Source organism: Pantoea sp. Morm (assembly GCF_016643525.1).
GTDB classification, from domain to species: domain Bacteria; phylum Pseudomonadota; class Gammaproteobacteria; order Enterobacterales; family Enterobacteriaceae; genus Pantoea; species Pantoea dispersa.
Genome location: NZ_VOQX01000011.1, coordinates 1 through 57,671, shown reverse-complemented (window position 1 = coordinate 57,671; position 57,671 = coordinate 1). Strand labels below are relative to the sequence as shown.

The 57,671-nt window shown below is 57.1% G+C and carries 49 protein-coding genes, 1 tRNA gene and 1 pseudogene (1 of these 51 running past the window's edge); 31 read left to right on the top strand and 20 right to left on the bottom strand.

The window, feature by feature from the left end:
* Nucleotides 1-380, top strand: the 3' portion of a protein-coding gene (yfcF, locus tag FT726_RS06265; RefSeq protein WP_058758433.1) for a glutathione transferase. It extends 262 nt beyond the left edge of the window; only the last 380 of its 642 coding nucleotides appear in the window; its start codon lies beyond the left edge, outside the window; its stop codon occupies nt 378-380.
* Between the two features lie 105 nt (nt 381-485).
* Entirely contained in the window at nt 486-1,031 is a 546-nt protein-coding gene (yfcD, locus tag FT726_RS06260; RefSeq protein WP_021509200.1) for an NUDIX hydrolase YfcD, read from the top strand.
* Nucleotides 1,032-1,076: 45 nt separating this feature from the next.
* Here the strand turns inward: yfcD and FT726_RS06255 are convergent, their stop codons facing one another.
* The 3 genes from FT726_RS06255 to ackA form a co-directional block, all read right to left on the bottom strand.
* Entirely contained in the window at nt 1,077-2,336 is a 1,260-nt protein-coding gene (locus tag FT726_RS06255) for a 4-aminobutyrate--2-oxoglutarate transaminase (RefSeq protein WP_288422048.1), read from the bottom strand.
* A 146-nt stretch (nt 2,337-2,482) separates the two neighbouring features.
* Complete coding sequence (pta, locus tag FT726_RS06250; protein WP_176428128.1) at nt 2,483-4,627, bottom strand: phosphate acetyltransferase; 2,145 nt, start codon at nt 4,625-4,627, stop codon at nt 2,483-2,485.
* Between the two features lie 69 nt (nt 4,628-4,696).
* On the bottom strand, nt 4,697-5,899 hold the full coding sequence (gene ackA, locus FT726_RS06245) for an acetate kinase (protein ID WP_021509203.1): 1,203 nt from the start codon (nt 5,897-5,899) through the stop codon (nt 4,697-4,699).
* Between the two features lie 339 nt (nt 5,900-6,238).
* Between ackA and yfbV the strand changes: the two genes are divergently transcribed.
* From yfbV to FT726_RS06230, 3 genes are all read left to right on the top strand, one after another.
* Nucleotides 6,239-6,691, top strand: coding sequence for a terminus macrodomain insulation protein YfbV (gene yfbV, locus FT726_RS06240; protein WP_021509204.1), 453 nt, complete (start codon nt 6,239-6,241; stop codon nt 6,689-6,691).
* 150 nt (nt 6,692-6,841) lie between these two features.
* Nucleotides 6,842-7,336: a YfbU family protein gene (locus FT726_RS06235; RefSeq protein WP_021509205.1), complete on the top strand. Its 495-nt coding sequence runs from the start codon at nt 6,842-6,844 to the stop codon at nt 7,334-7,336.
* Between the two features lie 14 nt (nt 7,337-7,350).
* Complete coding sequence (locus tag FT726_RS06230; protein ID WP_136545530.1) at nt 7,351-8,010, top strand: sugar phosphatase; 660 nt, start codon at nt 7,351-7,353, stop codon at nt 8,008-8,010.
* A 25-nt stretch (nt 8,011-8,035) separates the two neighbouring features.
* Here the strand turns inward: FT726_RS06230 and yfbR are convergent, their stop codons facing one another.
* Nucleotides 8,036-8,635 carry a 5'-deoxynucleotidase gene (gene yfbR / locus FT726_RS06225; RefSeq protein WP_021509207.1) on the bottom strand — a complete coding sequence of 200 codons (600 nt, stop codon included), beginning with the start codon at nt 8,633-8,635 and terminating at the stop codon, nt 8,036-8,038.
* Between the two features lie 70 nt (nt 8,636-8,705).
* Nucleotides 8,706-9,923 carry a pyridoxal phosphate-dependent aminotransferase gene (locus FT726_RS06220; protein ID WP_021509208.1) on the bottom strand — a complete coding sequence of 406 codons (1,218 nt, stop codon included), beginning with the start codon at nt 9,921-9,923 and terminating at the stop codon, nt 8,706-8,708.
* Between the two features lie 965 nt (nt 9,924-10,888).
* Between FT726_RS06220 and lrhA the strand changes: the two genes are divergently transcribed.
* Nucleotides 10,889-11,812: a transcriptional regulator LrhA gene (gene lrhA, locus FT726_RS06215; protein ID WP_021509211.1), complete on the top strand. Its 924-nt coding sequence runs from the start codon at nt 10,889-10,891 to the stop codon at nt 11,810-11,812.
* A gap of 48 nt (nt 11,813-11,860) precedes the next feature.
* On the opposite strand, the gene FT726_RS06210 is transcribed toward lrhA, so the two are convergent.
* Nucleotides 11,861-11,995, bottom strand: coding sequence for a hypothetical protein (locus FT726_RS06210; RefSeq protein WP_346302567.1), 135 nt, complete (start codon nt 11,993-11,995; stop codon nt 11,861-11,863).
* A gap of 477 nt (nt 11,996-12,472) precedes the next feature.
* Here FT726_RS06210 and FT726_RS06205 point away from each other — a divergent pair, with 477 nt between their 5' ends.
* The 14 genes and pseudogenes from FT726_RS06205 (at nt 12,473) to FT726_RS06140 (ending at nt 28,252) form a co-directional block, all read left to right on the top strand.
* Nucleotides 12,473-12,916, top strand: a complete 444-nt coding sequence (locus FT726_RS06205; RefSeq protein ID WP_021509213.1) for an NADH-quinone oxidoreductase subunit A — start codon at nt 12,473-12,475, stop codon at nt 12,914-12,916.
* Nucleotides 12,917-12,931: 15 nt separating this feature from the next.
* Nucleotides 12,932-13,609 (top strand): NADH-quinone oxidoreductase subunit B family protein, encoded by a 678-nt coding sequence (locus tag FT726_RS06200; RefSeq protein ID WP_021509214.1) that lies wholly within the window; start codon nt 12,932-12,934, stop codon nt 13,607-13,609.
* Nucleotides 13,610-13,725: 116 nt separating this feature from the next.
* Nucleotides 13,726-15,525 (top strand): NADH-quinone oxidoreductase subunit C/D, encoded by a 1,800-nt coding sequence (gene nuoC / locus FT726_RS06195; protein WP_031280036.1) that lies wholly within the window; start codon nt 13,726-13,728, stop codon nt 15,523-15,525.
* Nucleotides 15,500-16,043, top strand: a pseudogene (gene nuoE / locus FT726_RS06190) (NADH-quinone oxidoreductase subunit NuoE). Before nuoC ends, nuoE begins: the two are co-directional and overlap by 26 nt.
* 2 nt (nt 16,044-16,045) lie before the next feature.
* Nucleotides 16,046-17,386, top strand: a complete 1,341-nt coding sequence (nuoF, locus tag FT726_RS06185; RefSeq protein ID WP_031280037.1) for an NADH-quinone oxidoreductase subunit NuoF — start codon at nt 16,046-16,048, stop codon at nt 17,384-17,386.
* A 100-nt stretch (nt 17,387-17,486) separates the two neighbouring features.
* A complete protein-coding gene (gene nuoG / locus FT726_RS06180) occupies nt 17,487-20,210 on the top strand; it encodes an NADH-quinone oxidoreductase subunit NuoG (RefSeq protein WP_211726732.1) in 2,724 nt (907 codons plus the stop codon).
* Nucleotides 20,207-21,184: an NADH-quinone oxidoreductase subunit NuoH gene (nuoH, locus tag FT726_RS06175; RefSeq protein ID WP_021509219.1), complete on the top strand. Its 978-nt coding sequence runs from the start codon at nt 20,207-20,209 to the stop codon at nt 21,182-21,184. Before nuoG ends, nuoH begins: the two co-directional genes overlap by 4 nt.
* An 11-nt stretch (nt 21,185-21,195) precedes the next feature.
* Nucleotides 21,196-21,738, top strand: a complete 543-nt coding sequence (nuoI, locus tag FT726_RS06170; RefSeq protein ID WP_021509220.1) for an NADH-quinone oxidoreductase subunit NuoI — start codon at nt 21,196-21,198, stop codon at nt 21,736-21,738.
* A gap of 10 nt (nt 21,739-21,748) precedes the next feature.
* Nucleotides 21,749-22,300 carry an NADH-quinone oxidoreductase subunit J gene (gene nuoJ / locus FT726_RS06165; RefSeq protein ID WP_021509221.1) on the top strand — a complete coding sequence of 184 codons (552 nt, stop codon included), beginning with the start codon at nt 21,749-21,751 and terminating at the stop codon, nt 22,298-22,300.
* Complete coding sequence (nuoK, locus tag FT726_RS06160) at nt 22,297-22,599, top strand: NADH-quinone oxidoreductase subunit NuoK (protein WP_013509877.1); 303 nt, start codon at nt 22,297-22,299, stop codon at nt 22,597-22,599. Before nuoJ ends, nuoK begins: the two co-directional genes overlap by 4 nt.
* The gene (nuoL, locus tag FT726_RS06155; RefSeq protein WP_058775806.1) at nt 22,596-24,431 is read left to right on the top strand and encodes an NADH-quinone oxidoreductase subunit L; all 1,836 of its coding nucleotides are present in this window, start codon (nt 22,596-22,598) and stop codon (nt 24,429-24,431) included. Before nuoK ends, nuoL begins: the two co-directional genes overlap by 4 nt.
* 208 nt (nt 24,432-24,639) lie before the next feature.
* A complete protein-coding gene (gene nuoM, locus FT726_RS06150; protein WP_031280038.1) occupies nt 24,640-26,160 on the top strand; it encodes an NADH-quinone oxidoreductase subunit M in 1,521 nt (506 codons plus the stop codon).
* Between the two features lie 6 nt (nt 26,161-26,166).
* Nucleotides 26,167-27,624 carry an NADH-quinone oxidoreductase subunit NuoN gene (nuoN, locus tag FT726_RS06145; RefSeq protein WP_031280039.1) on the top strand — a complete coding sequence of 486 codons (1,458 nt, stop codon included), beginning with the start codon at nt 26,167-26,169 and terminating at the stop codon, nt 27,622-27,624.
* Between the two features lie 175 nt (nt 27,625-27,799).
* On the top strand, nt 27,800-28,252 hold the full coding sequence (locus tag FT726_RS06140; RefSeq protein ID WP_021509225.1) for a GNAT family N-acetyltransferase: 453 nt from the start codon (nt 27,800-27,802) through the stop codon (nt 28,250-28,252).
* A gap of 28 nt (nt 28,253-28,280) precedes the next feature.
* Here the strand turns inward: FT726_RS06140 and FT726_RS06135 are convergent, their stop codons facing one another.
* Nucleotides 28,281-29,939: a glucan biosynthesis protein gene (locus tag FT726_RS06135; RefSeq protein ID WP_132465027.1), complete on the bottom strand. Its 1,659-nt coding sequence runs from the start codon at nt 29,937-29,939 to the stop codon at nt 28,281-28,283.
* Between the two features lie 288 nt (nt 29,940-30,227).
* Here FT726_RS06135 and elaB point away from each other — a divergent pair, with 288 nt between their 5' ends.
* Nucleotides 30,228-30,536, top strand: a complete 309-nt coding sequence (elaB, locus tag FT726_RS06130; protein ID WP_021509227.1) for a stress response protein ElaB — start codon at nt 30,228-30,230, stop codon at nt 30,534-30,536.
* Nucleotides 30,537-30,689: 153 nt separating this feature from the next.
* Complete coding sequence (locus FT726_RS06125) at nt 30,690-31,886, top strand: nicotinamide mononucleotide deamidase-related protein YfaY (RefSeq protein WP_215480513.1); 1,197 nt, start codon at nt 30,690-30,692, stop codon at nt 31,884-31,886.
* Between the two features lie 363 nt (nt 31,887-32,249).
* Here the strand turns inward: FT726_RS06125 and yfaE are convergent, their stop codons facing one another.
* From yfaE to ubiG, 4 genes are all read right to left on the bottom strand, one after another.
* Nucleotides 32,250-32,510 (bottom strand): class I ribonucleotide reductase maintenance protein YfaE, encoded by a 261-nt coding sequence (gene yfaE, locus FT726_RS06120; protein WP_021509229.1) that lies wholly within the window; start codon nt 32,508-32,510, stop codon nt 32,250-32,252.
* Between the two features lie 2 nt (nt 32,511-32,512).
* On the bottom strand, nt 32,513-33,643 hold the full coding sequence (gene nrdB, locus FT726_RS06115) for a class Ia ribonucleoside-diphosphate reductase subunit beta (RefSeq protein WP_021509230.1): 1,131 nt from the start codon (nt 33,641-33,643) through the stop codon (nt 32,513-32,515).
* A 74-nt stretch (nt 33,644-33,717) separates the two neighbouring features.
* Nucleotides 33,718-36,003, bottom strand: a complete 2,286-nt coding sequence (nrdA, locus tag FT726_RS06110) for a class 1a ribonucleoside-diphosphate reductase subunit alpha (RefSeq protein ID WP_150058689.1) — start codon at nt 36,001-36,003, stop codon at nt 33,718-33,720.
* Nucleotides 36,004-36,630: 627 nt separating this feature from the next.
* Nucleotides 36,631-37,356, bottom strand: coding sequence for a bifunctional 2-polyprenyl-6-hydroxyphenol methylase/3-demethylubiquinol 3-O-methyltransferase UbiG (ubiG, locus tag FT726_RS06105; protein ID WP_021509232.1), 726 nt, complete (start codon nt 37,354-37,356; stop codon nt 36,631-36,633).
* Between the two features lie 176 nt (nt 37,357-37,532).
* On the opposite strand from ubiG, the gene gyrA reads away from it, so the two are divergent.
* Both gyrA and rcsC read left to right on the top strand, forming a co-directional pair.
* On the top strand, nt 37,533-40,172 hold the full coding sequence (gyrA, locus tag FT726_RS06100; RefSeq protein WP_021509233.1) for a DNA topoisomerase (ATP-hydrolyzing) subunit A: 2,640 nt from the start codon (nt 37,533-37,535) through the stop codon (nt 40,170-40,172).
* 167 nt (nt 40,173-40,339) lie between these two features.
* The gene (rcsC, locus tag FT726_RS06095; RefSeq protein WP_021509234.1) at nt 40,340-43,192 is read left to right on the top strand and encodes a two-component system sensor histidine kinase RcsC; all 2,853 of its coding nucleotides are present in this window, start codon (nt 40,340-40,342) and stop codon (nt 43,190-43,192) included.
* Nucleotides 43,193-43,234: 42 nt separating this feature from the next.
* On the opposite strand, the gene rcsB is transcribed toward rcsC, so the two are convergent.
* The 3 genes from rcsB to FT726_RS06080 are packed head-to-tail and all read right to left on the bottom strand — an operon-like array spanning nt 43,235 to nt 47,723.
* Nucleotides 43,235-43,885, bottom strand: a complete 651-nt coding sequence (gene rcsB / locus FT726_RS06090; protein WP_013509853.1) for a response regulator transcription factor RcsB — start codon at nt 43,883-43,885, stop codon at nt 43,235-43,237.
* Between the two features lies 1 nt (nt 43,886).
* Entirely contained in the window at nt 43,887-46,544 is a 2,658-nt protein-coding gene (gene rcsD, locus FT726_RS06085) for a phosphotransferase RcsD (RefSeq protein ID WP_346302572.1), read from the bottom strand.
* Nucleotides 46,545-46,568: 24 nt separating this feature from the next.
* Entirely contained in the window at nt 46,569-47,723 is a 1,155-nt protein-coding gene (locus FT726_RS06080) for an MFS transporter (RefSeq protein ID WP_346302566.1), read from the bottom strand.
* An 892-nt stretch (nt 47,724-48,615) separates the two neighbouring features.
* On the opposite strand from FT726_RS06080, the gene ompC reads away from it, so the two are divergent.
* Nucleotides 48,616-49,725, top strand: a complete 1,110-nt coding sequence (ompC, locus tag FT726_RS06075) for a porin OmpC (protein WP_031280043.1) — start codon at nt 48,616-48,618, stop codon at nt 49,723-49,725.
* 22 nt (nt 49,726-49,747) lie between these two features.
* Here the strand turns inward: ompC and FT726_RS06070 are convergent, their stop codons facing one another.
* Nucleotides 49,748-50,311, bottom strand: a complete 564-nt coding sequence (locus FT726_RS06070; protein ID WP_058769916.1) for a TetR/AcrR family transcriptional regulator — start codon at nt 50,309-50,311, stop codon at nt 49,748-49,750.
* A 97-nt stretch (nt 50,312-50,408) separates the two neighbouring features.
* Here FT726_RS06070 and FT726_RS06065 point away from each other — a divergent pair, with 97 nt between their 5' ends.
* Nucleotides 50,409-50,864, top strand: coding sequence for a nuclear transport factor 2 family protein (locus FT726_RS06065; protein WP_058758444.1), 456 nt, complete (start codon nt 50,409-50,411; stop codon nt 50,862-50,864).
* Nucleotide 50,865: 1 nt separating this feature from the next.
* On the opposite strand, the gene FT726_RS06060 is transcribed toward FT726_RS06065, so the two are convergent.
* The gene (locus FT726_RS06060) at nt 50,866-51,021 is read right to left on the bottom strand and encodes a hypothetical protein (RefSeq protein WP_164861051.1); all 156 of its coding nucleotides are present in this window, start codon (nt 51,019-51,021) and stop codon (nt 50,866-50,868) included.
* 401 nt (nt 51,022-51,422) lie between these two features.
* Here FT726_RS06060 and apbE point away from each other — a divergent pair, with 401 nt between their 5' ends.
* The 3 genes from apbE (at nt 51,423) to FT726_RS06040 (ending at nt 54,852) form a co-directional block, all read left to right on the top strand.
* Nucleotides 51,423-52,454 carry an FAD:protein FMN transferase ApbE gene (gene apbE, locus FT726_RS06050; protein ID WP_059009148.1) on the top strand — a complete coding sequence of 344 codons (1,032 nt, stop codon included), beginning with the start codon at nt 51,423-51,425 and terminating at the stop codon, nt 52,452-52,454.
* Nucleotides 52,455-52,471: 17 nt separating this feature from the next.
* Nucleotides 52,472-53,113 carry a DNA oxidative demethylase AlkB gene (gene alkB / locus FT726_RS06045; RefSeq protein WP_059009149.1) on the top strand — a complete coding sequence of 214 codons (642 nt, stop codon included), beginning with the start codon at nt 52,472-52,474 and terminating at the stop codon, nt 53,111-53,113.
* Nucleotides 53,114-53,199: 86 nt separating this feature from the next.
* Entirely contained in the window at nt 53,200-54,852 is a 1,653-nt protein-coding gene (locus FT726_RS06040) for a multidrug ABC transporter permease/ATP-binding protein (RefSeq protein ID WP_346302565.1), read from the top strand.
* Nucleotides 54,853-55,005: 153 nt separating this feature from the next.
* Here the strand turns inward: FT726_RS06040 and FT726_RS06035 are convergent, their stop codons facing one another.
* Nucleotides 55,006-55,731: a 4'-phosphopantetheinyl transferase superfamily protein gene (locus FT726_RS06035; protein ID WP_346302564.1), complete on the bottom strand. Its 726-nt coding sequence runs from the start codon at nt 55,729-55,731 to the stop codon at nt 55,006-55,008.
* A gap of 76 nt (nt 55,732-55,807) precedes the next feature.
* Nucleotides 55,808-56,011 (bottom strand): hypothetical protein, encoded by a 204-nt coding sequence (locus FT726_RS06030; RefSeq protein WP_010618078.1) that lies wholly within the window; start codon nt 56,009-56,011, stop codon nt 55,808-55,810.
* Nucleotides 56,012-56,404: 393 nt separating this feature from the next.
* Between FT726_RS06030 and FT726_RS06025 the strand changes: the two genes are divergently transcribed.
* The gene (locus FT726_RS06025; protein ID WP_058775796.1) at nt 56,405-56,908 is read left to right on the top strand and encodes a hypothetical protein; all 504 of its coding nucleotides are present in this window, start codon (nt 56,405-56,407) and stop codon (nt 56,906-56,908) included.
* Nucleotides 56,909-57,050: 142 nt separating this feature from the next.
* Complete coding sequence (locus FT726_RS06020) at nt 57,051-57,323, top strand: hypothetical protein (RefSeq protein ID WP_058780313.1); 273 nt, start codon at nt 57,051-57,053, stop codon at nt 57,321-57,323.
* 116 nt (nt 57,324-57,439) lie between these two features.
* Here FT726_RS06020 and FT726_RS06015 read toward each other — a convergent pair.
* Together FT726_RS06015 and FT726_RS27625 are read right to left on the bottom strand one after the other, a co-directional pair.
* Nucleotides 57,440-57,516 (bottom strand) — tRNA-Pro (locus FT726_RS06015).
* A gap of 72 nt (nt 57,517-57,588) precedes the next feature.
* A partial coding sequence (locus FT726_RS27625) for a hypothetical protein (protein ID WP_407075051.1) occupies nt 57,589-57,671 on the bottom strand: 83 nt, incomplete at its 5' end.

The following is a 57,671-nucleotide window of genomic DNA, read 5'->3' as shown; positions in this document are numbered from 1 at the left end:
TTGAGCGCCTCTATCCGCGCGATCGCGAAAAACGTGCCCACGCGCGCGAAGTGCAGGCGTGGCTGCGCAGCGATTTACTGGCGCTGCGCACGGAGCGACCTACCGAAGTGCTGTTTGCTGCTGAACGCTTTGCTCCGCTCACGCCCGCTGGCGAACAGGCCGCCAGTAAACTGATTGCCGCGGTGCAGCGGTTGCTGCCGGACGGCCAACAGAATCTGTTTGGCGAGTGGTCGATTGCCGACACCGACCTGGCGGTGATGATTAACCGGCTGGCGCTGCACGGCGATCCGCTGCCGGTGAAGCTGCAGCACTATGCAGAATTCCAGTGGCAGCGCGCCTCGGTGCAGCTGTGGCTGGCCGAGTCGGGTAAAGCACGCTAAAACCTTGCGGCGACGAAAAGAACGCTTTACCTTAGCGCTCATTCTAATAAAGCATCGCAAACAGGCGCGTGCTGGGCACGCCGAAAACAGAGAAAGGGTTACCGGATGGTGGATCAAACGGCAGGTGACGGTATCGAGTGGGTGGATATCGTTAGCGAAGAAAACGAAGTGATTGCGCAGGCCAGCCGTGCGCAGATGCGTGCGCAATGTCTGCGCCATCGCGCTACCTATATTGTGGTGCACGACGGCATGGGCAAGATTCTGGTGCAACGCCGTACCGAGAGCAAAGATTTCATGCCGGGTATGCTGGATGCCACTGCGGGCGGCGTGGTGCAAAGCGGTGAAGACCTGCTGGAATCCGCCCGTCGTGAAGCGGAAGAGGAGCTCGGCATCGCCGATGTTCCGTTCGCCGAGCACGGCAAATTCTACTTTGAAGATCAGCACTGCCGCGTATGGGGTGGGCTGTTCAGCTGCGTGTCGCACGGTCCGTTTGCCATGCAGGAAGAGGAAGTGGATGAAGTGTTCTGGATGACGCCGGAAGAGATCACCGCCCGCTGTGATGAATTCACCGATGATTCACTCAAAGCCCTGTCGCTGTGGCTGAGCCGCAACAGTGACGCGGTGCGCAGTAAGCAAAGCAGCGAAGCCTGATTCCTGCGCTTCCGCAGCAAGGCACCCTAAGGGTGCCTTTTGTGTTTAATGCTGGCTGAGAATGCGGGTGAGAATGTTCAGCGCCGTACTGAACTGGGCGTCCGGAATGGTTAGCGGATAAAGAAAGCGGATCACGTTGCTGTGCACGCCGCAGGTCAGCAGGATCAATCCTTCGGCCAGCGCCTGCTGCTGAATCGCTTTGGCGATCTCCGCTGAGGGTCGGCCGCTGGCGTCATGAAACTCCGCCGCCATCATCGAGCCATAGCCGCGCACCTCGGCCAGCGCACGGCATCCGGCGCCATTCAACGCTTCCGCCAGCTGCGTACCGAGCCATTGCGCACGCGCGCACAGGTTTTCTTCACTGATAATATCCAGCACCGCATGCGCGGCGGCAATTGCTGGCGGATGGCCAGCATAAGTGCCGCCCAGACCGCCCGGCTCCGGTGCATCCATCACCGCGGCCCGGCCGCTCACCGCCGACAGCGGAAACCCGCCTGCCAGACTTTTCGCTAGTGTGATCAGATCCGGCTGCACCTCATAATATTCGCTGGCAAACAGCCTGCCGGTGCGCGCAAAACCGCTCTGTACTTCATCGGCGATCAGCAGGATGCCGTGGCGATCGCACAGCTGGCGCAGCGCCGTCACAAACTCTGGCGGCGCGACATAGAATCCGCCTTCGCCCTGAACCGGTTCAAAGATGATGGCCGCCACCTGCTGTGGCGCGATATCGCTGCGGAAAATCGTCTCCAGACTGTCGAGGGCATCGTGCACGCTGACGTTATGCAGCGCATTGGGGTAACGCGCATGAAACACCGGGCTGGCAAACGGACCGAAGCCGGTTTTGTAAGGCAGCACTTTGCCGGTCAGCGCCATGGTCATATTGGTGCGACCGTGGAACGCGCCGCTGAAGGCGATTATCCCCGGGCGGCCGGTGGCTGCGCGCGCGATTTTCACCGCGTTCTCAACCGCCTCGGCGCCGGTAGAGAAGAAAGTGGTTTTCACGGCGCCTTCAATCGGCACCAGCGCATTCAGACGCTCCGCAAGGTGAATGTAGTTCTCATACGGCACGATTTGAAACGCGGTATGAGTGAAGCACGTCAGCTGCTGCTGTACCGCCGCCAGCACTTTGGGATGCCGGTGTCCGGTATTGAGCACCGCAATGCCGGCGGCGAAATCAATATATTCCCGCCCCTGCTGGTCCCACAGCGTGGCGTTTTCGGCTTTCGCCGCAAAGAAATCACACATCACGCCCACGCCTCGCGGCGTGGCCTGTAACCGACGGCTGTGCACATCACTGTTGCTCATTGCTGACCTCGTAAGTCGCGGGAGAGTGTAATCAGTGTTAGCGCGCAGACGGGATTTTGCCAGTGCGTTTATACGGGCAGGGTTGTGGCGCAGGATAAAAAAAAGCACGCCCGGGCGGGCGTGCTGATGCGGAGCGGGGAAGGGGATTAGCCTTCAGCCTGCTGCGACTGAATCGCCGTCAGCGCAATGGTGTAGACGATATCATCGACCAGCGCACCGCGTGACAGGTCGTTAACCGGTTTGCGCATGCCCTGCAGCATCGGCCCGATGGAGATCAGGTCGGCAGAACGCTGCACCGCTTTGTAAGTGGTGTTACCGGTGTTGAGATCCGGGAAGATGAATACCGTCGCACGTCCGGCCACCGCTGAGTTCGGTGCTTTAGACTTGGCGACGTCTTCCATGATTGCGGCGTCGTACTGCAGCGGGCCATCAATCACCAGATCCGGGCGTTTTTCCTGCGCAATGCGCGTTGCTTCACGTACTTTCTCCACGTCGCTACCGGCACCGGAGTTACCGGTAGAGTAGGAGATCATCGCCACGCGTGGATCGATGCCGAAGGCTTTGGCGGAGTCGGCAGACTGAATCGCGATCTCGGCCAGCTGTTCCGGATTAGGATCCGGGTTGATGGCGCAGTCACCGTACACCAGCACCTGTTCTGGCAGCAGCATGAAGAACACTGAGGAGACCAGCGAGCTGTTCGGCGCGGTTTTGATCAGCTGCAACGGCGGACGAATGGTGTTGGCGGTGGTGTGAACCGCGCCCGAGACCAGACCGTCAACTTCGCCGCTTTCCAGCATCATGGTACCCAGCACCACGTTATCTTCCAGCTGCTCCTGCGCGACCACTTCGGTCATGCCTTTGCTCTTACGCAGCTCAACCAGGCGCGGCACGTAGTTGTCACGCACCACCTGCGGATCGACAATTTCAATGCCTTTGCCGAGCTCAACGCCCTGCGCTGCGGCCACGCGCTGAATCTCATCCGGATTGCCCAGCAGCACACAGGTGGCGATGCCGCGCTCGGCACAAATCGCTGCCGCTTTAACGGTACGCGGTTCGTCGCCTTCCGGCAGGACGATGCGCTTGCCGGCTTTACGCGCCAGTTCGGTGAGCTGATAGCGAAATGCCGGCGGTGACAGACGACGGCTGCGTTCGGATGTGGCGGTCAGCGATTCAACCCAGTCAGCATTAATAAAGCCGGCCACGTACTCCTGCACTTTTTCAATGCGCTGCGTGTCGTCAGCCGGCACTTCCAGGTTAAAGCTCTGCAGGCTGAGCGAGGTTTGCCAGGTGTTGGTTTTTACCATGAACACCGGCAGGCCGGTCTGGAAGGCGCGTTCGCACAGACGGGCGATCGGCGCTTCAATCTGATAGCCACCGGTCAGCAGCACTGCACCAATTTCGATGCCGTTCATCGCCGCCAGACAGGCCGCCACCAGCACGTCAGGACGGTCGGCTGAGGTCACCAGCAGCGAGCCCGGACGGAAGTGCTCCAGCATATGCGGGATGCTGCGCGCGCAGAAGGTGACGGATTTGACGCGACGCGTGTGGATTTCACCTTCGTTGATGATCTCCGCGTTGAGATGGCGGCACATATCAATGGCGCGCGTCGCGATCAGATCAAAGCTCCACGGCACGCAGCCCAGCACCGGCAGCGGGCTGTTGGCGAACAGTTGCTTAGGATCGATGTTGGCGATGCTGGCTTTCGAGGAGTCGTCGAAAATTTCTGACAGATCCGGACGGGTACGGCCCTGCTCATCCACTGGCGCGTTGAGTTTGTTGATGATGACGCCGGTGATGTTTTTGTTTTTGCTGCCGCCGAAGCTGCTCTGCGTCAGTTCGATGCGCTCTTTCAGCTGTGCCGGTGAGTCGTTACCCAGCGACATGACGAAGACGATCTCCGCGTTCAGCGTTTTGGCAATTTCATAGTTCAGCGCCGAGGCAAACTGATGTTTGCGCGTCGGAACCAGGCCTTCCACCAGCACCACTTCCGCATCTTTGGCGTTGGCGTGGTAGTTGGCGATGATCTCTTCCATCAGCACATCCTGCTGGTTAGAACCCAGCAGCGACTCAACGCGGGACATCGGCAGCGGAACCGCGGCCGGAATCGCGGAGTTTTTGCGAATGATGGTGGTGGTCTGGTCTGGCGCATCGCCGCCAGCGCGCGGCTGGGCGATCGGTTTGAACACGCTCAGGCGCACGCCTTTGCGCTCCATGGCACGAATCACGCCAAGGCTGACGCTGGTCAGGCCGACGCTGGTGCCGGTAGGAATAAGCATAATTGTACGTGACACTATAGAAACCTCGCGGTGTTACAGGGTGTCAAAAACAACACCGTCAGCCGAAGCTGACGGAGAGAAACATTACGCGGTGAGGCGCGCGGCGTCCTGGGCGATGACCCACTCTTCATTGGTTGGAATCACCACCGCCGGGCGGGTACCTTCTTTATTGATGAAGCCGGACTTGCCGAAGCGTGCAGCCAGGTTGCGCTCGTGGTCAACCTCGAAGCCAAGCAGACCCAGTTTGTCCAGCGCCAGCTCACGCACCATCGCCGCGTTTTCACCGATACCGCCGGTAAACACCACCGCATCCAGACGGCCTTCCATCAGCGCGGTGTAGCTGCCGATGTACTTCGCCAGGCGGTGACAGAACACATCCATCGCGCGTTTGGCATCGTCTTTGGTGGCGTAGTTATCTTCCACGTAACGGCAGTCGCTGGTGACTTCGGTCAGGCCCAGCAGGCCGGACTCTTTGGTCAGCAGTTTGTTGATCGCATCCACGCTCATGCCCAGCGTATCGTGCAGGAAGAAGACGATAGCCGGATCGATGTCACCGCTGCGGGTGCCCATCACCAGACCTTCCAGCGGTGTCAGACCCATTGAGGTATCTACGCACTGGCCGTTACGGATGGCCGCAACAGAACCGCCGTTGCCGAGATGGCAGGTGATGATGTTCAGCTCGCTGACCGGCTTGTTCAGCATTTTGGCGGCTTCCTGCGTCACATAGTAGTGACTGGTGCCGTGCGCGCCGTAGCGGCGCACGCCGTGCTCTTTATACAGGTTGTACGGCAGGGCATAGAGATAGGACTCTTCCGGCATAGTCTGATGGAAGGCGGTGTCGAAAACGGCGACATTTTTATCCGACAGGTGCGGGAAGTTTTTCATCGCTTCGTCGATACCGATCAGGTGCGCCGGATTGTGCAGTGGCGCGAAGGACGACGCGTCTTTAATGCCCTGAATGACGGACTCGTCAATCACCACCGATTGCGTCAGCTGCTCGCCGCCGTGAACGATACGATGGCCGATTGCAGCGATTTGTGCCGAAAGCTCTGGTTTTTGTGCCAGAATAGTTTTAACGATGAAGTTCAGCGCTTCGCTGTGCGCTGCGCCCGCGCCGAGCGGGGCTTCCTGTTTGCTGCCGTCCAGTTTCCACTTGATCCGCGCTTCCGGCAGGTGGAAACACTCCGCCAGACCGGAAAGGTATTCGTCACCGCTGGCTGGATTGAGAATGGCAAACTTAAGAGAGGAGCTGCCGCAGTTGAGGACCAGTACTAACTTCGTCGACATGGAAGTACCTATTTTGTTAAATAGTGGCTAAAAATAACGCAATCAGACTAACAGCGTAGCCTATGAAAGCTGGTAGATTAATGATTAACATCATGCGCTAGTCAAAAAAGAAACGACACGCAAAAAATTTCGGTAATTTTACGCAGATTTTTGAAATCCACGAAGCGAAACATGGCTCCAGCGCGCTCTTTTATTGAGCTGCGGCTTCCGGTAATGTTGCAAAAACGGCGTCAGAATACCCACTGTGACCCGCAAAGACAAAATCTTTTGAAGGATGTCACGTAAAGTTGTGTAGTTATGAAATTTTTTTAAATGTTGCAGTAATAGTTGAGGTCTACCATGGCGAATGACGCAGGCAATCCAGGCTGGTTCGGTTTATTTCAGCGCGGCCAGCACTACATGAAAACCTGGCCCGCCGACAAACGTCTGGCGCCGGTGTTTCCTGAGAACCGTGTGGTGACGGCAACCCGCTTTGCGATTCGCTTTATGCCACCGCTGGCCATTTTTACGCTGACGTGGCAAATCGCGCTCGGCGGGCAACTCGGCCCGGCGATTGCCACCGCGCTGTTTGCCTGTAGCCTGCCGATGCAGGGATTATGGTGGCTGGGTAAACGTTCCGTCACGCCGCTGCCGCCAACGCTGCTGCACTGGTTCCACGAAGTGCGCGCCAAACTGGAAGAGGCCGGACAGGCCATTGCCCCCGTTGACGGCAAGCCGACTTACCAGGCGCTGGCGGATGTGCTCAAGCGTGCTTTTAAGCAGCTCGACCGTACTTTCCTCGACGATCTTTGATCAAATGGCGCTTTTCTCTGCCAGAGAATTTGCGCCCAATCCCGGTTCAAATCAAAGAATAGTGATGCGGACATACACGCATCGCTTTCGTTGTGTAATCATTTCTGCATTGCTTAAAACTTAAGCGGCCCTGCGGCCCGGGAGTAAACCATGGAAATGACCCATGCACAGCGACTGATTCTTTCTAATCAATACCAGATGATGGCGATGCTTGAGCCGGATAACGCCGAGCGCTATCGCCGCTATCAGACCATCATTGAACGCGGCTATGGACTGCAATTGCGCGAGCTGGACAAAGAGTTCGGCGAACTGAGCGAGGCGACCTGCCGTACGCTGATCGACATTATGGAAATGCATCATGCGCTGCATGTTTCCTGGTCCAATCACAAGGCGCCGTGCAACATTGAAGAGCGTCGCCTGGCGTTTCTCGGCTTCGACGCGGCCACCGAAGCGCGTTACCTCGGCTACGTACGCTTTATGGTTAACGTGGAAGGGCGCTATACCCATTTCGATTCCGGCACCCACGGCTTCAATGCGCAAACCCCGATGTGGGAAAAATACCAACGCATGCTGGCGGTGTGGCACACTTGTCCGCGTCAGTATCACCTCAGCGAGAATGAGATCGCGCAAATCCTCAATGCCTGAATAAGGAGCAACGTGTGAAGTACAGGGGTTTTCTGTTTGATTTAGACGGGACGCTGGTGGATTCACTGCCGGCCGTGAATCGCGCCTGGTCACGCTGGGGCGCGCGCCACGGCCTGGCCGCGCAGCAGGTGCTGGACTACATTCACGGCAAACCAGCGATCAATTCGCTGCGCCACTTTATGGCGGGCCAGTCTGAAGCAGCGATCCAGGCTGAATTTCGCTGGCTGGAGCAGCTGGAAGCAGAAGACACGGCAGGCGTGCAGGCGATTGCCGGTGCACACGCGTTGCTGGCCACCCTGAACGCACTCGACATTCCCTGGGCGATTGTGACCTCGGGATCGATCCCGGTGGCGCACGCCCGTCATAAAGCGGCCGGTTTACCGCTGCCGGAGGTGTTTATTACCGCCGAGGACATTAAATTCGGTAAGCCCAATCCTGAACCTTATTTGCTGGGTGCTGAGCGGCTCGGGCTTTCTGCGCCAGAATGCGTAGTGGTGGAAGATGCACCGGCGGGCATTATCGCCGGGCTGGAAGCGGGCAGCGCGGTGGTGGCGGTCAATCCGCCGGCCGATGCGCCGCGCCTGAGCGAAGTGGCGCTGCAGGTGGAAAATCTGCAGCCGCTGCACATCAGTAAACAGCCGGACGGTTATTTCAGCGTGACGCTCCGCGCCTGAAACAGCCCACGCTGAGCGGCGCAGGTTACAGCGGCGTATCCTGGGAAATTTCATCCAGCGACAGGCTGAAGCTGGGGATGAAGACTTCAACGAAGTAGTCCATCTCCGGCGATCGCCGCTGCGCCAGCGTCTTCTCCAGACGGGCTTTGGCCAGCAGAAACTCGTTGTTGCCGGCCGACAATTCTTCAAGGCACTTGAGGTAGGCGCACAGCGCATCAGCCTGTTTTACCACCGCCTGCTCGCTCTCGCTATGCAGGTGCTCATCCAGCAGCGGACGATACGCGTCCTGCAACTCAGGCGGCAGCATCTCAATCAGCTTGTGCTGCGCAATCTTTTCGATCTTCTTGTATTCATGGGCAATCTGCGCGTTGTAATACTTTACCGGCGTGGGCAAATCGCCGGTCAGCACTTCGCTGGCATCGTGATACAGCGCCAGCATGGCGATGCGATCGGCATTCAGATTGCCGTTAAATTTTTTGTTTTTGATGATGGCCAGCGCGTGCGCCACCATGGCGACCTGCAGACTGTGCTCGGAGACATTTTCCGTGCGCACATTGCGCATCAGCGGCCAGCGGTTGATGAGTTTCAGGCGGGAGAGGTGGGCGAAAAAGTGGCTACGGGTCATGGACGGTTCCTGTTGCACGGCGGGGAGCTTGTGCGGCTCCCCGAAAGTCAAACAGTATACGCGTCACAGATTACTGGCGATAGCCTTGCAGGAAGCGACCAAACTTGTTGATCGCCATCTCGAGGTCGTCCACGCGCGGCAGGGTAACGATGCGCACGTGATCCGGCCACGGCCAGTTAAAGGCGGTGCCCTGCACCAGCAGCACTTTTTCCTGCAGCAGGAAATCCAGCACCATTTTCTGGTCGTCCATGATGTTGAATTTCTTCGCATCGATGCGCGGGAACATATACAGCGCGCCCTGCGGCTTTACGCAGCTGACGCCGGGAATATCGTTGATCAGTTCCCAGGCGCGCTGGCGCTGCTCGAACAGCCGTCCACCCGGCGCGATAAACTCGCTGATGCTCTGATAGCCGCCCAGCGCAGTCTGTATGGCATGCTGCGCTGGCACGTTAGCGCACAGACGCATCGAGGCCAGCATCTCCAGACCTTCGATATAGCCTTTAGCGTGCTTTTTCGGTCCGTTCAGTACCATCCAGCCCTGGCGGAAACCCGCCACGCGGTAGGTTTTGGACAGCCCGTTGAAGGTCACGGTCAGCAGATCCGGTGCCAGCGCGGCAATCGAATGATGCTGGGCTTCGTCATACAGAATCTTGTCGTAAATCTCGTCGGCGAAGATGATCAGGTTATGCTGGCGGGCGATCTCCACGATCTCCAGCAGCAGCTCTTTGCTGTACACCGCACCGGTCGGGTTGTTGGGGTTGATGATCACGATCCCGCGGGTACGCGGCGTGATTTTGCTGCGAATATCATCCAGATCCGGGAACCAGCCCGCGGATTCGTCGCACAGATAGTGCACCGCTTTGCCGCTTGACAGCGAAACCGCCGCCGTCCACAGCGGATAATCTGGCGCGGGCACCAGCATCTCATCGCCGCTGTTCAGCAGCGCCTGCATCGCCTGCACGATCAGTTCAGACACACCGTTGCCAATATAGATATCTTCTACCGTAACGTCGCGCATGTCGCGCGCCTGGTAGTGCTGCATGATGGCTTTACGTGCTGAATAGAGACCTTTCGAGTCGCAATAGCCTTGCGCGCTCGGCAGGTTACGAATCACGTCTACCAGGATTTCATCAGGGGCTTCAAAACCAAACGGGGCAGGGTTGCCGATGTTGAGTTTGAGAACTTTGTTGCCTTCTTCTTCGAGACGTTTAGCTTCTTTCAGTACCGGGCCACGAATGTCGTAACAGACATTTTCCAGCTTGCCGGATTTATCAATTTGAAAATTCATCGTTACCGCCTTAATGGGCAGAGTCCTTTTAACCTGCCACTAAAATCAAACCTGCTCAATTTACTCCTCTCACCGTAACAAAAGAAGGGCAGCGCTGGGTTTTGGCGCGATAGCCAGGCTTTGCCGGATTCAGTGGCGCGAAACGCATTTTTAACTATTAAAACTGGTTTAATTATCTATTAAAATGGCAGGAGTCAACATTAAATGCTTGCGCTGATCGGGTCGCCTGTAAACCGGGATATCCAGCCGCGCGCCGCGCCATTCAGCAATTTTTCATTTAACTGCGGTCTTATGAATGGTTAGCGACTTGATGAAATAGTTAAAGGAATCTTGTTAGATGCCGAAAAAATGTGCAGCAATGATTAAGCACTATCTGGCATGAGGCGATGACGATGGTTATTTGCTTTGCGAAGCGGTTGAAACCAGGCCCCGCCAGCCGGGGATAAAACCGCGTGGCAGCGGCTTAAATAGCATTTACTCTGTCACTTTAACGCTTATCATTCAGTTTAAGAACCAGGCGGGTTAAAAAATCAGCAGCGTTGTGGCAGGATGTGCCGGAAATGGCTTTTGGTCAAAAATTACGATGTTTTGAACAAAAACATTTCCATTTATAGCGTAAAAATGATTAAGTATAATTTATTATTTGATGCACTTTATCGCTTCGCATCAGCATAACAAGATGTTATTCCTTTTTGCCCCGCAGGACAGTTTGGCGGGAAACCAGGCAACTACACAGCTTCCAGCAACGTTCTACTGACGTCCCTGGCCCAGGAAGTTGTTCTGACTTTTACGACGCCATTGCCCGTTTTGCGGTGATGTGTTCGTCGGCATCCGCCTGACTCGATTTTTTCATGAGCGCCTTCACACAGGGCGATCATTAAGCACCATTACCACTTATCTCTTTGATAAGTATGGTAATACACCAGGGTAGTAGTTTCAAAAAATCTTATAAGTGAAGAAATAACATGACTAATGCAAATCGTCCGATACTGAATCTCGACCTCGATCTGCTGCGTACTTTTGTCGCCGTTGCTGACCTGAATACCTTTGCAGCCGCCGCTGCAGCAGTATGCAGAACGCAATCAGCCGTAAGCCAGCAGATGCAACGTCTGGAACAATTGGTAGGTAAAGAGCTGTTTGCCAGACATGGACGTAACAAATTGCTGACTGAGCATGGCATTCAGCTGCTTGGCTACGCCAGGAAGATCCTGCGTTTCAACGATGAAGCCTGCACTTCTTTAATGTACAGCAATATCCAGGGCGTGCTGACGATTGGCGCGTCTGACGATACCTCTGATACCATTCTGCCGTTTCTGCTTAACCGCGTAACGTCAGTGTATCCGAAACTGGCAATCGACGTCCGCGTGAAGCGTAATCCGTTTATGATGGAGATGCTGAACCAGGGCGAAGTGGATCTGGTGGTGACCACCTCCAGTCCGGGTAACTTCACCTACCAGGTGCTGCGCACCTCGCCAACGCTGTGGTACTGCGCTGCAGACTATATTTTCCAGCGCGGTGAAGCCATTCCGCTGGTGCTGCTGGATGAGCCAAGCCCGTACCGTGACATGGCGATCGATCATCTCAACGAAGCGGGTATCCCGTGGCGTATCTCCTACGTGGCTTCCACGCTGGCGGCGGTACGTGCGGCGGTAAAAGCGGGGCTGGGTGTCACCGCGCGTCCGGTTGAAATGATGAGCCCGGAGCTGCGCGTGATGGGGGCGGCAGAAGGCCTGCCGGTGCTGCCGGATACGCAATATCTGCTGTGCCGTAATCCGGACAGCGATAATGAGCTGGCACTGGCCATCTTCAACGCGATGCAGTCCACTAACGATCCTTACAATCTGAGCGCGAATCCGGACGGTACGCTGCTGCTGGATGATGAAGAGTAAGGTTGACCGTTACTGGTAATCCGTCACAACCGGCATGCCAGATAATTGTTAAAAGTTAGAGAAAAGAGCCTTAGCCTGATGAAAATCAGCTAAGGCTTTTTTTATGGCGCTTATTTCCGCTTTTTTAGCACGATTTGCACCTGATAATTTCACTAACTTCCTGAAAAGTGAAATGTGTTTCATTTTCATCCTGCGCGGAATTTATTTATCATTTCGTGCCAACTTTATCTCCGTCTTTCGCCAAACCGCCTGCCGGTTTTTCCAGCAAAAAACGTCAATATGTGTTCTGGATCAAAAAAATACCCCCGATAAGGGGGGGGAAATCCGCGCAAGACCTGTCAAACTATGATTGTTAAATGCACGATCCATGCATGTGAATACCCGCTACACTGAAATTAACCGTACAAACTGAAGCGATTTAGCTGGCGCTCAGGGGTGCATATGTTAATAATATGATGCGGGTGTAAATTAATGTTTGGATACTTTTGTCAAAGTTGACAAAAGGTTATAGAAAGGAGTAAAAAACCCCATAAAATTGCTGCTTAATTGATAAAGACAGCAAAGTTTATAAGGTTTTTTATCCTTCCCTTGAATCGATGTGGTGTGTTTGCTGCGACAGTGCAGGATGCCATCGCCACTTTTGATGAGTAAGCAAAGAGTATGTCAACAACCACAGAAGTCATCGCTCATCACTGGGCGTTTATTGTTTTCATTGTTATCGCGTTTGGCCTGTGTGCCTTTATGTTAACCGGTGGCTGGTTGTTAGGTGGACGTGCACGCGCGCGCCATAAAGACACGCCGTTTGAATCCGGTATCGAATCCGTCGGTGATACCCATATCCGCCTCTCGGCAAAATTCTATCTGGTTGCGATGTTTTTCGTCATTTTCGACGTCGAAGCCCTCTATCTATACGCATGGTCGACCTCCATTCGCGAAAGCGGCTGGGTCGGCTTTGTCGAAGCCGCAATTTTCATTTTGGTGCTCCTGGCAGGCCTGGTTTATCTGGTGCGCATCGGTGCGCTGGATTGGGCGCCTGCGCGTCGTCGCGTAGTCGTCAAATCGAGCCCGGTCAGCCACAGTCACACCAACCCTCATAAGCAGTAAAAGCGAGGCAATAAGATGGACTACACGCTGACACGCGTAGACCCGAACGGGGGCGATAACGACCGTTATCCCCTGCAGAAACAGGAGATTGTTACCGATCCTCTGGAGCAGCACGTTCATCGCAGCGTCTATATGGGCAAGCTCGAGCACGCCCTGCATGACATGGTGAACTGGGGTCGTAAAAACTCTCTCTGGCCGTATAACTTCGGCCTTTCCTGTTGCTACGTGGAAATGACCACGTCATTCACCGCAGTACATGATGTGGCGCGTTTCGGTGCGGAAGTAATGCGCGCCTCGCCACGTCAGGCTGACTTTATGGTGATCGCCGGTACGCCGTTTACCAAAATGGCGCCGGTGATTCAGCGTTTGTATGACCAGATGCTGGAACCAAAATGGGTGATTTCGATGGGGGCCTGCGCCAATTCCGGCGGCATGTATGACATCTATTCGGTGGTACAGGGTGTGGATAAATTCCTGCCGGTTGATGTGTATATCCCGGGTTGTCCGCCACGTCCGGAAGCTTACATGCAGGCGCTGCTGCTGCTGCGTGAGTCCATCGGCAAAGAACGTCGTCCACTCTCGTGGGTGGTTGGCGATCAGGGCGTGTATCGCGCCAATATGCAGTCTGAGCGTGAAAGAAAGCGCGGTGAGCGTATTGCCGTCACCAACCTGAGAACCCCAGACGAAGTTTAAGCACCCCGTACACGGATGGAGCCACGGCCGCAGCAGATAATGACAACGTAGTGTGTGCCGCCATCCTGACGCCTTCTTTTGAGTGCCTGATTACAGGCCGGAATGGTGAGTAACGTATGACAGATTTAACCACGCAAGATCTCGCTCAGCCTGCATGGCAAACCCGGGATCACCTGGATGATCCGGTGATCGGCGAGCTGCGTAACCGTTTTGGGCCGGATGCCTTTACCGTTCAGGCCACCCGCACCGGCATTCCGGTCGTCTGGGTGAAGCGTGAACAGCTACTGGAAATCATTGAATTCCTGCGTAAGCTGCCGAAGCCGTACGTCATGCTCTATGACCTGCACGGTTTCGATGAGCGTTTACGTACCCACCGCGCCGGTCTGCCCGCCGCGGATTTTTCCGTTTTCTATCACCTGCTGTCGATTGAACGCAACCGCGACATCATGCTCAAGGTGGCGCTGTCTGAAAACGATCTGAATGTGCCCACCATCACCAAAATTTTCGCCAACGCCAACTGGTACGAGCGCGAAACCTGGGAGATGTTTGGTATCACCTTCAACGGCCACCCGCACCTGACGCGCATCATGATGCCGCAGACCTGGGAAGGGCACCCGCTGCGTAAAGACTACCCGGCGCGCGCCACCGAGTTCGATCCTTTCACGCTGACTAAGCAGAAAGAAGATCTGGAGATGGAGTCACTGACCTTCAAGCCGGAAGACTGGGGCATGAAGCGTGGCACCACCAATGAGGATTTCATGTTCCTCAACCTCGGTCCGAACCACCCTTCAGCGCACGGTGCGTTCCGCATCATTCTGCAGCTGGATGGCGAAGAGATCGTCGACTGCGTACCGGACGTGGGTTACCACCACCGCGGCGCGGAGAAGATGGGCGAGCGTCAGTCGTGGCACAGCTATATTCCGTATACCGACCGTATCGAGTACCTCGGCGGTTGCGTAAACGAAATGCCTTACGTGCTGGCGGTGGAAAAGCTGGCAGGCATCACCGTACCGGATCGCGTGAATGTAATTCGCGTGATGCTGTCAGAGCTGTTCCGTATCAACAGCCACCTGCTGTACATCTCCACCTTTATTCAGGACGTCGGTGCCATGACGCCGGTGTTCTTTGCCTTTACCGACCGTCAGAAAATTTATGACGTGGTGGAAGCGATCACCGGTTTCCGTATGCACCCGGCGTGGTTCCGCATCGGCGGTGTGGCGCACGATCTGCCGAAAGGCTGGGAACGTCTGCTGCGCGAGTTCCTCGACTGGATGCCGAAGCGTCTGAAAGAGTACGACAAAGCTGCGCTGCGCAACACCGTACTGATGGGCCGTTCGCAGGGCGTGGCCGCTTATAACATGGACGAAGCGCTGGCGTGGGGCACCACCGGTGCCGGTCTGCGCGCCACCGGTCTGGATTTCGACGTGCGTAAATGGCGTCCCTATTCCGGCTATGAAAACTTCGACTTCGAGGTGCCGGTCGGCGCCGGCATCAGCGACGCTTACACCCGCGTGCAGCTGAAGATGGAAGAGATGTGGCAGTCGCTGCGTATCCTTGAGCAGTGTCTGAAAAACATGCCGGAAGGGCCGTTTAAGGCCGATCATCCGCTGACCACGCCGCCACCGAAAGAGCGCACGCTGCAGCACATTGAAACCCTGATCACCCACTTCCTGCAGGTTTCGTGGGGCCCGGTAATGCCGGCCAACGAATCGTTCCAGATGATTGAAGCGACGAAAGGGATCAACAGCTACTACCTGACCAGCGATGGCAGCACCATGAGCTACCGCACCCGCGTGCGTACGCCGAGCTTCCCGCATCTGCAGCAGATCCCTTCGGTGATCCGCGGCAGCCTGGTATCCGACCTGATCGTGTACCTCGGTAGTATCGATTTTGTTATGTCAGACGTGGACCGCTAATTATGCACGATCAAAAAATTGCCATTCAAACCATCGACCCGACTGAGGTCTTTGTGCTGAGCGAGGCCGAGCACCACGCTATTGAGCATGAAAAACATCACTATGAAGATGCGCGCGCGGCGTCGATTGAAGCGCTGAAGATCGTGCAGAAGCAGCGCGGCTGGGTGCCGGACGGTGCCATCAACGCGATTGCTGAGGTACTGGGCATTCCGGCCAGCGACGTAGAAGGTGTGGCGACGTTTTACAGCCAGATCTACCGTACGCCGGTTGGCCGCCACGTGATTCGCTACTGCGACAGCGTGGTGTGCCACATCACCGGTTACCAGGGCATTCAGGCGGCGCTGGAGCAGAACCTGAACATTAAGCCAGGACAAACCACGCCGGATGGCCGCTTTACGCTGCTGCCAACCTGCTGCCTCGGCAACTGTGACAAAGGCCCGACCATGATGGTGGATGAAGATACCCACGTTCACCTGACGCCGGAAGGCATCGCCAACCTGCTGGAGCAGTATCAATGACCATTAAACAGATCATTCGTACTGCGGAAACCCATCCGCTGACCTGGCGTCTGCGTGACGACAAACAGCCGGTATGGTTCGATGAATACCGCAGTAAAAACGGCTACGTTGGCGCCGATAAAGCGCTGAAGGGCATGAGCCAGGACGAGATCGTCGCCGCGGTGAAGGACTCCGGTCTGAAAGGGCGCGGCGGTGCGGGCTTCAGCACCGGTCTGAAGTGGAGCCTGATGCCCAAAGATGAATCCATGAACATCCGTTACCTGCTGTGTAACGCTGATGAGATGGAACCAGGCACTTATAAAGACCGCCTGCTGATGGAGCAGTTGCCGCACCAGCTGGTGGAAGGCATGCTGATCAGTGCGTTTGCGCTGAAAGCCTACCGTGGCTACATCTTCCTGCGCGGTGAATACATCGAAGCCGCGGAAAACCTGCGTCGAGCCATCGCCGAAGCCACTGCCGCGGGCTATCTCGGCAAAAACATTCTTGGTACCGGCTTCGATTTCGAACTGTTTGTTCACACCGGTGCGGGCCGCTATATCTGCGGCGAAGAGACCGCGCTGATCAACTCGCTGGAAGGGCGCCGCGCTAACCCGCGTTCCAAGCCGCCGTTCCCGGCCAGTGCCGGTGTCTGGGGCAAACCGACCTGCGTTAACAACGTTGAGACACTGTCCAACGTGCCGGCGATCTTCCTGAATGGCGTGGAGTGGTACAAAAACATCTCCAGCAGCGAAGACACTGGCACCAAGATGATGGGCTTCTCCGGCCGGGTGAAAAATCCGGGCGTGTGGGAGCTGCCGTTTGGTACCACCGCGCGTGAAATCCTCGAGGATTATGCCGGCGGAATGCGCGATGGCCTCAAGTTCAAAGCCTGGCAGCCGGGCGGAGCCGGTACCGACTTCCTGACCGAGCAGCACCTCGACCTGCCGATGGAATTTGCCAGCATCGGCAAAGCCGGCAGCCGTCTGGGTACCGCGCTGGCGATGGCGGTCGACCACGAAATCAATATGGTGTCGCTGGTACGCAACCTCGAAGAGTTCTTTGCGCGCGAGTCGTGCGGCTGGTGTACGCCGTGCCGTGATGGTCTGCCGTGGAGCGTGAAGATCCTGCGTGCGCTGGAGCAGAAAAAAGGCCAGCCGGGGGATATCGAAACCCTGCTGCAGCTGTGCCGCCAGCTCGGTCCGGGCAAGACGTTCTGCGCCCACGCACCGGGTGCCGTTGAGCCACTGCAGAGCGCGATTAAATATTTCCGTGACGAGTTTGAAGCTGGCATTGCGCCGCAGGTGTTTGGCAATACCCGCGCCATTGGCGGGATTCAGCCTAACCTGCTGAAAGCGCGCTGGTAAGCCGCCGTCGTACACGGAATCGCCCGGGCCTGAGGCTGCGGGGCAGGAATTAGATGTTTAACGCTCGTCTGCGGACGAGCCTTACGGAAGCATGTTCACTATGGCTACAATCCATGTAGACGGTAAAGAATATGATGTGAACGGAGCGGACAACCTGCTGCAGGCGTGTCTGTCTCTGGGCCTTGATATTCCTTATTTTTGCTGGCATCCGGCGCTGGGAAGCGTGGGAGCCTGCCGCCAGTGCGCGGTAAAGCAATTCCAGAATGCCGAAGATACCCGTGGTCGCCTCGTCATGTCCTGCATGACGCCTGCGTCTGACGGCACCTTTATCTCCATCGACGATGGCGAAGCGAAAGAGTTTCGTGAAAGCGTGGTGGAGTGGCTGATGACCAACCACCCGCACGACTGTCCGGTGTGCGAAGAGGGCGGTAACTGTCACCTGCAGGATATGACGGTAATGACGGGACACAGCTTCCGTCGCTACCGTTTTACCAAGCGTACCCATCAGAATCAGGATCTCGGGCCGTTTATCTCGCATGAGATGAACCGCTGTATCGCCTGTTACCGCTGCGTGCGCTACTACAAAGATTACGCCGATGGCAAAGATCTTGGCGTGTACGGCGCGCATGACAACGTCTACTTTGGCCGTCCGGAAGATGGCACGCTGGAGAGCGAATTCTCCGGTAACCTGGTAGAAATCTGCCCGACCGGCGTGTTCACCGATAAAACCCACTCTGAACGCTATAACCGTAAGTGGGATATGCAGTTTGCGCCCAGCATCTGCCAGCAGTGCAGCGTGGGTTGTAACACCAGCCCGGGCGAACGCTATGGCGAGCTGCGTCGTATCGAAAACCGCTACAACGGCTCGGTAAACCACTACTTCTTGTGCGACCGTGGCCGTTTCGGCTATGGCTACGTGAACCGTAAAGATCGTCCGCGTCATCCGGAACAGATGCGCGGCAGCGACCGTATCACGCTGAACGCAGAGCAGGCGGTTAATGCCGCCGCGGATATCCTGCGTCAGGCGAAGAAGGTGATCGGTATCGGTTCACCTCGCGCCAGTATTGAAAGCAACTTCGCGCTGCGCGAACTGGTGGGCGCAGAAAACTTCTCAACCGGCATGCCGGCAGCTGAGCAGGCGCGGGTTGAGCTGATGCTGAAAGTGCTGCAGCAGGGCGGCATCTACACGCCATCGCTGCGTGAAATTGAAAGCTATGACGCCGTGCTGGTGCTGGGTGAAGACCTGACTCAGGTTGGTGCCCGCGTGGCGCTGTCGGTGCGTCAGGCCGTTAAAGGCAAAGCACGCGAAATGGCCGCCGCTCAGAAAGTTGCGGACTGGCAGATCGCCGCCATCCTCAACATTGGTCAGCACGCCAAACATCCGCTGTTTGTCACTAACGTTGATGAAACCCGTCTCGATGATATTGCCGCGTGGAGCTATCGCGCACCGGTGGAAGATCAGGCACGCCTGGGCTTCGCCATCGCGCACGCGCTGGATGACAGCGCACCGGCGGTTAGCGACTTTGACAGCAGCCTGAACGGCAAGCTGGACGTGGTGGTACAGGCGCTGGCCGGCGCGAAAAAACCGCTGATCATTTCCGGCACCCACTCGGGCAGCACGGCAATGATTGAAGCGGCAGCCAACGTGGCTAAAGCGCTGAAAGCGCGCGGTGCTGACGTCGGTATTACCTTCCTCGCCGGTGCCGCCAACAGCTTCGGTCTCGGCCTGATGGGCGGCCAGTCGCTGGACAGCGCGCTGGAGCAGCTGGACAAAGGCGAAGCGGAAGCGCTGGTGGTGCTGGAGAACGATCTCTACCGTCACGCACCGAAAGCCACCGTCGATGCAGCACTGCATAACACCGCGCACGTGATCGTGGTTGATCATCAACGCACCGCCACGCTGGAGAAAGCCGGTCTGGTGCTATCCACCGCCAGCTTTGCCGAGAGCGACGGCACCTCCATCAACCATGAAGGTCGCGCCCAGCGCTTCTTCCAGGTTTACGATCCGGCCTACTACGACGATAGCGTGGTGATGCTGGAGAGCTGGCGCTGGCTGCATTCGCTGCACAGTGCCGTCGAGAGCCGCCAGATTGACTGGACGCAGCTCGATCACGTGATTGATGCCGCGATTGTGGCGCTGCCACAGCTGAAAGGGATTAAGGATGCGGCGCCGGACGCCAGCTTCCGTATTCGTGGCCAGAAACTGGCGCGTTCACCGCATCGTGCCAGTGGCCGTACCGCCGCGCGCGCCAACATCAGCGTGCACGAACCGCGTCAGCCGCAGGATAAAGACACCATGTTTGCCTTCTCCATGGAAGGTAACAACCAGCCGTCGGCACCGCGTTCGCAGATTCCTTTTGCCTGGGCACCAGGCTGGAACTCACCGCAGGCGTGGAACAAGTTCCAGGCGGAAGTGGGCGGCAAACTGCGTCATGGCGATCCGGGCGTGCGGCTGTTCGAAGCCAGCGAAAGTGCACTGGACTGGTTCAGCCAGGTTCCGGCACGCTTCGTGGGCGGCAGTCAGTATCGCGTGGCACCTTACTATCAGCTGTTTGGTAGTGAAGAGATGACTCAGCGCTCGCCAACCTTCCAGAAACGCATGGCACCGGCCACGCTGGTGATCAATCCGGCAGATGCTGAGAAGCTGGGCGTTAATAACGGTGCGTCCGTGGAGCTGGTTTGCGCCGGTGAAACGCTGCGTCTGCCGGTGCGCTTCTCTGCGGCACTGCAGGCGGGGCAGGTGGGTCTGCCGCTCGGCATGCCGGGTGTACCGCCGTTCCTCGCGGGTGCGCAAATTGACAAACTGCAGGAGGCAGCGCAATGAGCTGGCTGACACCGGACGTTATTGACATCATCCTGCAGGTGGTGAAAGCCATTGTCATCCTGCTGGTGGTGGTGGCCTGTGGTGCCTTCATGAGCTTTGCCGAGCGTCGTCTGCTCGGCCTGTGGCAGAACCGTTATGGACCGAACCGCGTAGGCTGGGGCGGCTCGCTGCAGCTGGCGGCGGACATGATCAAAATGTTCTTTAAAGAGGACTGGGTTCCGCCGTTTACCGATCGCTTCATCTTTACCCTGGCACCGGTTATCGCCTTCGTTTCGCTGCTGCTGGCGTTTGCGATTGTGCCGGTTTCGCCGAGCTGGATGGTCACCGACCTGAACATCGGTCTGCTGTTCTTCCTGATGATGGCGGGTCTGGCGGTTTACGCCGTACTGTTCGCGGGCTGGTCGAGTAACAACAAATACTCGCTGCTCGGTGCAATGCGTGCCTCCGCGCAGACCCTGAGCTACGAAGTGTTCCTTGGCCTGTCGCTGATGGGCGTGGTGGCGCAGGCGGGTTCCTTTAACCTGAACGCCATCGTTGAGAGCCAGACGCACCTGTGGAATATCATCCCGCAGTTCTTTGGCTTCGTGACCTTCTGTATTGCTGGCGTCGCGGTGTGCCACCGTCATCCGTTTGACCAGCCGGAAGCGGAACAGGAGCTGGCCGACGGTTACCACATCGAATATGCCGGGATGAAGTTCGGCCTGTTCTTTGTCGGTGAGTACGTGGCCATTACTACCGTTTCGGCGCTGATCGTCACCCTGTTCTTCGGTGGCTGGCACGGTCCGTTCCTGCCGCCGTTCATCTGGTTCGCCCTGAAAACGGCGTTCTTTATGGTGATGTTTATCCTGATTCGTGCTGCGCTGCCGCGTCCACGCTATGACCAGGTGCTGTCGTTCGGCTGGAAAGTATGTCTGCCGTTGACGTTATTGAACCTGCTGGCCACTGCCGCAGTGATTCTGTACAACGCGCAGTAAGGGGTTTTGAGATGACTTTAAAAGATATTGTCGTTGGCTTCGGCACGACAGTGCGCAGTATCTGGATGATTGGCATGCATGCCTTCGCCAAACGCGAAACCCAGATGTATCCGGAAGAGCCGGTTTATCTGCCGCCGCGCTACCGTGGCCGTATCGTGCTGACGCGCGATCCGGACGGCGAAGAGCGCTGCGTGGCCTGTAACCTGTGCGCCGTTGCCTGCCCGGTCGGCTGTATTTCGCTGCAGAAAGCGGAGATGCAGGATGGCCGCTGGTATCCGGAATTTTTCCGCATCAACTTCTCGCGCTGCATCTTCTGTGGTTTATGTGAAGAAGCCTGCCCGACCACCGCGATTCAGCTGACGCCGGACTTCGAACTCGGTGAGTTCAAGCGTCAGGATCTGGTGTATGAGAAGGAAGATCTGCTGATTTCCGGCCCGGGTAAATATCCGGAGTACAACTTCTACCGCATGGCAGGTATGGCGATCGACGGTAAAGACAAAGGCGACGCGGAAAACGAAGCCAAACCGATCGACGTTAAAGGCTTATTACCTTAAGGAGCCAGGTATGGAATTTGCGTTTTATCTTTGCGGACTGGTGGCGGTGCTGACGACATTGCGCGTCATCACCCACACCAATCCGGTACATGCGCTGCTGTACCTGATTGTTTCGCTGCTGTCGATTGCCGGCGTGTTCTTCTCAATGGGTGCCTATTTTGCCGGTGCGCTGGAGATCATCGTCTATGCCGGTGCCATCATGGTGCTGTTTGTGTTCGTGGTGATGATGCTTAACCTGGGTAAAACCCAGCAGGATCAGGAGCGCGAATGGCTGAAGCCGTCGCTGTGGATCGGTCCGGGCATTGTCTCGCTGCTGCTGCTGGTGGTGATGATCTACGCCATCCTGACCGCGACCGACCAGGGTATTGATGGCACCGTCATCGATGCCAAAGCGGTGGGCATCAGTCTGTTTGGCCCGTATGTTCTGGCGGTTGAGCTGGCGTCAATGCTGCTGCTGGCCGGTCTGGTGGTGGCGTTCCATATCGGACGTGAAGATCGTCAGGGCGAAGTGCTGAGCAACCGCGTGTCAGACGCGGCGGCCAATAAGGAGGAGCACGCATGATCCCGTTACAACACGGCCTGATTCTGGCTGCTGTGCTGTTTGTTCTCGGCCTGACCTCGCTGGTACTGCGCCGCAACCTGCTGTTTATGCTGATCGGTCTGGAGATCATGATCAATGCCGCGGCGCTGGCGCTGGTGGTGGCAGGCAGCTACTGGGGACAAGCCGACGGTCAGGTGATGTATATCCTGGCAATCAGCCTCGCGGCGGCGGAAGCCAGTATTGGTCTGGCGCTGCTGCTCCAGCTCTATCGTCGTCGTCAGACGCTGAACATTGACACAGTGAGCGAGATGCGCGGATGAATCTTCTCTATTTAACCGTATTATTTCCGCTGATTGGCTTCCTGCTATTGGCGTTTTCCCGTGGTCGCTGGTCGGAGAACCTGTCGGCTGCGGTGGGGATGGGTTCAGTGGGCCTTGCGGCGCTGACCACCGTATTTGTGGGTGTGGACTTCTTTAGTCACGGCCAGCAGCCATTTACCCAGGCGCTGTGGACCTGGATGCACGTGGGTAACTTTGACATCAAAGTGAACCTGGTGCTGGATGGTCTGTCGCTGACCATGCTGTCGGTGGTCACCGGCGTCGGCTTCTTCATCCACATGTTCGCTTCGTGGTACATGCGCGGTGAAGAGGGTTATTCACGCTTCTTCGCTTACACTAACCTGTTCATCGCGAGCATGGTGGTGCTGGTGCTGGCCGATAACCTGATGCTGATGTACCTGGGCTGGGAAGGGGTAGGGCTGTGTTCCTACCTGCTGATTGGCTTCTACTACAGCAATCCGGAAAACGGCAAAGCGGCGATGAAAGCTTTCATCATCACCCGTGTCGGTGACGTGTTCCTCGCCTTTGCGCTGTTCATTCTCTACAACGAACTGGGTACGCTGAACTTCCGTGAGCTGATGGAGCTGGCCCCGGCGCACTTCGCGGCGGACAACCACATGCTGCAGTGGGCGACGCTGATGCTGCTGGGCGGTGCCGTGGGTAAATCGGCACAGCTGCCGTTGCAGACGTGGCTGGCCGATGCGATGGCCGGTCCGACGCCGGTCTCCGCGCTGATCCACGCTGCCACCATGGTAACCGCAGGCGTCTATCTGATTGCCCGCACCCACGGTCTGTTCCTGCTGACGCCGGAAGTGCTGCATCTGGTGGGTATCGTCGGTGCGATTACGCTGGTGCTGGCGGGCTTCGCCGCGCTGGTGCAGACCGACATCAAACGCGTGCTGGCTTACTCCACCATGAGTCAGATCGGCTACATGTTCCTGGCGCTGGGCGTACAGGCGTGGGACGCCGCGATTTTCCACCTGATGACCCATGCGTTCTTCAAGGCGCTGCTGTTCCTCTCTTCCGGTTCCGTGATTCTGGCCTGTCATCACGAGCAGAATATTTTCAAAATGGGCGGTCTGCGTAAGAGCATCCCGCTGGTGTATGTCTGCTTCCTGGTGGGCGGTGCTGCGCTGGCCGCGCTGCCGCTGATTACCGCCGGCTTCTATAGTAAGGACGAGATTCTGTTCGGTGCGCTGGCTAACGGTCACATCAATCTGATGGTCGCCGGTCTGGTGGGTGCATTCCTTACCTCAATCTACACCTTCCGCATGATCTTCATCGTGTTCCACGGCGAAGAGAAAATTCATGCGCATGCCGGTAAAGGCATTACGCATCATCTGCCGCTGATTGTGCTGCTGGTACTCTCGACCTTCGTTGGCGCGCTGATTACGCCTCCGCTGGCGGGCGTGCTGCCACAGAACGAGTTTGGTGAAACCGGCAAAGTGGCGCTGGAAATCACCTCGGGTGCCGTGGCGATTATCGGAATCCTGATTGCCGCCGCGCTGTGGCTGGGCAAACGTCAGCTGGTCACCCGCATCGCCAACAGCGCGCCGGGCCGTTTCTTCGGCACCTGGTGGTTTGCGGCCTGGGGCTTCGACTGGCTGTACGACAAGGTATTTGTTAAACCGTACCTTGGCATTGCCTGGCTGCTGCAGCGCGATCCGCTCAACTCCCTGATGAACCTGCCGGCGCTGCTGTCGCGCATCGGTAATAAAGGTCTGGTGGTGAGTGAGAACGGCTATCTGCGCTGGTATATCGCGTCGATGAGCGTCGGTGCCGTGGTGGTGCTGGCGCTGATGCTGGTGATTTAACGATTGATGAGCGGGGCGCGCGATGGTTTAGCGCCCCACGTAAGAATGTTCAAAATTGTCTGATGCACGGGTGAGATCAACGCAGTCAGTTTGGTGTTCGCCAGCGCAGCAACCGGCGCGTAGTAATACGTGAACGTTGCCCGCGCGGGCGAGGCGAAACAGGCGCGTCCGATAGCCTGAACGAAGACGAAAATAGGGAATGTACGCCGTGTTATTACCTTGGCTAATAATTATACCCTTTGTTGGGGGCTTGCTTTGCTGGCTGGCTGAGCGCCTTGGCGCGAAGGTGCCGCGCTGGATTGCCCTGATCACCATGGGGCTGACGCTGGCGCTGGGCCTGCAGCTGTGGCTGCAGGGCGGCTATTCGCTGACGCAGGCTGCGGGCCTGCCGCAGTGGCAGTCGACTTTCCTGGTGTCGTGGATCCCACGCTTTGGCATTAATTTCCATCTGGCGCTGGATGGCCTGTCGCTGCTGATGGTGGTGCTGACCGGCCTGCTGGGTTTGATGGCGGTACTCTGCTCGTGGAATGAAATCGAAAAGTATCAGGGCTTCTTCCACCTCAACCTGATGTGGATTCTCGGCGGCGTGATCGGCGTGTTTCTCGCCATCGACATGTTCCTGTTCTTCTTCTTCTGGGAAATGATGCTGGTGCCGATGTACTTCCTCATCGCGCTCTGGGGTCACAAAGCGTCTGACGGGAAAACCCGTATCAGCGCGGCAACCAAATTCTTCATCTACACCCAGGCGTCAGGTCTGGTGATGCTGATTGCCATTCTGGCGCTGGTGTTCGTGCACTACAACGCCACTGGCGTCTGGACGTTCAGCTATGAAGAGCTGCTGAAAACCCCGATGTCACATACCGTTGAGTATCTGCTGATGCTCGGCTTCTTCATCGCCTTTGCGGTGAAAATGCCGGTGGTGCCGCTGCACGGCTGGCTGCCGGATGCCCACAGCCAGGCGCCGACCGCTGGTTCGGTTGACCTTGCCGGTATCCTGCTGAAAACTGCGGCTTACGGCCTGCTGCGTTTTAGCCTGCCGCTGTTCCCGAATGCGTCTGCGGAGTTCGCACCGATCGCCATGTGGCTCGGCATCATCGGTATCTTCTACGGCGCCTGGATGGCGTTCTCGCAGACCGATATCAAACGCCTGATCGCCTACACCTCGATTTCGCACATGGGCTTCGTGCTGATTGCCATCTACACCGGCAGCCAGCTGGCGTTCCAGGGCGCGGTGGTGCAGATGATTGCGCACGGCCTGTCGGCCGCGGCGCTGTTCATCCTGTGCGGTCAGCTGTATGAACGTCTGCATACCCGTGACATGCGCCAGATGGGCGGCCTGTGGTCGCGCATCAAGTGGATTCCGGGCCTGTCGCTGTTCTTTGCCGTGGCCAACCTCGGTATGCCGGGCACCGGTAACTTTGTGGGTGAGTTCATGATTCTGACCGGCAGCTATCAGGTGGTGCCGTTGATTATCGTGATTGCCACCTTCGGCCTGGTATTTGCCTCGGTGTACTCGCTGATCATGATGCAGCGCGCTTACTACGGCGAAGCCAAATCAAAAGAGCCGCTGGCTGGAATGTCGCCGCGCGAATTCCTGACCATCGGTGTACTGGTCGTGCTGCTGGTGCTGCTGGGCGTTTACCCGCAGCCAATCCTCGACACGTCCCATGCTGCGATGAGCAATATTCAGCAGTGGTTTACCGCTTCAATTTCAACTACAAGGCCGTAATTCGCCATGACAATAACTCCTCAACAATTGATCGCGTTGCTACCGCTGTTAATCGTCGGATTGACGGTGGTGGTTGTGATGCTGTCCATTGCGTGGCGACGCAACCACTTTGTTAATGCCACGCTGACGGTCATCGGTCTTAACCTCGCGCTGCTGTCGCTGTGGTTTGTGGGCCACGTGGGCGCCATGGATGTCACGCCGCTGCTGCGCGTGGATGGCTATTCGATGTTCTATACCGCGCTGGTGATGCTGGCGAGTCTGGCAACCTGCACCTTTGCTTATCCGTGGCTGGCCGGTTTTCCGGACAACAAAGATGAGTTCTATCTGCTGGTGCTGATCGCGGCGCTGGGCGGGATCGTGCTGGCCAGCGCCAACCATCTGGCGGCGCTGTTCATCGGTATCGAACTGCTGTCGCTGCCGCTGTTTGGTCTCATCGGCTACGCCTTCCGTCAGAAGCGCTCGCTGGAAGCGGCGCTGAAGTACATGATTCTGTCGGCTGCGGCCTCCTCGTTCCTGATCTTCGGTATTGCGCTGGTCTACGCCGATTCCGGCAGCCTGAGCTTTGTGCAGCTCGGCAAAAGCCTGAATGACAGCATGATTCAGCAGCCGCTGCTGCTGGTCGGGCTGGGCATGATGATCATCGGTCTTGGCTTTAAGCTGTCGCTGGTGCCGTTCCATCTGTGGACGCCAGACGTTTATCAGGGCGCGCCGGCTCCGGTCTCGACCTTCCTCGCCACCGCCAGCAAAATCGCTATCTTTGCGGTCATCATGCGTCTGTTCATGTACGCACCGGTAACCGACAGTGAAGCGGTGCGCACCGTGCTGGGTGTGATTGCCTTCGTCTCGATCCTGTTCGGTAACCTGATGGCGATTTCGCAGAGCAACATCAAGCGTCTGCTCGGCTATTCATCTATCGCGCATCTTGGCTATCTGCTGGTGGCGCTGATTGCGGTGAAAACCCATCAGCTGTCGCTGGAAACCGCCGGTGTCTATCTGGCCGGTTACCTGTTCAGCAGCCTCGGCGCCTTCGGTGTAGTCAGCCTGATGTCGAGCCCGTACCGTGGTCCGGATGCGGATACGCTTTACTCGTATCGCGGTCTGTTCTGGCATCGTCCGATTCTCTCCGCCGTGATGACGGTGATGATGCTGTCGCTGGCCGGTATCCCGATGACGCTGGGCTTTATCGGTAAGTTTTACGTCATCGCGTCTGGTGTTAACGCGCATCTGTGGTGGCTGACCGCGGCGGTTGTCGCCGGTAGCGCCATTGGTCTGTATTACTACCTGCGCGTTACGGTGAGCCTGTACCTCAGCCCGCCGGAACTGCACACCCGCGATACCCCGGCCAACTGGGCGTTCACCGCCGGTGGTGTGGTGGTGCTGATCTCCGCCATCCTGGTGTTGCTGCTCGGTGTTTATCCGCAGCCGCTCATCACGCTGGTGCAGCTGGCCCAGCCGCTGATGTAAACAGCGCGTCATCTTCACAATCAGGCCTGCGGGCCTGATTTTTTTTGCCTGCAATTTGAGAGTTTGATCACATTGCTCCGCGTGTCCGCCCCTGTTACGTGCAGCCCACTGCGTTTAGCGCATGCGCTGTGATAGGCTGTGAAGATCACTTTTTTCGCTCAGACAAGGAAGCACGATGGATATGCAATGGCTTGATTGCCACCACAGTGAACTGACCGCGCAGCAGCTGTATACCGTGCTGGCGCTGCGCAATCAGGTGTTTATCGTCGAACAGGCCTGTCCGTATCAGGATATAGATGGCCAGGATTTGACGGCTGATAACCGCCATCTGCTGGGCTTTCTTGATGGCAAACTGCTGGCCTATGCGCGTCTGCTGACGCCCGCGCTGGCTTCTTCGCCGGTGACCATTGGTCGGGTGATTGTGTCGGAAGAGGCGCGCGGCCTGAAACTGGGCTATCGGCTGATGGAGCAGGCGCTGAACAGCTGCGAACAGCACTGGCCGCAGCGGGCGGTATATCTGTCCGCGCAGGCGCATCTGGAAGGCTTTTATGGTCGACTGGGCTTCCGGGCGGTCACGGACGTTTATCTGGAAGATAATATTCCGCACGTCGGCATGCAGAAAAACTAACGGCGAGGTGTTGGCCTCGCCGTGCAGGTTAGCCCGGCGTCATCTGCCGGTCGTCGGTGTACTTGCGCTGATCGGGCGGTGGCGGGAAGTACTGATACAGCCAGGTTTCGCTCAGCGTCTCATCTTTGGTGCGCAGGAACAGGCGCATATCCACCGGTTTGGTTGAGTCGCTGTTCGGATACCAGTCAAACAGGATACGGTACCCTTTCAGCGGTTCGACGTAGAGAATCTCCACCTGTTTGAAGGTGCCGGACGACACGGTGATTACCGGTTCGATGCCTTTCGGCGCGGCCGCCTGCAGGTCGCCGCCAATGAAATCGATAGCAAAGCGGCGGCACCACTGGTCCGGGAAGTGTTCGCCCGGTGCCCAGCCTTCCGGGAAGCCACCAATACCGGTGCGCGTGGCATCAACGCGGGCCAGACCGCTGCGGACTGGCGGTAGCTGGCTCCAGTAGAGTTTGTACTGGAAATTAAATTCGCTGCCAGCCTTGACCGGCTCGGCCGGCTGCCAGAAGCACACGATGTTATCCAGCGTTTCCCCGGTCGTCGGGATCTCCATCAGATTGATGGCGCCTTTACCCCATTTACCGATCGGCTCCACCCACAGGCTGGGGCGTTTGTCATACCAGCCAATCACGTCCTGGTAATCTTTGAAATCATGGTTCAGCTGCAGCAGACCGAAGCCGCGCGGGTTTTCATCCTGATAGGCATTAAACTGCAGGCGCTGCGGGTTATTCAGCGGACGGGCAATCCACTCGCCGCTGCCGCTCCACATCGCCAGGCGATCGGAGTCATGAATCTGCGGATGATAGGTATTACACATGCGGCGCTCGTTGGTGCCGCAGCTGAACATGCTGGTCATGGGCGCAATACCGAGCTGACGAATCTCGTTGCGCGCAAACAGGTGGTTTTCCACCTCCATCACCACGCGTTTTTCTTCGCAGTGGATGGTGAACTTGTAGGCACCGGTGACGCTGGCCCCGTCCAGCAGTGCATACACCACAAAGGTGGTGTCTTCAGCTTTTGGCGTCTCGAACCAGAAGGCGGTGAAGTCGGGAAACTCTTCCTGGCCATTGCTGAAGGTGTTAACCGCGACGCCACGGGCTGACAGGCCATATTGGTAGGTTTCATCTACCGCGCGGAAGTAGCTGGCACCGAGGAAAGAAACGATGTCGCGTCGCGCCAGCTCCGGCTTTTTAAAAGCGCGGAAACCGGCAAAGCCGAGGTCGGTTTTACCCACCAGCTGCTGGGAATCCACGTTGGCGTTGTGATAATTAAACAGTTCCGGACGGAAGTGGATTTCCCGCGCCTCGCGGCTGGCGGCGTCCACGGAGAACATGCGAATGCGGCGCTTAAAGCCCATGCCAACGTGGAAGAACTGCACATCCAGCTCGCGGTCGGCGATGTTGTTCCACAGTGAGTGGTTAGCGTCGTACTGAATTTCGTTATACGCCTGCGGTGTCAGATTGGCCAGGGTCGCGGGCAGGGGGCCGGGCGCGCCGCCCCAGGGCTGTTTGGCCAGCGCCGCGGCTTTCTTTTTCAGCACATCGAAATCGAAGCGCACGGCGGTTCCGTCGGCGATGCCATCATCGGCCCAGGCGGACTGCGCAAACAGCGAGGAGAGCCCGGTCATGCCGCTAACGGCAGAGAGGGCCATGGACGCTTTCATAAATTTTCTACGATTCATGCCGGAAATCTTTTCCTTAGCTGCTCGGGTGTATTGAGGCTGTCGCAAGACATTTAGCGTCAGGCTACAGGGGGTTACGACAGTGGCGAAAATAAAAAATTCAGTCCGCTGAAAATTTATCAGATTAATCAAATAAACGAAGCACAATTCCGCGTGCAACGCCCCGGATGACATAACTTTGCGTTCAGCGCGGCAAAAAGCGCAGTCAGCGGATGACGGCGCGGCGCAAAAACGCAATTTATGACTATAGTTAATCGACACCGCATTTAAACATGGAGGATTGTGAACATGTCATCTACCGATCAATTTGAAACCCGTCTTGATGACGATCTGGCGCTGCTGACGGAAACGCTGGAAGAAGTGCTGCGCTCCTCGGGCGATCCGGCGGACCAGAAATATATCGAACTGAAGCAGAAAGCCGAGCAGGCGCTGGAAGACGTGAAGAATCGCGTGAGCCAGGCGTCCGACAGCTATTACTATCGTGCCAAACAGGCAGCGTATCGTGCCGACGATTACGTGCATGAAAAACCGTGGCAGGGCATTGGTATCGGTGCGGCTGCCGGTCTGTTTGTTGGCCTGCTGCTGGCGCGCCGTTAATCCCCGTGGGCGCGATGTTCGTCGCGCCCGATTCCTGCTTTCCCGCTGTTTCCTTTCCGCATCGCGATTAACCCGCTATTTCGCACCGGTGGCGATTGTGTTTCGCCTGCGCGCTCCCTACAGTGAAAGCCACAGGGATAAGGAGAAGAGATCGTGATACGTGTCGAAATGCTCTCAACGGGCGATGAAGTGTTACATGGGCAGATTGTCGATACCAACGCCTCGTGGCTGGCCGATGTGCTGTTTCAGCACGGTCTGCCGATGACCAGTCGCAGCACGGTCGGCGATGCGATGAGCTCGCTGGTTGAAGCGCTACAGAGTCGCAGTCAGATTGCCGACGTGCTGATTGTGAACGGCGGTCTCGGGCCGACCAGCGACGATCTCAGCGCGCAGGCAGCGGCCACCGCCAGCGGCAGCGAACTGGTGCTGCAGCAGGCGTGGCTGGAGAAGATGGAAGCCTGGTTTGCCAGCCGCGGGCGGCTCATGGCACCCAGTAATCGCAAGCAGGCGGAGATTCCGGCCAATGCCGAGTTGATCGATAACCCGGTCGGCACCGCCTGTGGGTTTGCCCTGCAGCTTAATCGCTGCTGGATTTTCTTTACCCCCGGCGTGCCATCAGAATTCAAAGTGATGGTTGAGCAGCAGATTATTCCGCGTCTTAAGGCGCGTTTTACGTTGCCAGAACCCCCGCTGTGCCTGCGTCTGACCACCTTTGGTCGCGGCGAGAGCGATATCGCCGCGGAGCTTGAACCGCTGCCGCTGCCGGAAGGTGTAGTGATGGGCTACCGTTCGTCGATGCCCATCATTGAGATTAAACTGACCGGCCCGGCCAGCCAGCGCGTGGCGATGGAGCAGGTGTGGCAGCAGGTTAAGTTACTGCTGGCCGAGTGCACCATTTTTGAAGGCTTTGAAGGATTGCCGGCCGTGCTGGCGCGGGAACTGCACGATCGCGGCTTCCGCCTTGCTCTGAGCGAACAATACACGGCCGGGTTGCTGCACTGGCAGCTGGCCGCCGCACAGGTACCGCTTAGCGCTGCCGAGTTGCTGCCGGCACGTGAGGAGTCGCTGGAAGCGCAGGTTACGCGCACGCGTCAGTTAGCCGCTCAGCAGGGCACGGTGCTGGCCTTGTCGGTTGGCGATCTGCAGGAAGGGGAAGTGTCGATTGCGCTGCATACACCTGAAGCCAGCTGGGGCCAGCGGGTGAAATTTACCCACGGGCGGCACAATCTGGAAACCCGGCAGAAAGTGGTAGCGATGATGGCGATGAATATGCTGCGCCGCTGGCTGCACGGCAGTGAAGTCAGTACCGGTCACGGCTGGATTGATGTCCTGGAGACGGTGAAGAGCTAATCCGATTGTGCTGGCGGTCATCATCAGCAAGGTCAGAGGGGAAGTTGAGCACGCCCGGAACGGCAAAACCCGCTCCCTGCGGGCCTCGACACGCGGCATCCTTGCCGCGTGACGTCCGGCTTAGCTCAACATCCCCTCTTCCCGTTAGCATTGGTGTCGCTGCAGGGTGACGTTCTGTTACCGCAATGAAGAAGCCTGATAGGGCGTGGGGGAGGTTGCCGCTTGCAGCAGCCTCCGCGCCAGGACGGCGCGGCGGCAGGCTCCAGGGATGGATTTACGCCGGTGCAGCAAGCGGCAACCTCTCTGACGACCTGTATGGATGTTGCAGCATTAAAGGACTTTAGGGTTTGGTGTAGCGGCAGGTTACAGCTCGATCTCAATCTCCCCTCTGGCTTTACAACAGCAGGGCAGAATCTCGCCCTGCTGAATAAACGCCAGTGGGGTTTCCGCATAATCCACTTCGCCTTTCAGCAGACGCATGCGGCAGGAGCCGCAGTAGCCTTCGCGACACTGAAACTCGACGCACACATTATGTGCTTCCAGCGTCGTCAGCAGATTAGGGTGTTCGTCTGCGCACTCCAGCCGGGAGCCGGAGCTGCGCAGGATTACCACGGAACGGCTCATGCTTACAGCTGGAAATCGTTGAAGTCGTCTTCGCCCACTTCGGAGTCGATCTGACCCACCAGATAGGAGCTCACTTCAACTTCCTGCGGCGCCACCTGCACGTTATCTGACACCAGCCACGAGTTAATCCATGGAATCGGGTTCGAACGCGTCTGGAACGGCAGATCAAGACCCACCGCCTGCATGCGGATATTGGTGATGTACTCAATGTACTGGCACAGAATGTCCTTGTTCAGACCAATCATTGAGCCGCCGCTGAACAGATACTCAGCCCACTCTTTTTCCTGCTCGGCCGCTTTCTTAAACAAGTCGAAGCACTCGTCGCGGCACTCAGCGGCGATCTCTTTCATTTCAGGATCGTCTTCACCGGTACGCATCAGATTCAGCATATGCTGAGTGCCGGTCAGGTGCAGCGCTTCGTCACGGGCGATCAGACGAATAATCTTGGCGTTACCTTCCATCAGTTCGCGCTCGGCGAAGGCGAACGAGCAGGCAAAGCTGACGTAGAAGCGAATCGCTTCCAGCGCGTTAACGCTCATCAGACAGATATACAGCTGCTTCTTCAGCGCACGCAGATTCACGGTCACGCTCTTGCCCGCTACCTGATGCGTGCCTTCACCCAGCAGATGCCAGTAGTTGGTCATCTCGATCAGATCGTCGTAATACTTCGAGATATCCTGCGCGCGCGCCAGAATCTGCTCGTTAGTCACGATGTCATCAAACACCAGTGACGGATCGTTGACGATATTACGGATGATGTGAGTGTACGAGCGTGAATGGATGGTCTCGGAGAACGCCCAGGTTTCCACCCAGGTTTCCAGCTCGGGAATCGAAATCAGCGGCAGCAGCGCCACGTTCGGGCTGCGGCCCTGAATGGAATCCAGCAGCGTCTGATACTTCAGGTTACTGATGAAGATGTGCTTCTCGTGCTCCGGCAGCGCCTGATAGTCGATGCGATCGCGCGAGACGTCAACCTCTTCCGGACGCCAGAAGAAAGAGAGCTGCTTCTCGATCAGCTTTTCAAAGATGTCGTATTTCTGCTGGTCGAAACGGGCAACGTTCACTGACTGGCCGAAGAACATCGGCTCTTTCAGCTGGTCATTTTTGTTCTGTGAGAAAGTAGTGTAAGCCATGACTAAGTCCAAAAGTGAAACGGGCCAGCCGCTGCTGGCCCAGACACGATAAGGCGCCCGCAGGCGCCTTTCGATCAAATTTTACAGGCGCCGCTTTCGCAGCCATCGTCCTGAATAGACGGCGCCAGATCGTCCTGCGCATCCTCGGCACCGTCACGGGTGTTTTGGTAGTACAGGGTCTTCACGCCAAATTTGTACGCGGTCAGCAGATCTTTCAGCAGCTGTTTCATCGGCACTTTGCCATTGGCGAAACGGCCTGGATCGTAGTTGGTGTTCGATGAAATCGCCTGATCGATAAACTTCTGCATCACGCCAACCAGCTGCAGATAGCCGTCGTTTGATGGCATCTCCCACAGCAGTTCGTACTGATCTTTCAGACGCTCATACTCCGGTACTACCTGGCGCAGAATCCCGTCTTTCGACGCTTTGATACTGATGTGACCGCGCGGCGGCTCGATACCGTTGGTGGCGTTCGAAATCTGCGAAGAGGTCTCAGACGGCATCAGTGCAGACAGCGTGGAGTTGCGCAGGCCGTGGATTTTAATCGACTCACGCAGCGCTTCCCAGTCAAGGTGCAGCGGCTCATTACATACGCTGTCGAGATCCTTTTTATAGGTATCGATCGGCAGAATGCCCTGCGAATAAGTGGTCTCTTTAAACCACGGGCAGGCACCTTGCTCTTTCGCCAGCTCGTTGGAGGCTTTCAGCAGCCAGTACTGAATGGCTTCAAAGGTTTTGTGCGTCAGGTTGTTGGCGCTGCCGTCGGAGTAGCGCACACCGTGTTTTGCCAGGTAATAGGCGTAGTTGATCACGCCAATACCCAGGGTACGACGACCCATCGCACCGCGTTTCGCCGCCGGAATCGGGTAGTCCTGGTAATCGAGCAGGGCATCCAGCGCGCGTACTGCCAGCGTAGCCAGTTCTTCCAGATCGTCCAGGCTTTCAATCGCACCGAGGTTGAAGGCGGACAGGGTGCACAGCGCGATCTCGCCGCTTTCGTCGTTGACGTCTTCCAGCGGTTTGGTCGGCAGCGCAATTTCCAGGCACAGGTTAGACTGACGCACTGGCGCAATGGCCGGATCGAACGGGCTGTGGGTGTTGCAGTGGTCAACATTCTGCACGTAGATACGGCCGGTTGAGGCACGTTCCTGCATCATCAGCGAGAACAGATCGACGGCTTTCACGCGCTGCTTGCGGATGCTGTCGTCCTTCTCATATTTGGTATACAGACGCTCAAACTCATCCTGATCGGCGAAGAACGCGTCATACAGGCCTGGCACGTCGGACGGGCTGAACAGGGTGATGTCTTCGCCTTTCAGCAGGCGAGTGTACATCAGCTTGTTGATCTGCACGCCGTAATCCATGTGACGCACGCGGTTGCCTTCGACGCCGCGGTTGTTTTTCAACACCAGCAGGCTTTCCACTTCCAGATGCCACATCGGGTAGAACAGCGTTGCCGCACCGCCGCGCACGCCGCCCTGCGAGCAGGATTTCACCGCCGTCTGGAAGTGCTTATAGAACGGGATACAGCCGGTGTGGAACGCTTCACCGCCGCGGATCGGGCTGCCGAGCGCACGAATGCGGCCCGCGTTGATGCCGATGCCGGCACGCTGTGACACATATTTCACAATAGCGCTGGAGGTGGCGTTGATGGAATCCAGGCTGTCGCCGCACTCGATCAGTACGCAGGAGCTGAACTGACGGGTCGGGGTGCGCACGCCGGACATGATAGGCGTAGGCAGCGAGATCTTGAACGTGGAGATCGCATCGTAAAAACGCTTGATGTAATCCATGCGCGTATCGCGCGGATAGCCGGAGAACAGGCAGGCGGCGACCAGAATATACAGGAACTGGGCGCTCTCGTAGATTTCACCGCTGACGCGGTTCTGCACCAGATATTTGCCTTCCAGCTGCTTCACCGCCGCGTAGGAGAAGTTCATGTCGCGCCAGTGGTCGATGAAGCCGTCCATCTGCTCAAACTCTTCGGTGCTGTAGTCTTCCAGCAGATGGCGATCGTATTTGCCCATCTCGACCATTTTCACTACCTGGTCGTACAGCTTCGGTGGCTCAAACTGACCGTACGCTTTTTTACGCAGGTGGAAGATCGCCAGACGCGCGGCCAGGTACTGGTAATCAGGCGCGTCACGGGAGATCAAATCGGCAGCCGCTTTGATGATGGTCTCGTGAATGTCCGAGGTTTTGATGCCATCGTAAAACTGGATGTGCGAACGCAACTCAACCTGCGAGACGGAGACATTGTTCAGCCCTTCAGCTGCCCAGTCCAGCACCCGGTGAATCTTATCGAGGTCGATGCGCTCCTGGCGGCCATCGCGTTTCGTAACGAGCAGACTTTGGTTCATGTCGCGTGTTTACCTGTCCATGAAATACAAAATTATCCCCCGTCTATTCACAGGCGGCTCATTGTGAGTAAGCCTGTGGATAAACACTATATATAGGGGGTGCGGAAAGTTTGAACAACAATATGGTGAGTATTCTAGTCAGCAATCGGATCATCACAAGAGTTGATTTTCACAAAATTTTACGCCCTGGGGGGTGGGGAAAATCCTGGATCCCCACGCCACAAGGCCTGCACCTGGTGTCAACGGATAACAGGTTTTTTTTCAATTTTTGATCGAGCGCGTGTTTATTGCTCAACCGCTGCGATTCGGGAAATTTCCCAGGCGAAAAAAGCCCGCGCCGCTCCGTCAGCAGCGAACTTATCTGCGTTTGCTTATGAATTTTTTATGACCTTTTCACCTTACAAAAAGCGCATCGCAGCGTCTAAAAGGAAATTGATCTGGATAGGGCCAGCGCGTGATAAACCGGGGGCGGTCGGAAGTGAAAGGAGGACTGGCGGCGTGCAGGACGTTATGCCGTTCAGTTGAGTAAATTGCCGGTCGTAGATTCCATAGCGGCGCGATTTCTCGCGTAATAAATCACGCCGCTACAACACCGCTGCCCACGGGCAGGCAGGCGAAACAGGTCGTTTACGCCTGACGGTGGGTATGCACCATATAATTGACGTCCACCCCGCGGCCAAGGCGGAACTGATTGGTCAGCGGATTGTAGTGCAGGCCAGTCATATTGCGTTCTCGCAGGGCGGTTTCGTCCACCCAGTTCAGCAGCTCGGCGGGACGAATAAATTTTTTCACGTCATGGGTACCGCGCGGCACCATGCGCAGCACGTATTCAGCACCAAACACCGCCAGCAGCCAGGCTTTGGGGTTACGGTTGATGGTGGAGAAAAACACCTCGCCGCCCGGTTTCACCAGCTGCGCGCAGGCCAGCACCACAGAGCGCGGATCCGGCACGTGTTCCAGCATCTCCATACAGGTCACCACGTCGTACTGACCGGCGTGGCTGGCCGCATGCGCTTCAACCGTCTGCTGCACGTAATTGACGCTCACGCCGCTCTCCAGCGCGTGCAGACGCGCGATCTCCAGCGGCTCGGCGCCCATATCCAGACCGGTGACCTCCGCCCCTTCGCGCGCCATGCTCTCGGCGAGAATGCCGCCGCCGCAGCCGACATCCAGCACTTTCTTACCGAACAGCCCATGGCTGTGCTGGGCAATCCAGCCAAGACGCAGGGGATTAATGCGGTGCAACGGCTTAAACTCACCCTCTAAATCCCACCAGCGTGATGCAACCGCCTCAAACTTAGCAATTTCGGCGTGGTCGACGTTCTGGCGGCTTTCCTGCGGTTGTTCATTCATTGAATCATGACTCCTGACAAAATATGCCACCAGTATAAACGTATAAACCCTGCGAGGCATCTCTCAGCGCAAAGGAAAAGCGCCACAAAACCCTGCTTTACGTTCACCGCACGCAAGCGATGTGATATACTTTCGCACCTTTAAAATCCGGGATTATGTAGAGGGATAGCGGCTCCATGAGCGACCTTGCGAGAGAAATTACACCGGTCAATATCGAAGAAGAGTTGAAAAACTCCTACCTCGATTACGCCATGTCGGTCATCGTTGGCCGAGCCTTACCCGATGTACGTGATGGCCTGAAGCCGGTGCATCGCCGTGTGCTTTTTGCCATGAGCGAACTGGGTAACGACTGGAACAAACCCTATAAAAAATCTGCCCGTGTGGTCGGTGACGTTATCGGTAAATATCACCCACACGGTGACTCCGCCGTGTACGAAAGTATCGTGCGCATGGCCCAGCCGTTCTCCCTGCGCTACATGCTGGTCGACGGTCAGGGTAACTTCGGTTCGGTCGACGGCGACTCCGCCGCAGCGATGCGTTATACCGAAGTGCGCATGGCGAAGATCTCCTCTGAACTGCTGGCTGACCTGGAAAAAGAGACGGTCGACTTTGTGCCGAACTATGACGGCACCGAGCAGATCCCAGAAGTCCTGCCGACCAAAATTCCTAACCTGCTGATCAACGGCTCCTCCGGTATTGCCGTCGGCATGGCGACCAACATTCCGCCTCACAACCTGACGGAAGTGATCAACGGCTGCCTGGCGTTCATCGAAGATGAAAACATCAGCGTCGAAGGGCTGATGGAGCACATTACCGGGCCGGATTTCCCGACCGCCGCCTTTATCAACGGTCGTCGTGGCATTGAAGAAGCCTACCGCACCGGGCGTGGTAAAATTTACATCCGCGCGCGCGGCGAGATCGAAACCGACGCCAAAACCGGTCGTGAAACCATCATCGTCAATGAAATCCCGTATCAGGTGAACAAAGCGCGCCTGATCGAGAAAATTGCCGAGCTGGTGAAAGAGAAGCGCGTTGAGGGCATCAGCGGCCTGCGTGACGAATCTGACAAAGACGGCATGCGTATCGTCATTGAAGTGAAACGCGATGCGGTCGGCGAAGTGGTGCTCAACAACCTCTACTCGCTGACGCAGCTGCAGGTCTCTTTCGGCATCAACATGGTTGCCCTGCATCAGGGCCAGCCGAAGATCATGACGCTGAAGGAGATCATTGAAGCCTTCGTTCGCCACCGCCGTGAAGTGGTGACGCGTCGTACCATCTTCGAACTGCGTAAAGCGCGCGATCGTGCGCACATCCTTGAAGGTCTGGCAATTGCGCTGGCCAACATCGATCCGATTATCGAGCTGATTCGTCGGGCTCCGACGCCAGCCGAAGCGAAAAGCGGCCTGCTGGCGCAGTCGTGGGATCTCGGCAACGTCGCCGCCATGCTGGAACGTGCCGGTGACGACGCCGCGCGTCCGGAGTGGCTGGAAGCGGAGTTTGGTATTCGCGATGGTCGCTACTACCTGACTGAGCAGCAGGCACAGGCCATTCTTGATCTGCGTCTGCAGAAACTGACCGGCCTTGAGCATGAAAAACTGCTCGACGAGTACAAAGAGCTGCTGGACCAGATCGCCGAACTGATTCACATCCTGCAGAGCGCCGAGCGCCTGATGGAAGTGATCCGTGAAGAGCTGGTGGCGATGCGCGATCAGTTTGGCGATGCGCGCCGTACGGAAATCACCGCTAACAGCGCTGACATCAACATCGAAGACCTGATCAACCAGGAAGATGTGGTGGTCACCCTGTCGCATCAGGGCTACGTCAAATACCAGCCGCTGTCAGACTATGAAGCCCAGCGTCGCGGCGGTAAGGGCAAATCGGCGGCACGCATCAAAGAAGAAGACTTTATCGATCGTCTGCTGGTGGCCAACACCCACGACACCATTCTGTGCTTCTCCAGCCGTGGCCGCCTCTACTGGATGAAGGTCTATCAGCTGCCGGAAGCCAGCCGTGGCGCGCGCGGTCGTCCGATCGTCAACCTGCTGCCGCTGGAAGCCAACGAGCGTATCACCGCGATTCTGCCAGTGCGTGAATACACCGAAGGTTTCAACATCTTTATGGCGACCGCAGACGGTACCGTGAAGAAAACTGCGCTGCAGGAGTTCAGCCGTCCGCGCAGTGCCGGCATCATTGCCATCAACCTGCGTGAAGACGATGAGCTGATTGGCGTGGCGCTGACCAACGGTAACGACGAAGCGATGCTGTTCTCTGCCGCCGGTAAAGTGGTGCGCTTCGCGGAGAGTGCGGTGCGCGCCATGGGCCGTTCGGCTTCGGGCGTACGCGGCATCAGGCTGGCCGAAGGCGACAAAGTGGTGTCGCTGATTGTGCCACGTGAAGAGGGCGCGATTCTCACCGTAACGCAGAACGGCTACGGCAAGCGTACTGCCAACAGCGAGTATCCGACCAAATCGCGCGCCACGCAGGGCGTGATCTCGATTAAAGTCACCGAGCGTAACGGGCCAGTGGTTGGCGCGGTACAGGTGGTGGATAGCGATCAGATCATGATGATCACCGATGCCGGTACGCTGGTGCGTACCCGCGTGTCGGAAGTCAGCGTGGTGGGCCGTAATACGCAGGGCGTGATCCTGATTCGTACCGCAGAAGATGAAAACGTGGTCGGCCTGCAGCGCGTCGCTGAACCGGTGGAAGAGGAAGAACTCGACGCCATCGACGGCAGCGTGGCAGAAGGCGAAGACGATATCGCGCCGGAAGTCGACAGCGACGACGACGCACCGGAAACAGACGACGAAGAGTAACCGTTCGTTGTCTGTCACAAGCGGCAGGTCAGGGCAACCGACCTGCCGTTTTTTTTGTCTGACTTTCACTCCCAAAGTCGCGTGCCAACTGGCTTTTTCGCCCTGATAAAGCTAGTGTATGAGAACTTTTCAACGTCCCGATAACCCTTGCCGCCAGTGAGTCTCTTTTGAAATATCTCGTCTCCTTTCGCACCACGCTTCGCATCTCGCGCTACCTGTTTCGTGCGCTGGCACTGCTGCTCTGGTCGCTGGGTGCACTGTTGACCACTTTCTACATCATCAATGTGCTGCACGAGAAAGAGAACGCGGTGCGCCAGGAGTTTGCCACCAATTATGGTCAGGCCGAATGGTATGTGCGCCACTCCGCGGATGTGATGCGCGAGCTGAAGTACATCACTGAGAATCGCCTGAGCAGCAGCGTCAACGGGCTGGATATGCTCAACGGCATGCCGGGCGGCAAAAGCACGCTGCCGCAGTTTACGCCACTGTTTACCGACGGTGACTGCACGTCAATGAGCAACACCTGGCGTAACTCGCTCGATTCCCTGAGCTATTTCATTAACTACTGGAAAAGCAATTTTGCCTCAGCCTATGAACTCAATCGGGTGTTCTTTATTGGCGGCGAAAATCAGTGCCTGGCAGATTTCACCATCGGCAACAATAATCCGGTCGATCGCGAACGCAGCCTGAAGGCGCTGCGCGAAAACGTGCTGCACTACCGCAGCGGCAACGAGGAAGAGCGGCGTAATCCAATGTACTGGATTACCAACAGCAGCCAGCCAGGCATCGGCAACTTCTACATGGTGGTGCCGGTTTACGTCGCCAACAAACTGCAGGCGCTGCTCGGCGTGGAACAGAACATTCGCCTGGATGAATTTATTCAGCCCGGCGGGCTGCCGCTGGTGGCCACTATCACCGATGAAAACTATCGCCCGCTGATCAGCTCACGACGCGGCGGACCCGGTTATTCGCTGGACGATCTGCCGGATAACAGCACCTGGTTTGGTTATCTTGACGGCTATCGTCAGCTGGTGCTGAAAAAGCCGCTGCCGCCGTCCAGCCTCAATGTGGTGTGGTCGCTGTCGACCGATGTGCTGATGGATCAGCTCAAGCTGATGCTGATCAACGCGCTGCTGCTCAATATCCTCAGCGCGCTGATTCTGTTTACCCTGGCGTGGGTGTTCGAACGCCGCATGTTCCTGCCGGCGGAGGACAACGCTCACCGGCTGGAGGAGCACGAGCAGTTCAACCGCAAGATTGTCGCGTCAGCGCCGGTTGGCATCTGTATTTTGCGTACCAGCGATGGCACCAACATCCTCAGTAATGAACTGGCGCATAACTATCTGACGCTGCTGACGCAGGAAGATCGCCTGCGGCTGAACGAAATCATCGGCGGCCAGCAGGTTAATTTTGTCGATATGCTGACCGGCAGTAACACTAACCTGCAAATCAGCTTTGTGCATTCGCGCTACCGCAACGAGAACGTGGCGATTTGCGTGCTGGTCGACGTCTCGGCGCGCGTGCGCATGGAGCAGTCGCTGCAGGAGATGGCGCATGCCGCCGAGCAGGCCAGCCAGTCCAAATCGATGTTCCTTGCTACCGTCAGTCACGAACTGCGTACGCCGCTGTACGGCATTATCGGTAACCTCGATCTGCTGCAGACCAAATCGCTGCCGAAGGGCGTGGATTCGCTGGTCACGGCGATGAACAACTCATCCAGCCTGTTGCTGAAAATCATCAGCGATATTCTCGACTTCTCGAAGATCGAGTCCGAGCAGCTGAAGATTGAGCCGCGTCCCTTCTCGCCGCGTGAGGTGGTCAACCATATTGCCAGCAACTACCTGTCGCTGGTGGTGCGCAAGCGCCTGACGCTGTATGTGTTTATCGAGAACGATGTGCCGCTGGCGCTGGATGGCGATCCGCTGCGCCTGCAGCAGGTGATCTCCAACCTGCTGAACAACGCCATCAAGTTCACCCACACCGGCTGCATTATCCTGCACGCCTATGTCAAAGAGGGGTATCTGGCGTTTCGCGTGCGCGACACCGGCGTGGGAATCCCGGCAAAAGAGATCACGCGCCTGTTCGACCCGTTCTTCCAGGTCGGCTCCGGCGTGCAGCGTAATTTCCAGGGCACCGGGCTGGGACTGGCGATCTGTGAAAAGCTCATCAACATGATGGATGGCGACATCGAAGTCGACTCTGAACCGGGCATGGGCAGCCAGTTCGTGGTGCGTATTCCGATCTACGCCGGACAGCAACCCGCGCCGCCGCTGCTGGATGGTCTGCAGGAAAAAGCCATCTGGCTCGACCTGCGCAACGACTATCTGGCGGCCTTCCTGCTGCGTCTGCTCCAGCAGCAGGGCATCCAGGTTGCGCACTATCAGGGGCGGGCTGGGGCAGACGATGTGATGATCTGCGATCACCACGACGCGCCAGCGCAGACGGTACGCGCGCGCATCCGTATCTGCGGTGAACACATCGATATGCCGCAGGAAACGACGCCGGGACAGTGGGTGCACAGCAGCGCGACGCTGCACGATCTGCCGCTGCTGCTGGGCCGGATTTATCGCATTGCCATCGACAGTGAAACGGCGACCACGCTGGAACTGCCGGTGCCGCAGCAGGCCTCCAGCTATGAAGACATCATGGTGCTGATTGTTGATGACCATCCGATTAACCGCATGTTGCTGTCTGAACAGCTTGGCACGCTGGGCTATCAGACCAAAACGGCGCAGGACGGCGTGGATGCGCTCAACGTGCTCAGCCGTAACCATATCGATATCGTACTGAGCGACGTCAACATGCCAAACATGGACGGCTACCGGCTGACGCAGCGTCTGCGCCAGCTGGGGCATGCTTTCCCGGTGATTGGGGTGACCGCTAACGCACTGGCGGAAGAGAAACAGCGCTGTATGGATGCCGGCATGGATAATTGCCTGTCAAAACCGGTGACGCTGGATGTGCTGAAAACCACGCTGGCGCTGTATGCCGAACGTGTTCGCAAAAGCCGGGAAGGATAAGCAGGGCAGAGGAGAGGCGGTGCCGAAGCACCGCCGCAGGGATTACTCTTTGTCGACCTGAGTGGCGCTGACGGAAGAGAGGTAGTTCAGCAGCGCGATATCGTTATCCACGCCCAGCTTCATCATTGCTGATTTCTTCTGGCTACTGATGGTTTTGATACTGCGGTTCAGCTTCTTGGCGATCTCGGTAACGAGGAAGCCTTCGGCGAACAGGCGCAGCACTTCGCTCTCTTTCGGTGACAGACGTTTGTCGCCATAGCCGCCGGCGCTGATTTTCTCCAGCAGTTTGGCCACGCTTTCTGGCGTGTACTTTTTCCCTTTCTGCAGGGCTGCCAGCGCTTTTGGCAGGTCAGTTGGTGCACCCTGCTTCAGCACGATGCCTTCGATATCCAGATCCAGTACCGCGCTCAGGATCGCCGGGTTATTGTTCATGGTCAGAACAATAATGGAGAGATCCGGATAGTGACGCTTGATGTACTTGATCAGCGTGATGCCGTCGCCGTATTTTTCGCCCGGCATCGACAGATCGGTAATCAGGACGTTGGCATCCAGTTTGGACAAGCTATTGATCAGTGCTGTTGAGTCTTCAAACTCACCTACCACATTCACCCATTCGATCTGTTCCAGAGATTTACGGATACCGAACAGAACGATTGGATGGTCATCGGCAATAATTACATTCAGGTTATTCATCTTATTGGTTACCTTGCTGCAGCAGTTGGTTGACGTACGCGTCAATTTCACTGGTGGTATTTTTAATGGTTAAATCGTCGCACAGTTTAATGTGCTGTTCTAACTCTTCACAAAGCTGTTTACCCGGCAGTAAATTGAGCATGGCAAACACGCCTTTCAGGCGATGCGCTGTCTGAGCAAGCGAGGGATAGTCCTTCTCCGCCGACTCAGTATACAGTCTCTTCACATCTGGCGGTACTGTCTCCGTAAACAGCTGGAAATAGCTGCCGCTCAGCAGCGGCGTGGCAGCCTCATCGTCGTCGCTCTCCTCTATCGAATCATGAGCCAGTTGCTTCTCAATCAGGGCCAGCAGCGCATCAAGCAGCGCATTGCTGAGATTGAAATTGACCCGGAATTGCTGGTCGTTGAGGGCGTGATGCCCCATTTCGTCGCCCGCCAGCAACAGCGCCCAGCCGTGAAGGCGTGCCGGGTCGTCCGTCACCAGCACATCATGCTCCTGCCCGGACAAGCGTTCGTCCGAGGTCAGGCAATTTGCCCCCCAGTTCTCGAGGTGGCGGCAGACAATTTTGTGTACGTCCTCGACCGCGATATCCACCAGCGCCGTCACGCCTTCCAGCAGTTTCTCTTCCTGCTCGCTCTGCTGCTCCAGCGCCAGCGGCAGCTGAATGTTGTAGCGCGTGCCGATATCCGGTTTGGCGATAATCTCCAGCTGGCCGCCCATCTGTTTGCACAGCTGCTTACACAGGAAAAATGCCATGCCAGACGCCTGACCGTAACGGTCCTGCGTGGTTTCGCCAAGGTAAGGGAAATCGACGTTGGCCAGCTCGTCGCCGGTCAGGCCTGAGCCGGTATCCACCAGCTGGAACAGCACGCTGTTGGCTTTGCTGTCGCTGGCTTTGATATCGAGGGAAATCTTGCCCCACTGCGTGGTGGTGAGCGCGTAGTGCATCAGTGTGGTCAGGACTTTACGCAGCGCGCGGCGATCGCCAAAGCGCATCTCGTCGTTGGCCAGCTGATTGTTGACCACCAGCGTCAGCCCTTTGCGGCGCAGCAGCGGCAGGCTCTCCAGCGCAATCTCATCCAGCAGATCCTGCAGGTTAAACACGCCCGCATCCGGCGACCAGTCGTGGGCTTCCAGCCGGTTGAGCAGGACGATATCGTCCACCAGCCGCGCCAGACCCTGGCTCTCATCCAGCAGATCCAGCACGCTCTCGTCGTCATCGCGCTGGCTGAGCTGCACCAGCTGCGTCACCATGCTCTGTAGCGGACGATTAAGCGCATGGCCAAGATTCTGCATCAGCTGCTGGCGCATCTGGTGGTTGCGATCCAGCACCTGCTGCGCTTTTTGCAGCTTCTTATTCACCAGCAGCTCGCGATCCTGATCGCGCATCATAAACAGCTGGGTGTGCGGTGACAGCATGCTGCGCGCGTGGCGAATCTCATACACTTCGTTATTGATGGTAGCCTGCAGCACGCCCTGATGCTGATCGGACATATTGATGATCTTCTGCAGATTGAGATGCGGCAGCAGATGCTCAGCGATTTTGTTGCTCAGCAGGGTGCGATTGGTACCAAAGTCATACACCAGCAGCCCGACCGGCAGGCTGGCGACGATCTCCTCATTCAGCATACGCAGCGAATCAAGCTCAGCGCTCTGGTTCTCATTCGGTCGCAGTGACTGCTGGCGCAGCAGCGTAATGCCGGCAATAGACAGCAGGAATAGCAACAGGTTGATCAGCAGCGGCCACATCAGGTTGTGCAGGGTATCCATCGCCAGGCTGGCGAGTGGCACCCGGTACACTAGCTGGAGCGAGGTGCTGGGCAGCGTGGCGGCAATCTCCAGGTTCGGGTTAACCAGCGTGACCGCGGTGCTTTCGCTGCTGGCGTCATCGCTGGTGGCGCTGCCGGGCTGGCTGGCATCCTGGCGCAGCTGGAAATTCTCCAGCGGCATACTGCGTGGAATCAAATCGTTAACCGGCAGATCGAACGCCACCACCGTGGCTAAATGACCTGGCTGGTTAAACGTGGTGCGCAGCGTGAAGTAGTGATCGTTCTGCCAGGCAAAGTGGCGCAGTGGCGAGAAGCTTTCGCGTTCGTCCAGCGCATTGGCCTGTTGCAGCATTTCGGCACGGCGGCTGTCCACCAGCGTATTGATCGCGCTCTCTTTATAGCGCGTCGCCATATCCTTGAGCGGCAGGGTCGAGATCATGATCAGGCTGTTGTCCTGACCATTGAGGAAGTACATCGACCACGCCGGATTTTCAGCGCCCCACAGCGTATCGAGATAATTGGACATGCGCAGCGTCATATCCAGCGTGCTGCTGTCGTGCGAGCCGAAAATCAGCGCTTCGGTCTTGCGGCGGGTTTTCTCCAGATAGTAAACATCCGGGCGCAGGCGCGTCTCCTGCAGGCTACTGTTCGGCGTAGAACCCGCGGCGCTGGTGGCGAGATTTTCATAGATTTGCCAGGTGGCAAAGCGGTAAGCATCAATGCGTTTTTGCATCGCGCGCGCCAGGTCGGTCATGGCGTAGCGCTTTTCCATGATCCACGCATTCACACTGTTATGCACCATGGCGCCGAGCGCGAGAAATAGCACCAGGTTAAACACCACGAAAAAGCGCGTTACGTTGCCGGAGGTCAGCGGAAATTTATAAGGCAGCATAGGTGTCTCAGGATCCTGCAATTAACGCGCGACCAGCCGGGCGCTGGCGGCAACCGCCAGCAGCAGCAGGGCGATAAGTAAAAACGCGCCGCTCAGGCTGAGCCACTGGGAAATAAAGCCGATTAAAGCCGGGCCTGAAAGAATACCCGCATAGCCGAGCGTTGTCATGGCGGAAATCGCCAGATTGGCCGGCATATCCTGTTGATTACCGGCGGCATTAAACAGCATCGGCACGGTATTGGCCAGGCCAAAGCCCACCAGCAAAAAGGCCAGCAGCGCCGCCTGTGGCCACGGCAGCAGCACCGCGAGTGTCATGCCGGCCGCCGCCGCCAGCGCACCGGTCAGCATCACCGGATAGCGGCCAAAGCGCTGAATCACTTTATCGCCCGTCAGACGACCTATGGTCATGGCGATAGAGAAGATGGCGTACCCCAGACCGGCGTGCGCCACGCTCATGCCCGGACTTTGCAGCAGCAGCAGGGCGCTCCAGTCGAGTACCGCGCCTTCCGCAAGGAACAGAATAAAGCACAGGCAACCGAGGAAGGCGACCCAGCCGCGCGGAATCACCAGCCAGGGTTGATCGGGCTGATGCAGGCGCTCTGTCATCAGCGTCGGCAGGCTGCACAGCAACAGCAGCACCATCAGCAGCATGATCACACCCACCGCCTGCAGCGGTGTCAGACCCGCGCCAAGTAACAGGCTGACCGCGCCGGCGCCAAGAATACCGCCAAGGCTGAGGAAACCGTGGAAACCGGACATCATCGGCTTGGCCGCCGCTTTCTCAACCTCAACCGCCTGCACATTCATGGCCACATCCAGCATGCCGAGCCCGGCACCGAACACCATCAGCGTGGCGGCCATCAGCCACATCACATCCAGCGTCGCCAGCAGTGGCAGTACAGCCAGCACCACCAGCGTGGAGCACAGCATAACGCGGCGGCAGCCAAAGCGTGCCACCAGCGCACCGGTCACCGGCATTGCCGCCAGTGAACCAATGCCGAGACACAGCAGCAGGCCGCCCAGCGACGCGCCCGTCAGCTGGAGACGCTGGCTGGCAAACGGCACCAGCGGTGCCCACGCAGACATGCTTAAACCGGCGATGAGAAAAACGAGGCGTGTTCCCAGATTGACACGCTGATGCAATTTGTTGGGCTGTGCGGCGTCCAGTGCTGTCATAAAGGTGTCGTTGTCATAAGTCGTTCGAGCGACGAAGTTTAGCATTAAAGCTGGCGCGGCACCGCTCAATGAAGGCGAAGAGCAGGGCAAAAATGGTCGCCAGAAACGAGCATATTACCTATCTTTTGCCAGGCGCTGCGCTTTTCCAGACATTTCCTGGACTTCATAAGCTCTCTGGCTCTTAGTAAACCGATAGATTCAGTGAAAATTTGGCTTAAGTTGGGGTGAAAATCGATTACTGCGGCAACGCTAACTGACTGAATAGTGGTAAAGAATATTCCGCAAACGGTTGGGGAAACGCATCGGCTATATTCCTGTTCAACTTTATTACGCCCGGAAATTAACATTGTGCAATCATGGCTAAGTAATGAACAAAAAGTGCGAAAACGAACAAATAATGGCGTCCTGAGTGGCGGTTAATTTAACCTCAGTAAACAGGTTTACATAAAATTACACAGCGGAAGAAAAATGGCAGGCAAAAAAATGCCGGACAATCATGTCCGGCGGGAATTAGGGTAAATCTCTCATTCGGGGTGAATGAAGGTAATAATGAAATAAATGATGATAGCGGGAGTAATTGTATGCGCTGAGTGGCGTTAAGTTTTATCATTCAGTGCGGCAGCTTATCTCATCTTATCTCTATGTATTTAAATGAATAAAATTCGGTTTATCAATTAGTGCGATATTTTTTGCCGATGTGTGCTGATTATTAGTTCCGCGAAATTTACATTTAGAAATAACTATTTAATACAATGAAACACTTTCGGAAATTTAGTATCATTTTCGTGATAGATTATTGCTCTCCATAAAATAACAATGGCTTGCCGGCTGAATTTTTAAGCATTCAGTTAGCAGTGGCACATATAAAAGGCACATTACAGAGGGTAATAAAATGAAACGTCGCGTTCTCTCCCTGATGATTCCTGCATTGCTGGTGGCAGGCTCAGCAAGCGCAGCTGAAATTTATAATAAAGATGGCAACAAATTAGACCTCTACGGCAAAGTAGACGGCCTGCACTATTTCTCGGACAACGATGGCCAGGACGGTGACCAGTCTTACCTGCGTTTTGGTTTTAAAGGTGAAACTCAGGTGACCGACCAGCTGACCGGCTACGGTCAGTGGGAGTACCAGGCTGCGCTGAACACCGCAGAATCGCAGGGTACCGCTAACAGCTACACCCGTGTCGGCTTCGCCGGTCTGAAATTCGGTGATGCGGGCTCGTTCGACTACGGCCGTAACTACGGCGTACTGTATGACATCGGCGCCTGGACTGACGTGCTGCCGGAGTTTGGTGGTGACACCTACGGCGCGGACAACTTCATGTTCCAGCGCAGCAACGGCCTGGCGACTTACCGCAACAGCAACTTCTTCGGCCTGGTGGATGGCTGGAACTTTGCCGTGCAGTATCAGGGCAAAAACGACAACCCAACCGAATCCTCTTCCGGTCGTGATGTCCTGGGTGAGAACGGCGACGGCTGGGGTCTGAGCACCACCTACGATCTGGGCTCCGGCTTCGGTCTGGGTGCGGCGATGTTCCAGTCTGACCGTACTAACAATCAGAACGGCAACGCGCCAGGCATTCTCGGTCGCGGTGATAAAGCCGAAGCCTACACCGGCGGTCTGAAATATGACGCTAACAACGTGTATCTGGCGGCGATGTACACCCGTTCTTACAACGCAACCCGCTTCGGCGCGGTGGATTCCGCTGCGTACGGCTATGCCAACAAAGCGGACAACTGGGAACTGGTGGCACAGTATCAGTTTGACTTCGGTCTGCGTCCGTCGCTGGCCTTCGTCTCCTCACGCGGCAGCGATATCGAAGGTTACGGCAGCCAGAACCTGAAAAAATATGTCGACGTGGGTGCGACCTATTACTTCAACAAAAACATGTCGACCTATGTTGATTACCAGATCAACCTGCTGGACGACAACAACTTCACCGATGCGGCCGGTATCAACACCGACGACATCGTTGCGCTGGGCCTGGTTTACCAGTTCTAAGCCGGAGGGCGTGGCCTGCGGGTCACGCTCTGCTCTCCAGCAGCGCGTTCAGCGCCGCCTGCAGCGTTGCCGTCACCTGCTGCGCCGCTTCCCCCATCTGAACCTGCACGATTGCGCCATCCACCAGCAACACGATCTGCCCGGTTTTATCCTGCTGCGCTGTGCTGAGTCTTTCGGCAATGGCGGCCGCCATCTCCCGCTTGTGCTGGCGAATCAGGGCGCTCGCTTCCGGCAGGGTATCAGCCAGTTCTGCCGCGCTATTAATAAACGCACAGCCGCGGAAATCCTCCTCCTGAAACCAGCTCAGTAACGCAGCCGGCAGCGCCACGTTGATGGCAGGCTGCTGCGCCAGCGCGCTGCGAAAGCCGCTCATCCAGCGCTGATGGCGCTGCTGCAGAAATGCCAGAATTAAGTCATTTTTGGCCGGAAAGTGGCGGTAGAAGGTCACTTTGGTCACGCCAGCCGCGGCAATCACTTTATCGATGCCGGTAGCACGGATGCCTTGCGCATAAAACAACTGTTGCGCGCTGAGCAGGATGCGGTCACGCGCGCTGGCGCTGGCATCAAACAGCAGGGGTGCGAGCATAAGAAAAAATTCCTGTTTACGGGGGTAGACAGAATTGTCTACATACGGCAGGATGAATCAAGTAGACAGACCTGTCTACATCATCAGGAGACAAAAAATGCTCATTCCCCCGTTCGATCATCAAAGTGCCTTAGAAAAAGTGCGTATGGCGGAAGATGCCTGGAACAGCTGCGATCCGCAGCGCGTGTCGCAGGTTTACAGTGAAGATACCCGCTGGCGCAATCGCAGCGAATTCGTTAACGGCCGCGCGGACGTCGTGACCTTTTTGCAGCGTAAATGGGCCCGCGAGCTGGATTATCGGTTGATTAAAGAGTTGTGGGCGTGGCACCACGATAAGCTGGCGGTGCGTTTTGCCTATGAGTGGCGCGATGACAGCGGCAACTGGTTCCGCAGCTACGGCAATGAAAACTGGCACTTTGGTGCCGATGGTCTGATGATTCAGCGCTTCGCCTGCATCAACGATTTGCCGATTAGCGCTGAAGCGCGGCTGTTTCACTGGCCGGCTGGCAGACGCCCGGACGATCATCCGGGCCTGAGCGAGCTGGGTTTGTAATTTACGGCGCGTTGCGCCAGCGTCTGGCCTTTGCCGCCTGCTGCGGGGATGTGGTGGCAGGTGGCAGGCTGCCTTCCAGCGCTACGCCCGCCAGCGTAAAGGCGGAAAAGCTCAGCCAGCGCTGCCATTTATCCTGTTGTTCTGTTGCCTTACTCATATTGCACCTCGCTGATGTTCAACCCACCATCAACGCTGCACAATTCATGCCATGCCACCGCTCTCAGCGCCACGCGCCCCGTGGTCGCTTTGTTACACTGCGCCAGCGCTGATGCGGTGCAGGATGCACGACGCTGGTGCAATGCCTTAACGTCGGCGCGACGGATAGTGCTGAATCAGGCGGTGGCGATAGTGCTGCCAGCAACGGAAGCTTCCGTAAGCAAATAACCCGGCGGTAATAGCAAGAATCATATAAATCATCTGTCGCTCCTGTAAGGATTCTCGTGCAGGAACGCAGTATGCTGTGCCAGCCAGCGATCAACTTCAAGCAGCTTTAGACGGTTTTACAAGCGAGTTATGCTTTGTAATAGGCTGTAGTAATGAGTTACAGACGAGGAATTGATGAATTTTCAGAACATTCTGCTGACAGGCATGGTAGCACTGCTGCTGAGCGGGTGCGAGCAAAAACCGGCGCAGCAGGCGCTGGTGCTGGAAGGCAAAACCATGGGAACGGTGTGGCGCGTGAGTCTGGCGGGCGTGGATGCTCAGCGTAAGGCCGCGCTGCAGCAGGCGATTCAGCAGCAGCTCGATCGCGACGATGGCGAACTCTCCACCTGGAAAGAGGACTCGGTGCTGTCGCGCTTCAACCAGTATCAGGGACAGGATCCCCAGCCGGTCAGTGCCGATATGGCCGATATCGTCACCCGCGCGCTGCGCATCGGCCAGCTGACCGGCGGCGCGATGGACATTACCGTCGGACCGCTGGTGAATCTGTGGGGCTTTGGCCCGGCGCAGCAGCCGGCGCATACGCCATCGGATGCCGCCATCGCTGCCGCCAAAGCGCAGACCGGCCTGCAGCACCTGCGCGTGATTGAAACGGTGAACGGCCAGTGGCTGCAGAAAGATCTGCCTGGCCTGTATGTTGATCTCTCCACTATGGGCGAAGGCTACGCCACCGATCACCTGGCGCGGCTGATGGAGCAGCAGGGCATCACTAATTATCTGGTGTCGGTGGGCGGGGCAGTGCTGAGTCGCGGCCTGAATGCCAGCCAGCAGCCGTGGCGGGTTGCCATCCAGAAACCGACCGATCGCGAGAACGCGGTGGAGGCACGCGTCGATCTGCAGGGGCACGGAATCAGCACCTCTGGCAGCTATCGCAACTATTATGAACTGGATGGCAAACGCATCTCGCACGTGATCGATCCGGCCAGCGGCCGACCCATCGATCACCGGCTGGTCTCAGCCACGGTGATTGCCACCACCGCGCTGGAAGCCGACGGCTGGGACACCGGGCTGATGGTGCTCGGCACCGAGCGTGCCAAAGCGCTGGCGCTGAAACAGCATCTGGCGGTGTATCTGATTACGAAGCAGGGCGACGGCTTCAGCCACTGGATGTCGCCACAGTTCAAATCGTTTCTTATCAATCAGCCCTGACCTGACAGGAGGTAACTGTGCTGGATCTATTTAGTGAAGACGCGCCATGGCAGGAACCGCTGGCCGAGGGCGCGGTGATTCTGCGTCGCCGGGCGCGCGAGCAGGCCGATGCGCTGCTGGCGGCGATTCATGACGTCGCGGCCCTTAACCCGTTTGCCCATCGCATCACGCCGGGTGGACATCGCATGTCAGTCGCCATGACCAACTGCGGTGATTTTGGCTGGTCGACCGATTCGCGCGGTTACCAGTACACCGAACAGGATGTCAGCAGCGGCCGTAAATGGCCGCCGATGCCCGCGCTGTTCCGCACGCTGGCGCAGCAGACCGCGCAGGAGGCCGGCTTTGCCGGTTTCAACCCGGACGCCTGCCTGATTAACCGCTATGAGCCCGGCGCCAAACTGACGCTGCATCAGGATAAGGATGAGAAGGACTTACGCCAGCCGATTGTCTCGGTATCGCTTGGCCTGCCGGCCGTTTTTCAGTTTGGCGGTTTCGAGCGCGGCGATGCGACGCAGCGCGTGCTGCTGGAGCACGGCGATATCGTGGTGTGGGGCGGTCCGTCGCGCCTGCGCTATCATGGCATTTTGCCGCTAAAAGCGGGCATCCATCCGCAGGCTGGCGCGTTCCGTTACAACCTGACCTTCCGCCGCGCCCAGTAACCGTAAAACGGATGAGAATTATTCTTGCCTTCACCCGAAGCGCCATTAAACTGCAGGCTGCCTGGTTGACCTCTGGATAATTTTTAATGGCATTGCTTCAGGTTGTTTTTCGCCAGTACCGCTGGCCGTTTATCGGCGTGATTGTGCTGACGCTGCTCAGCGCCGCGCTGGGTATCGGGCTAATCGCCTACATCAATAATGAACTGATCGTGGCAGTTAATACCTCGCTCACCGTGCTGCCGGGCTTTCTCGCCCAGCTGTTTCTGCTGATGGCGGTGACGCTGGCATCGCAGCTGGCGCTGACTCAGCTCGGCCACCATTTTGTCTGGCGGCTGCGCGGTGAGTTTATCAAACGTATTCTGGATACGCGGGTTGAACGCATTGAGCAGATTGGTAACGCTCAGCTGCTGGCCGGCCTGACCAGCGACGTGCGTGCCATCACTATCGCGTTTGTGCGCCTGCCGGAGCTGATTCAGGGCATCATTATTACGCTGGGTTCCGCGATCTATCTGGCGTGGCTGTCACCGCAAATGCTGTTGATCACCACGCTGTGGCTGGTGGTGACGCTGATCGGCGGCTGGCTGCTGGTGTCGCGCGTCTATCAGCACATGGCGAAGCTGCGCGACATCGAGGACGAGCTGTACCGCGATTTTCAGACCATCATTGAAGGGCGCAAAGAGCTGCAGCTTAACCGCGAGCGCGCCCGGCTGATTTACGACACCGTGTATCAGGAAAATGCCACGGATTATCGTCGTCACATTGTGCGCGCCGATACCTTCCATCTCAGCGCGGTGAACTGGTCGAACATTATGATGCTCGGCGCGATTGGTATTGTGTTCTTCATGGCCAACGGTCTGGGCTGGGCCAATACCGCTGTCGCCGCGACCTATTCGCTGACGCTGCTGTTCCTGCGCACGCCGCTGCTGGCGGCAGTAGGCGCGCTGCCGACGCTGCTCAGCGCACAGGTGGCGTTGCGGAAAATTAATACCTTCGATCTGGCACCCTATAGCGCCGGTTTCAACGCGCTGCCGACGGTGAGCGACTGGCAGACGCTGGAGCTGCGCGACGTCTGTTTCCATTATGGCGAGCACGGTTTTGCCGTCGGGCCGATCAACCTGACGCTGCGCCGCGGTGAACTGGTGTTTCTGATTGGCGGTAACGGCAGCGGTAAATCCACGCTGGCGATGCTGCTGACCGGGCTGTATCAGCCGCATTCAGGCCACCTGCTGCTGGACGGTAAAGAGGTGGATTGGCATAACCTTGATGCTTATCGCCAGCACTTTTCGGCGGTATTCACTGACGTGCACCTGTTTGACCGTTTGATTCGTCGCGGTGGTGAGCCGGCTAATCCGGCGCTGGTGCAGCAGTGGCTGGAACGGCTGAAAATGCAGGACAAGCTCAAGCTGGAAGGCAACCGGGTACTCAACCTGCAGCTGTCGAAAGGGCAGAGCAAGCGCCTTGCTCTGCTGCTGGCGGCGGCGGAGGAGCGCGATATCCTGCTGCTCGATGAGTGGGCGGCCGATCAGGACCCGCACTTCCGCCGCATCTTCTACCGCGAGCTGCTGCCGTGGCTTCAGGCGTCCGGCAAAACCGTGTTCGCCATCAGCCATGACGATCACTACTTTATTCATGCCGATCGGCTGCTGGAAATGCGCGATGGGCAGTTAAGCGAGCTGACCGGCCGCGAGCGCGAAATGGCCACGCTGGACGCCGTCAAACGCACCGATACCGGCCATTGACGGCTGGCGGCAAAGCTTAGCAAAAACCCTTATTGGGCAGGACGTTGTCAGCGGGATACAGTGAATGGCAGCAGAGATCCTCGTCTCTGCCTCCCTGGAACACTTCTGTCGTCTTGTGTTGTCACCGGCCCGGGCTCATTCCGCGCCGGTTTTTTATTGCGTGCAGGCCGGGTGAGTGAGCAGTGTGACCACGCGCGCTGGCTGCAGCCAGAAGCGTGCGTCCAGCACGGTGCTGCGGGTAAATTCCGCGCTGAAATCCTGACACAGCTGCAACCGCGCGCGCTGCTGCGGCAGGTCGAGCTCAATCAGCGCAGCCTGATGAAACGCCATGGGCTGATGCAGCCGCGGCCATAGCGCCTTATAAAGACTCTCTTTCAACGAAAACAGTAGCGTTGCCGCCTGCGCAAAGGGCAGCGGCTGACCCTCAAGCAGCGCGCGCTCCTGCGCGTTCATCAGCAGTTCCGCCGTGTCCTGCGCGGTTTCCTCTGCCATCACCTGCTCAACATCAATGCCCACATACAATGCCTCGCGCGTCGCGGCCATCACCACGCAGTCATGGCTGTGCGACAGTGAAGCACGAATGCCTGCCGGCCAGCACGGTGAGCGATCCGGCGCGTTGTGCAGCACAAAATCAGTGATTCCCAGCTGCGCCAGCTGTTGCCGCACCAGCCAGCGGCTGGCGAGATATTCAATTTTGCGTTTGCTGGCTGCCTGCTGTAGCGCAGACGGCAGCGGCAGTTGCCACTGCGCAGGTAAAGCGGCGTGCCACTGTTGCCGATCAAAGCGGCACCACGCCAGCGATAGCGATTCAGCGGTGTGGCCAGCGGCGGTGATAAAACCACAAGCGGGCAGCGGCAGGGATGTTTCGGCTGAGAACATAACGAGTAACGGCTGATGGAAAAGCGTGTTTTACCAGTCAGCCGCGGGCAGAGCAAGCCGAAAAGGCTGCTGCGGGTTAGCGATTTGGCGGGATAGCGAAGCTCTTCATCTGCACCACAAAATGGTGGTGGCCTTTGGTAATGCGTGCACCACGGTCGCACCAGTGGCTGGCCAGGCGGAAGAAATCATCGCTGCCAATATCATACGCCAGCTCCACTTTGCTGATGCCTGAGTGCAGGAGTTCTTCCGCATCCTGCAGGTTTTTTGCTTTGATGACCATAACGAGATTCCATCAAATAAACGGGAGCTTTAGGGTAGGGGAAATCTGTGACAGTTTTGTTTCACTTTAATGAATTGCTGTCACAAATCAGTAAAAACGTGATCCCGGTCGGCTTTGCTGACTTCAGTTAAGTACCTGATTCGCAGCATGAATGAAGTGTGATGCGAGATTATGCTGCAGGATTTAGCACCTTGAACAGTAAGGTGAGGGCCTGTCGCAGTGGTGCCGAATAGCCGCGTCTGGCGCGGTAATGGCGCGGTCATTTTCCATCTCTATCCTTCCTGTAGTGGCTGTATTATGAAGCCCATCTCACATCGATAGCCGCTTCGTTTAACCGGGGTAAAGCGTGGGCGTAACATGCTGGTGGCTGACGAAGAGGCTAAGGAGCGAACGATGCAAAAACTGGCTGGCATAATGTTACTGGGTTGCATGAGCGTAGGCGCTGCACAGGCAGCGGATCTCAGCTTCCAGAATGCGCAGGGCAATATTGAAGTGGTGCCCGGCAAACCCACCTTTGTGCATAAACTGCACTACCGCAAACTCTATGATGAAAAGCCGTTCCCGGATGCGGTGATTTATTACTACAGCAACGGGGTGTATAAAATCCTGTCGCAGGGCGAAAATCATTATGGCCTCTATGTGATGCAGGGCAGCGTTGAGGACCAGAGTTACACCATCCGCTATATTTCAGCGCCGTCAAAAGACTGGGGCAACAAAACCGCCTTCCATCAGCTCACCTTTGTGAATGGCGCGCAGGCAAAGGTGTTTATTCAAAACGCGATTACGGATACCGGTGAGCAGATCGCCCAGCAAAACGGCGAGTTTTTGCTGCAGGATCACGATCCCGCAAACGCGGCGGCAGACCGCTGGGATGATGAATTGAAAATCCAGCGCTGACGGTCAAAGCCTTCCCTCTGCGCCGCAACCGTTACGGATCGGGTTGCGGCGCCCGATGTGCCAGCGTTACAAAGATTTTCCCTATCCCAGCGAGAATTGTTTCCGGCTGGCAACGCGGCCAAAACTCGATAATTATCAGGGCATGACTAAATATCGTGTAAGAGTGGGTTTTCACAACCCCTCAGCCCTGACCTTCAGGCAACTGGATGAAATACTGGAACCGCAACGCTTCTGGCGCAGCGACACGCGCAGCGGTACGTTTCGCTACTTCATGGAGTATGAATATGAGTCGGAAGTGCGCGATATCTGCGAAGTGTGCGAGCTGGCTTATTCGCAGGCGTGTAAGGTGAAGAAATGCCCGCTGATTCTGGTGCAACCCTGCGAGACGGAAGTCCCGCTGACGTTTAACCCGTAGACGCGTGGCAGTCCGCACGCTGAAAACCATCGCGCTCGGGGCGCGCCGGGTTTTACCCTCGCAAAATGCAGGCAATAAAAAAAGCAGCCGTAAGTGGCTGCTTTTCTTTGGGATTTTGGTCGGCACGAGAGGATTTGAACCTCCGACCCCTGACACCCCATGACAGTGCGCTACCAGGCTGCGCTACGTGCCGAACGTGGAGGGTTATACTACTGGTTCCGTTGGCGATTGCAATATGCCGGCAGCTTAACTGCCTCATAATTAATCAGTTTGCCGTGAACCGTTTCTCTTCCGTCAGCACCTGCAACAGCAGCGCCAGCTGAGGTTTATGATCTTTCAGCTCTTTGC

Bases quoted from the DNA above. Each gene is read 5' to 3' on its own strand.
- yfcD (WP_021509200.1), top strand. From the start codon at position 486: ATGGTGGATCAAACGGCAGGTGACGGTATCGAGTGGGTGGATATCGTT.
- FT726_RS06255 (WP_288422048.1), bottom strand. From the start codon at position 2,336: ATGAGCAACAGTGATGTGCACAGCCGTCGGTTACAGGCCACGCCGCGA.
- ackA (WP_021509203.1), bottom strand. From the start codon at position 5,899: ATGTCGACGAAGTTAGTACTGGTCCTCAACTGCGGCAGCTCCTCTCTT.
- yfbV (WP_021509204.1), top strand. From the start codon at position 6,239: ATGGCGAATGACGCAGGCAATCCAGGCTGGTTCGGTTTATTTCAGCGC.
- FT726_RS06235 (WP_021509205.1), top strand. From the start codon at position 6,842: ATGGAAATGACCCATGCACAGCGACTGATTCTTTCTAATCAATACCAG.
- yfbR (WP_021509207.1), bottom strand. From the start codon at position 8,635: ATGACCCGTAGCCACTTTTTCGCCCACCTCTCCCGCCTGAAACTCATC.
- FT726_RS06220 (WP_021509208.1), bottom strand. From the start codon at position 9,923: ATGAATTTTCAAATTGATAAATCCGGCAAGCTGGAAAATGTCTGTTAC.
- lrhA (WP_021509211.1), top strand. From the start codon at position 10,889: ATGACTAATGCAAATCGTCCGATACTGAATCTCGACCTCGATCTGCTG.
- FT726_RS06210 (WP_346302567.1), bottom strand. From the start codon at position 11,995: ATGAAACACATTTCACTTTTCAGGAAGTTAGTGAAATTATCAGGTGCA.
- FT726_RS06205 (WP_021509213.1), top strand. From the start codon at position 12,473: ATGTCAACAACCACAGAAGTCATCGCTCATCACTGGGCGTTTATTGTT.
- FT726_RS06200 (WP_021509214.1), top strand. From the start codon at position 12,932: ATGGACTACACGCTGACACGCGTAGACCCGAACGGGGGCGATAACGAC.
- nuoC (WP_031280036.1), top strand. From the start codon at position 13,726: ATGACAGATTTAACCACGCAAGATCTCGCTCAGCCTGCATGGCAAACC.
- nuoG (WP_211726732.1), top strand. From the start codon at position 17,487: ATGGCTACAATCCATGTAGACGGTAAAGAATATGATGTGAACGGAGCG.
- nuoH (WP_021509219.1), top strand. From the start codon at position 20,207: ATGAGCTGGCTGACACCGGACGTTATTGACATCATCCTGCAGGTGGTG.
- nuoI (WP_021509220.1), top strand. From the start codon at position 21,196: ATGACTTTAAAAGATATTGTCGTTGGCTTCGGCACGACAGTGCGCAGT.
- nuoJ (WP_021509221.1), top strand. From the start codon at position 21,749: ATGGAATTTGCGTTTTATCTTTGCGGACTGGTGGCGGTGCTGACGACA.
- nuoK (WP_013509877.1), top strand. From the start codon at position 22,297: ATGATCCCGTTACAACACGGCCTGATTCTGGCTGCTGTGCTGTTTGTT.
- nuoL (WP_058775806.1), top strand. From the start codon at position 22,596: ATGAATCTTCTCTATTTAACCGTATTATTTCCGCTGATTGGCTTCCTG.
- nuoN (WP_031280039.1), top strand. From the start codon at position 26,167: ATGACAATAACTCCTCAACAATTGATCGCGTTGCTACCGCTGTTAATC.
- FT726_RS06140 (WP_021509225.1), top strand. From the start codon at position 27,800: ATGGATATGCAATGGCTTGATTGCCACCACAGTGAACTGACCGCGCAG.
- FT726_RS06135 (WP_132465027.1), bottom strand. From the start codon at position 29,939: ATGAATCGTAGAAAATTTATGAAAGCGTCCATGGCCCTCTCTGCCGTT.
- elaB (WP_021509227.1), top strand. From the start codon at position 30,228: ATGTCATCTACCGATCAATTTGAAACCCGTCTTGATGACGATCTGGCG.
- yfaE (WP_021509229.1), bottom strand. From the start codon at position 32,510: ATGAGCCGTTCCGTGGTAATCCTGCGCAGCTCCGGCTCCCGGCTGGAG.
- nrdB (WP_021509230.1), bottom strand. From the start codon at position 33,643: ATGGCTTACACTACTTTCTCACAGAACAAAAATGACCAGCTGAAAGAG.
- nrdA (WP_150058689.1), bottom strand. From the start codon at position 36,003: ATGAACCAAAGTCTGCTCGTTACGAAACGCGATGGCCGCCAGGAGCGC.
- ubiG (WP_021509232.1), bottom strand. From the start codon at position 37,356: ATGAATGAACAACCGCAGGAAAGCCGCCAGAACGTCGACCACGCCGAA.
- gyrA (WP_021509233.1), top strand. From the start codon at position 37,533: ATGAGCGACCTTGCGAGAGAAATTACACCGGTCAATATCGAAGAAGAG.
- rcsB (WP_013509853.1), bottom strand. From the start codon at position 43,885: ATGAATAACCTGAATGTAATTATTGCCGATGACCATCCAATCGTTCTG.
- FT726_RS06080 (WP_346302566.1), bottom strand. From the start codon at position 47,723: ATGACAGCACTGGACGCCGCACAGCCCAACAAATTGCATCAGCGTGTC.
- ompC (WP_031280043.1), top strand. From the start codon at position 48,616: ATGAAACGTCGCGTTCTCTCCCTGATGATTCCTGCATTGCTGGTGGCA.
- FT726_RS06070 (WP_058769916.1), bottom strand. From the start codon at position 50,311: ATGCTCGCACCCCTGCTGTTTGATGCCAGCGCCAGCGCGCGTGACCGC.
- FT726_RS06065 (WP_058758444.1), top strand. From the start codon at position 50,409: ATGCTCATTCCCCCGTTCGATCATCAAAGTGCCTTAGAAAAAGTGCGT.
- FT726_RS06060 (WP_164861051.1), bottom strand. From the start codon at position 51,021: ATGAGTAAGGCAACAGAACAACAGGATAAATGGCAGCGCTGGCTGAGC.
- apbE (WP_059009148.1), top strand. From the start codon at position 51,423: ATGAATTTTCAGAACATTCTGCTGACAGGCATGGTAGCACTGCTGCTG.
- FT726_RS06040 (WP_346302565.1), top strand. From the start codon at position 53,200: ATGGCATTGCTTCAGGTTGTTTTTCGCCAGTACCGCTGGCCGTTTATC.
- FT726_RS06035 (WP_346302564.1), bottom strand. From the start codon at position 55,731: ATGTTCTCAGCCGAAACATCCCTGCCGCTGCCCGCTTGTGGTTTTATC.
- FT726_RS06030 (WP_010618078.1), bottom strand. From the start codon at position 56,011: ATGGTCATCAAAGCAAAAAACCTGCAGGATGCGGAAGAACTCCTGCAC.
- FT726_RS06025 (WP_058775796.1), top strand. From the start codon at position 56,405: ATGCAAAAACTGGCTGGCATAATGTTACTGGGTTGCATGAGCGTAGGC.
- FT726_RS06020 (WP_058780313.1), top strand. From the start codon at position 57,051: ATGACTAAATATCGTGTAAGAGTGGGTTTTCACAACCCCTCAGCCCTG.